At 64.4% G+C, this 55566-nt stretch carries 57 protein-coding genes, 1 tRNA gene and 1 pseudogene (1 of these 59 only partly in view); 33 read left to right on the top strand and 26 right to left on the bottom strand.

What is annotated here, in order from left to right; all coding sequences use genetic code 11:
* Positions 1–264 carry the end of a DUF805 domain-containing protein gene (locus EN869_RS24240; protein ID WP_127229131.1) on the top strand. It extends 414 nt beyond the left edge of the window, so only the last 264 of its 678 coding nucleotides appear in the window; its start codon lies beyond the left edge, outside the window; it ends in the stop codon at positions 262–264.
* Here EN869_RS24240 and EN869_RS24235 read toward each other — a convergent pair.
* From EN869_RS24235 to leuD, 6 genes and pseudogenes are all read right to left on the bottom strand, one after another.
* Positions 254–739 (bottom strand): GNAT family N-acetyltransferase, encoded by a 486-nt coding sequence (locus tag EN869_RS24235; RefSeq protein ID WP_127229132.1) that lies wholly within the window; start codon positions 737–739, stop codon positions 254–256. The two genes, EN869_RS24240 and EN869_RS24235, sit on opposite strands and share 11 nt — an antisense overlap.
* 4 nt (positions 740–743) lie before the next feature.
* Complete coding sequence (gene leuB / locus EN869_RS24230; protein WP_127229133.1) at positions 744–1847, bottom strand: 3-isopropylmalate dehydrogenase; 1104 nt, start codon at positions 1845–1847, stop codon at positions 744–746.
* A 163-nt stretch (positions 1848–2010) separates the two neighbouring features.
* Positions 2011–2362 (bottom strand): annotated as a pseudogene (locus EN869_RS24225) (VOC family protein).
* Positions 2363–2411: 49 nt separating this feature from the next.
* Entirely contained in the window at positions 2412–2795 is a 384-nt protein-coding gene (locus EN869_RS24220; RefSeq protein ID WP_127229134.1) for a RidA family protein, read from the bottom strand.
* A gap of 339 nt (positions 2796–3134) precedes the next feature.
* The gene (locus tag EN869_RS24215; protein ID WP_127229135.1) at positions 3135–4046 is read right to left on the bottom strand and encodes a hypothetical protein; all 912 of its coding nucleotides are present in this window, start codon (positions 4044–4046) and stop codon (positions 3135–3137) included.
* A gap of 215 nt (positions 4047–4261) precedes the next feature.
* On the bottom strand, positions 4262–4867 hold the full coding sequence (leuD, locus tag EN869_RS24210) for a 3-isopropylmalate dehydratase small subunit (RefSeq protein WP_127229136.1): 606 nt from the start codon (positions 4865–4867) through the stop codon (positions 4262–4264).
* Positions 4868–5016: 149 nt separating this feature from the next.
* Between leuD and EN869_RS24205 the strand changes: the two genes are divergently transcribed.
* The 4 genes from EN869_RS24205 to EN869_RS24190 all read left to right on the top strand — a co-directional run bounded on the left by EN869_RS24205 (position 5017) and on the right by EN869_RS24190 (position 6860).
* Entirely contained in the window at positions 5017–5442 is a 426-nt protein-coding gene (locus EN869_RS24205) for a GNAT family N-acetyltransferase (protein WP_127229137.1), read from the top strand.
* A 97-nt stretch (positions 5443–5539) separates the two neighbouring features.
* Positions 5540–5860, top strand: coding sequence for a metalloregulator ArsR/SmtB family transcription factor (locus EN869_RS24200; protein WP_127229138.1), 321 nt, complete (start codon positions 5540–5542; stop codon positions 5858–5860).
* Positions 5857–6306 (top strand): SRPBCC family protein, encoded by a 450-nt coding sequence (locus EN869_RS24195; RefSeq protein ID WP_127229139.1) that lies wholly within the window; start codon positions 5857–5859, stop codon positions 6304–6306. The genes EN869_RS24200 and EN869_RS24195 overlap by 4 nt, the downstream gene beginning before the upstream one ends.
* 71 nt (positions 6307–6377) lie before the next feature.
* A complete protein-coding gene (locus EN869_RS24190; RefSeq protein WP_245489559.1) occupies positions 6378–6860 on the top strand; it encodes an SRPBCC domain-containing protein in 483 nt (160 codons plus the stop codon).
* Between the two features lie 33 nt (positions 6861–6893).
* On the opposite strand, the gene EN869_RS24185 is transcribed toward EN869_RS24190, so the two are convergent.
* The 5 genes from EN869_RS24185 to EN869_RS24165 all read right to left on the bottom strand — a co-directional run bounded on the left by EN869_RS24185 (position 6894) and on the right by EN869_RS24165 (position 12963).
* Positions 6894–7802: a hypothetical protein gene (locus tag EN869_RS24185; protein WP_127229141.1), complete on the bottom strand. Its 909-nt coding sequence runs from the start codon at positions 7800–7802 to the stop codon at positions 6894–6896.
* A gap of 100 nt (positions 7803–7902) precedes the next feature.
* Positions 7903–9069: an FAD-binding oxidoreductase gene (locus EN869_RS24180; protein ID WP_127229142.1), complete on the bottom strand. Its 1167-nt coding sequence runs from the start codon at positions 9067–9069 to the stop codon at positions 7903–7905.
* A gap of 82 nt (positions 9070–9151) precedes the next feature.
* Positions 9152–10723: an ATP-binding protein gene (locus EN869_RS24175; protein ID WP_127229143.1), complete on the bottom strand. Its 1572-nt coding sequence runs from the start codon at positions 10721–10723 to the stop codon at positions 9152–9154.
* The gene (locus EN869_RS24170) at positions 10711–11409 is read right to left on the bottom strand and encodes a response regulator transcription factor (RefSeq protein ID WP_127229144.1); all 699 of its coding nucleotides are present in this window, start codon (positions 11407–11409) and stop codon (positions 10711–10713) included. Before EN869_RS24170 ends, EN869_RS24175 begins: the two co-directional genes overlap by 13 nt.
* A 3-nt stretch (positions 11410–11412) precedes the next feature.
* The gene (locus EN869_RS24165; protein WP_245512365.1) at positions 11413–12963 is read right to left on the bottom strand and encodes a DUF4173 domain-containing protein; all 1551 of its coding nucleotides are present in this window, start codon (positions 12961–12963) and stop codon (positions 11413–11415) included.
* Between the two features lie 367 nt (positions 12964–13330).
* On the opposite strand from EN869_RS24165, the gene EN869_RS24160 reads away from it, so the two are divergent.
* Positions 13331–14209 carry a CoA ester lyase gene (locus tag EN869_RS24160; RefSeq protein WP_127229145.1) on the top strand — a complete coding sequence of 293 codons (879 nt, stop codon included), beginning with the start codon at positions 13331–13333 and terminating at the stop codon, positions 14207–14209.
* A gap of 78 nt (positions 14210–14287) precedes the next feature.
* Positions 14288–14494, top strand: coding sequence for a DUF1737 domain-containing protein (locus tag EN869_RS24155; protein ID WP_042645368.1), 207 nt, complete (start codon positions 14288–14290; stop codon positions 14492–14494).
* Positions 14495–14649: 155 nt separating this feature from the next.
* On the opposite strand, the gene EN869_RS24150 is transcribed toward EN869_RS24155, so the two are convergent.
* A complete protein-coding gene (locus EN869_RS24150; protein WP_127229146.1) occupies positions 14650–15087 on the bottom strand; it encodes a metallopeptidase family protein in 438 nt (145 codons plus the stop codon).
* Between the two features lie 184 nt (positions 15088–15271).
* On the opposite strand from EN869_RS24150, the gene EN869_RS35180 reads away from it, so the two are divergent.
* From EN869_RS35180 to EN869_RS24135, 3 genes are read left to right on the top strand one after another with little or no spacing between them, the layout of a single operon-like run.
* Positions 15272–16264 carry a hypothetical protein gene (locus EN869_RS35180; protein ID WP_127229147.1) on the top strand — a complete coding sequence of 331 codons (993 nt, stop codon included), beginning with the start codon at positions 15272–15274 and terminating at the stop codon, positions 16262–16264.
* Positions 16206–17696: a DUF6504 family protein gene (locus tag EN869_RS24140; protein ID WP_127229148.1), complete on the top strand. Its 1491-nt coding sequence runs from the start codon at positions 16206–16208 to the stop codon at positions 17694–17696. Before EN869_RS35180 ends, EN869_RS24140 begins: the two co-directional genes overlap by 59 nt.
* On the top strand, positions 17693–21025 hold the full coding sequence (locus EN869_RS24135; protein WP_127229149.1) for an error-prone DNA polymerase: 3333 nt from the start codon (positions 17693–17695) through the stop codon (positions 21023–21025). Before EN869_RS24140 ends, EN869_RS24135 begins: the two co-directional genes overlap by 4 nt.
* Before the next feature lie 181 nt (positions 21026–21206).
* Here EN869_RS24135 and EN869_RS24130 read toward each other — a convergent pair whose 3' ends face one another.
* The 4 genes from EN869_RS24130 to EN869_RS24115 form a co-directional block, all read right to left on the bottom strand.
* On the bottom strand, positions 21207–21455 hold the full coding sequence (locus EN869_RS24130) for a Trm112 family protein (RefSeq protein WP_127229150.1): 249 nt from the start codon (positions 21453–21455) through the stop codon (positions 21207–21209).
* 133 nt (positions 21456–21588) lie between these two features.
* Entirely contained in the window at positions 21589–22260 is a 672-nt protein-coding gene (locus tag EN869_RS24125) for an LON peptidase substrate-binding domain-containing protein (RefSeq protein ID WP_127229151.1), read from the bottom strand.
* Positions 22261–22542: 282 nt separating this feature from the next.
* The gene (trxA, locus tag EN869_RS24120; protein WP_127229190.1) at positions 22543–23535 is read right to left on the bottom strand and encodes a thioredoxin; all 993 of its coding nucleotides are present in this window, start codon (positions 23533–23535) and stop codon (positions 22543–22545) included.
* A gap of 103 nt (positions 23536–23638) precedes the next feature.
* The gene (locus tag EN869_RS24115) at positions 23639–24133 is read right to left on the bottom strand and encodes a prolyl-tRNA synthetase associated domain-containing protein (protein ID WP_127229152.1); all 495 of its coding nucleotides are present in this window, start codon (positions 24131–24133) and stop codon (positions 23639–23641) included.
* Positions 24134–24353: 220 nt separating this feature from the next.
* On the opposite strand from EN869_RS24115, the gene EN869_RS24110 reads away from it, so the two are divergent.
* The 3 genes from EN869_RS24110 (at position 24354) to EN869_RS24100 (ending at position 26057) form a co-directional block, all read left to right on the top strand.
* A tRNA-Gly gene (locus EN869_RS24110) sits at positions 24354–24428 on the top strand.
* A 313-nt stretch (positions 24429–24741) separates the two neighbouring features.
* Positions 24742–25215, top strand: coding sequence for a hypothetical protein (locus tag EN869_RS24105; RefSeq protein ID WP_127229153.1), 474 nt, complete (start codon positions 24742–24744; stop codon positions 25213–25215).
* A gap of 452 nt (positions 25216–25667) precedes the next feature.
* Positions 25668–26057: a hypothetical protein gene (locus EN869_RS24100; RefSeq protein WP_127229154.1), complete on the top strand. Its 390-nt coding sequence runs from the start codon at positions 25668–25670 to the stop codon at positions 26055–26057.
* Between the two features lie 170 nt (positions 26058–26227).
* Here the strand turns inward: EN869_RS24100 and EN869_RS24095 are convergent, their stop codons facing one another.
* Together EN869_RS24095 and EN869_RS24090 are read right to left on the bottom strand one after the other, a co-directional pair.
* Positions 26228–26524 carry an adenylate cyclase gene (locus tag EN869_RS24095; RefSeq protein ID WP_127229155.1) on the bottom strand — a complete coding sequence of 99 codons (297 nt, stop codon included), beginning with the start codon at positions 26522–26524 and terminating at the stop codon, positions 26228–26230.
* 167 nt (positions 26525–26691) lie between these two features.
* Positions 26692–27132 carry an Lrp/AsnC family transcriptional regulator gene (locus EN869_RS24090; RefSeq protein ID WP_095769871.1) on the bottom strand — a complete coding sequence of 147 codons (441 nt, stop codon included), beginning with the start codon at positions 27130–27132 and terminating at the stop codon, positions 26692–26694.
* Between the two features lie 131 nt (positions 27133–27263).
* Here EN869_RS24090 and rocF point away from each other — a divergent pair, with 131 nt between their 5' ends.
* A complete protein-coding gene (gene rocF / locus EN869_RS24085; protein ID WP_127229156.1) occupies positions 27264–28196 on the top strand; it encodes an arginase in 933 nt (310 codons plus the stop codon).
* 2 nt (positions 28197–28198) lie between these two features.
* Positions 28199–29257 (top strand): ornithine cyclodeaminase, encoded by a 1059-nt coding sequence (locus EN869_RS24080; protein ID WP_127229157.1) that lies wholly within the window; start codon positions 28199–28201, stop codon positions 29255–29257.
* 156 nt (positions 29258–29413) lie between these two features.
* On the opposite strand, the gene EN869_RS24075 is transcribed toward EN869_RS24080, so the two are convergent.
* The 5 genes from EN869_RS24075 to EN869_RS24055 all read right to left on the bottom strand — a co-directional run bounded on the left by EN869_RS24075 (position 29414) and on the right by EN869_RS24055 (position 35048).
* On the bottom strand, positions 29414–30412 hold the full coding sequence (locus EN869_RS24075) for a substrate-binding domain-containing protein (RefSeq protein WP_127229158.1): 999 nt from the start codon (positions 30410–30412) through the stop codon (positions 29414–29416).
* Positions 30413–30431: 19 nt separating this feature from the next.
* Positions 30432–31448 carry an ABC transporter permease gene (locus EN869_RS24070; RefSeq protein ID WP_127229159.1) on the bottom strand — a complete coding sequence of 339 codons (1017 nt, stop codon included), beginning with the start codon at positions 31446–31448 and terminating at the stop codon, positions 30432–30434.
* Positions 31445–32947 (bottom strand): sugar ABC transporter ATP-binding protein, encoded by a 1503-nt coding sequence (locus EN869_RS24065; protein ID WP_127229160.1) that lies wholly within the window; start codon positions 32945–32947, stop codon positions 31445–31447. The genes EN869_RS24070 and EN869_RS24065 overlap by 4 nt, the downstream gene beginning before the upstream one ends.
* A gap of 135 nt (positions 32948–33082) precedes the next feature.
* Positions 33083–34054, bottom strand: a complete 972-nt coding sequence (locus EN869_RS24060) for a sugar ABC transporter substrate-binding protein (RefSeq protein WP_127229161.1) — start codon at positions 34052–34054, stop codon at positions 33083–33085.
* A gap of 127 nt (positions 34055–34181) precedes the next feature.
* Entirely contained in the window at positions 34182–35048 is an 867-nt protein-coding gene (locus EN869_RS24055) for a LysR family transcriptional regulator (RefSeq protein ID WP_167507070.1), read from the bottom strand.
* A 104-nt stretch (positions 35049–35152) separates the two neighbouring features.
* Between EN869_RS24055 and EN869_RS24050 the strand changes: the two genes are divergently transcribed.
* Together EN869_RS24050 and EN869_RS24045 are read left to right on the top strand one after the other, a co-directional pair.
* Positions 35153–35797, top strand: coding sequence for an NAD(P)H-dependent oxidoreductase (locus EN869_RS24050; RefSeq protein WP_127229163.1), 645 nt, complete (start codon positions 35153–35155; stop codon positions 35795–35797).
* Positions 35794–36120 carry a multidrug efflux SMR transporter gene (locus tag EN869_RS24045; RefSeq protein WP_127229164.1) on the top strand — a complete coding sequence of 109 codons (327 nt, stop codon included), beginning with the start codon at positions 35794–35796 and terminating at the stop codon, positions 36118–36120. The genes EN869_RS24050 and EN869_RS24045 overlap by 4 nt, the downstream gene beginning before the upstream one ends.
* Positions 36121–36154: 34 nt before the next feature.
* Here the strand turns inward: EN869_RS24045 and EN869_RS24040 are convergent, their stop codons facing one another.
* Positions 36155–37174, bottom strand: coding sequence for an LLM class flavin-dependent oxidoreductase (locus tag EN869_RS24040; protein WP_127229165.1), 1020 nt, complete (start codon positions 37172–37174; stop codon positions 36155–36157).
* 253 nt (positions 37175–37427) lie between these two features.
* Between EN869_RS24040 and EN869_RS24035 the strand changes: the two genes are divergently transcribed.
* On the top strand, positions 37428–38168 hold the full coding sequence (locus EN869_RS24035) for a COG4280 domain-containing protein (protein WP_127229166.1): 741 nt from the start codon (positions 37428–37430) through the stop codon (positions 38166–38168).
* A gap of 12 nt (positions 38169–38180) precedes the next feature.
* The gene (locus EN869_RS24030; RefSeq protein WP_127229167.1) at positions 38181–38399 is read left to right on the top strand and encodes a hypothetical protein; all 219 of its coding nucleotides are present in this window, start codon (positions 38181–38183) and stop codon (positions 38397–38399) included.
* On the opposite strand, the gene EN869_RS24025 is transcribed toward EN869_RS24030, so the two are convergent.
* Positions 38386–39018, bottom strand: coding sequence for an isoprenylcysteine carboxylmethyltransferase family protein (locus EN869_RS24025; protein ID WP_127229168.1), 633 nt, complete (start codon positions 39016–39018; stop codon positions 38386–38388). The genes EN869_RS24030 and EN869_RS24025 overlap by 14 nt on opposite strands.
* Positions 39019–39248: 230 nt before the next feature.
* Between EN869_RS24025 and EN869_RS24020 the strand changes: the two genes are divergently transcribed.
* The 9 genes from EN869_RS24020 (at position 39249) to EN869_RS23980 (ending at position 47751) form a co-directional block, all read left to right on the top strand.
* Positions 39249–39506, top strand: coding sequence for a hypothetical protein (locus EN869_RS24020; protein WP_127229169.1), 258 nt, complete (start codon positions 39249–39251; stop codon positions 39504–39506).
* Positions 39507–39531: 25 nt separating this feature from the next.
* A complete protein-coding gene (locus EN869_RS24015; RefSeq protein WP_127229170.1) occupies positions 39532–40320 on the top strand; it encodes a hypothetical protein in 789 nt (262 codons plus the stop codon).
* 190 nt (positions 40321–40510) lie between these two features.
* The gene (locus EN869_RS24010) at positions 40511–41188 is read left to right on the top strand and encodes a winged helix-turn-helix domain-containing protein (protein ID WP_127229171.1); all 678 of its coding nucleotides are present in this window, start codon (positions 40511–40513) and stop codon (positions 41186–41188) included.
* 45 nt (positions 41189–41233) lie between these two features.
* The gene (locus EN869_RS24005; protein WP_127229172.1) at positions 41234–42622 is read left to right on the top strand and encodes a HAMP domain-containing sensor histidine kinase; all 1389 of its coding nucleotides are present in this window, start codon (positions 41234–41236) and stop codon (positions 42620–42622) included.
* Between the two features lie 87 nt (positions 42623–42709).
* Entirely contained in the window at positions 42710–43342 is a 633-nt protein-coding gene (locus EN869_RS24000; protein ID WP_245512364.1) for a hypothetical protein, read from the top strand.
* 1 nt (position 43343) lies between these two features.
* Positions 43344–44006, top strand: a complete 663-nt coding sequence (locus EN869_RS23995; RefSeq protein WP_127229173.1) for an ABC transporter ATP-binding protein — start codon at positions 43344–43346, stop codon at positions 44004–44006.
* Positions 43999–44667 (top strand): ABC transporter ATP-binding protein, encoded by a 669-nt coding sequence (locus EN869_RS23990; protein WP_127229174.1) that lies wholly within the window; start codon positions 43999–44001, stop codon positions 44665–44667. Before EN869_RS23995 ends, EN869_RS23990 begins: the two co-directional genes overlap by 8 nt.
* Positions 44664–47315: an ABC transporter permease gene (locus EN869_RS23985; RefSeq protein ID WP_127229175.1), complete on the top strand. Its 2652-nt coding sequence runs from the start codon at positions 44664–44666 to the stop codon at positions 47313–47315. Before EN869_RS23990 ends, EN869_RS23985 begins: the two co-directional genes overlap by 4 nt.
* A 181-nt stretch (positions 47316–47496) precedes the next feature.
* Positions 47497–47751 carry a DUF1344 domain-containing protein gene (locus EN869_RS23980; RefSeq protein WP_127229176.1) on the top strand — a complete coding sequence of 85 codons (255 nt, stop codon included), beginning with the start codon at positions 47497–47499 and terminating at the stop codon, positions 47749–47751.
* Positions 47752–47888: 137 nt separating this feature from the next.
* Here EN869_RS23980 and EN869_RS23975 read toward each other — a convergent pair whose 3' ends face one another.
* Positions 47889–48755, bottom strand: a complete 867-nt coding sequence (locus tag EN869_RS23975) for a helix-turn-helix domain-containing protein (protein ID WP_127229177.1) — start codon at positions 48753–48755, stop codon at positions 47889–47891.
* A 106-nt stretch (positions 48756–48861) separates the two neighbouring features.
* Between EN869_RS23975 and EN869_RS23970 the strand changes: the two genes are divergently transcribed.
* The 5 genes from EN869_RS23970 (at position 48862) to EN869_RS23950 (ending at position 55182) form a co-directional block, all read left to right on the top strand.
* On the top strand, positions 48862–50130 hold the full coding sequence (locus tag EN869_RS23970; protein WP_127229178.1) for an extracellular solute-binding protein: 1269 nt from the start codon (positions 48862–48864) through the stop codon (positions 50128–50130).
* Between the two features lie 180 nt (positions 50131–50310).
* The gene (locus EN869_RS23965) at positions 50311–51171 is read left to right on the top strand and encodes a sugar ABC transporter permease (protein WP_127229179.1); all 861 of its coding nucleotides are present in this window, start codon (positions 50311–50313) and stop codon (positions 51169–51171) included.
* Positions 51168–52004, top strand: coding sequence for a carbohydrate ABC transporter permease (locus tag EN869_RS23960; RefSeq protein WP_127229180.1), 837 nt, complete (start codon positions 51168–51170; stop codon positions 52002–52004). Before EN869_RS23965 ends, EN869_RS23960 begins: the two co-directional genes overlap by 4 nt.
* An 11-nt stretch (positions 52005–52015) precedes the next feature.
* Positions 52016–53101, top strand: coding sequence for a sn-glycerol-3-phosphate ABC transporter ATP-binding protein UgpC (ugpC, locus tag EN869_RS23955; RefSeq protein ID WP_127229181.1), 1086 nt, complete (start codon positions 52016–52018; stop codon positions 53099–53101).
* A 53-nt stretch (positions 53102–53154) separates the two neighbouring features.
* On the top strand, positions 53155–55182 hold the full coding sequence (locus tag EN869_RS23950; RefSeq protein ID WP_127229182.1) for an aldo/keto reductase: 2028 nt from the start codon (positions 53155–53157) through the stop codon (positions 55180–55182).
* Positions 55183–55566 lie beyond the last annotated feature (384 nt).

Below are 55566 nucleotides of genomic sequence, written 5' to 3'. Positions count from 1 at the left end.
GATCTGTCGACCGACGATTTTGAAGGCGGCAGCGGGCTGCCGATCGTCACGTTGAGCCTTGTCGGGCTCTATGCCGTTCTCACCATCCTGCCATGGATTTCGCTGCTGGTGCGCCGGCTGCACGATGTCGGCCTGACCGGCTGGCTGGCGATCCTGTGCTTCCTGCCCTATGTCGGCCTGCTTGCCATCGTGGTGTTCGGCCTGATCCCGAGCCAGGTCGGCGACAACAAATACGGGCCGGTGCCGGCGGGCGTCAGGTTTTAGTGGCCCCCCTCAGCGCCTCGCCCGACAGCCGGAGAAAGATCTTCTGGCCGTGGCGTTCCGCGCCGAGCCGGTTGTAGAAGCGCAGTGCGCCCTCGTTCCAGTCTTCGGTCGTGAGATCGATGCGGCCGATGCCCTTGTCGCAACAGTAGCCGGCGAGAAAGCCGACCAGCGCGCGGCCGACGCCCTTGTTACGGGCACTGTCCAACACGTACAGATCCTTCAGGAACATCAGCCTTTCCAGATCGATGCCTGGGTGGGCGATTGCCACCGAAGCGAGGCCGGCCGCCTCGCCTTGCACGAAGGCCAAGGCGAAATGCGGATAGGCCGGGCTCTCGTCGCCGAGCCATTGCCGAGCTGTGGCCGCCGCGCGGCTGCGATCGAGCGGCGCCTGCCGGTAGTGCACCGCCATCGCGCAGAACATGGCGGCGAGCGCTTCCGCATCGTCCACCGTCGCCCAGCGGACCTCGAGCGCCAATGGATCAGCCGAGGAATTTCGCGATGATGGCATCGCCCATCTCGACGGTGCCGACTTCCTTCATGCCGTCCGACAAAATGTCCTTGGTGCGCAGGCCGTCGTCGAGCACGGCGGCGATCGCCGCTTCGAGCTTGTCGGCCTCGGCGACCATGCCGAAGGAATAGCGCAGGCACATGGCGAAAGAGGCGGTCATGGCGATCGGGTTGGCGATGCCCTTGCCGGCAATGTCGGGCGCCGAACCGTGCACCGGCTCGTAGAGCGCCTTGCGCTTCTTGGTCTTGGCATCCGGCGCGCCGAGTGAGGCCGAAGGCAGCATGCCGATCGAGCCCGTGAGCATGGCGGCGATGTCGGAGAGCATGTCGCCGAACAGATTGTCGGTGACGATGACATCGAACTGCTTCGGCCAGCGCACCAGCTGCATGCCGCCGGCATCGGCCAGCATGTGGTCGAGCTTGACGTCGGCATACTTCGCCTGGTGCGTCTGGGAGACGACCTCGTTCCACAGCACACCGGACTTCATGACGTTGCGCTTTTCCATCGAGGTCACATGGTTGCGGCGCGTGCGCGCCAGCTCGAAGGCGACACCCGAGATGCGCTCGATCTCGAAAGTGTCATAGACCTGGGTGTCGATGCCGCGCTTCTGGCCGTTGCCGAGGTCGATGATTTGCTTCGGCTCGCCGAAATAGACGCCGCCGGTGAGCTCGCGCACGATCAAGATGTCGAGTCCCTCGACCACCTCCTGCTTGAGCGAGGAGGACGCGGCCAGCGCCGGATAGCAGATCGCCGGACGCAGATTGGCGAACAGCTCCATGTCCTTGCGCAATCGCAAAAGCCCGGCCTCGGGGCGCACCTCGTAAGGCACCTTGTCCCATTTCGGCCCACCGACGGCGCCGAACAAAACGGCATCCGCCGCCATCGCCTTTGCCATGTCGGCGTCGGAGATCGCCGCGCCATGCGCGTCATAGGCGCAGCCGCCGACCAGCCCTTCGTCAGTGGCAAAGCCGCTGCCGAGCTTGTCGTTCATGGCCTTGATCAGCTTCTTCACCTCGGCCATCGCCTCGGGGCCGATGCCGTCGCCGGCGAGCAGGAAGAGATTTTTCGAAGCCATGGAGAACCGTCCCAATAGTATCTGGAGAAACCGCGGCCTTGCTAAACGCCAAGCGGTTGCGGCGCAAGAGGATGAGCGCCGAGATCCTTCACACCCCCCTCTGTCCGGCAGGACAGAGGGGGGTGCTGCCCCGCCGGCCTCTCAAAGAAAGGCGGCAGCACACCTACCGATGCGCCAAAATATTCACCAGCCTGCCGAACGGATCGCGCACATAGAAGCGACGCACGCCCCAGGGCTCGTCGGCGGGGCCGTATTGGATGGCGAAGCCGGCGGCCTTCATGGTGTCGAGCGCCGCGTCGACATCGTCGACCTCGATCGAAAGGTCCGGCACCGGCGTGCCGGAGCCGCCCTGCGCCATGAAGCTGACCTGCACTTGCATGCTTTCATCGGAGCCGTAAGTGGCAATCCAGCCCTGATCCATGAGGATACCGAGGGCCAAGCACCTCCTGGTAGAAGCGCTTTGCGGCAGCGGCGTCCGGCGTTTCGATGTTGGCGACAATGCGCCTGACCTTCACCATGGACCGATCCTTGCTTGCCATGGCCAACCGCTTTCGGCGACAGGCATCAGGCCGTGCGCCTCAGCGCCGTCACCTCGATCTCGATCTTCATCTCCGGCTTGTTGAACTGGCACACGATCATCGTCGCCGCCGGCCGGATGTCGCCGAACGCCTCGCCGAGGATAGGAAAGACCACGTCAACATAGGCCTGGTCGGTGATGTAGTAATGCGCCCGCACCACATCGGCCATGTCGAAGCCGCCATCGGCCAAGGCTTTCGCGATTGTGGCCAGGCAATTGCGCGTCTGCGCCTCGACCGTGTCAGGCATGGTCATGCTGGCATAGTCGTAACCGGTCGTGCCGGAGACGAAGCACCAGTCGCCTTGCACCACCGCGCGCGAATAGCCGGCGGTCTTTTCGAAGGGAGAGCCTGTGGAGATGAGCTTGCGCATGGGAGCCTCGCCGTTGGTTTGCAGGCCTGCGTTTAGCAAAAGAGGCTCGGCTGGTCGTGGGCCAAGCAATGCGGAGCATGGTCACGAGGCGAGCGCCAGCCTCGGAGATTAGCGATAGCCGCCCCTCCCATCGTCATTCCTGGGCGGAGCAAGGAGCGAAGCGACGCGCGCAGACCCTGGAATCCATGCCGCTACGCCGAAGCGCCGCCAACCGTGCAGAATTCTGGACCCTCGCACTCTACGGCAGCGGTCACGGAATGGATCCTCGGGTCTTCGCTCCGCTGCGCGTCGCTCCGCCCGTGGATGACGAAGGGAGAGGGCCGTCACCGTGCCGAATCCCTAGTTCCCCTGCGCGTCGTCATAGGCCTTCTTGATATCCGCCGGCCAGTCCTTCACCGGTGGCCAGGCCTGCGGCTCGCCATTGTCGCCGCGGCGGGCAAAATAGGCCTTGTGCTTGACCGGGTCGACGGCCATGAAGCCGTCATTGCCGCCACAGTCATGCGGCACGCAGCCGGTGGCGTAGAAAGCGCCCGACGCCGTCTTTTCGGTGCCGCCGCCAACCAAAAGGCTGGTCGCCATGTCGGGCATATTGTCGCCCAGCAGCGCCTGGCCGGCCTTGTAGACGGCCGCGTTGTGGAAAGCGTCGATGATGTTGTCGAATTTCGAGGGGTCGACATCCTTCCAGTCGGTACCGGGTTCGGGCGTGTAGGTCAGGTTGCCGGAGGTCGTCAGCCCTTCGGTCGGCGACCATTGCAGTGCGGGCCGCGTCTCGCCCGGCAGCAGATAGGGCACGAAATAGATGGCGCTGTCGGAGACGGCTGCCGGCGGCGCGCCGCATTCGTCCTGTTCGACGGTGGTGGTCTGGATCTGGCCGTCCTTCTTCCAGACGATGACCTTGGCCGGTCCGCACTGGTTGCCGCCGTCGCCGACATCGACCAGCGCCACATTGACGTCGCCGATCTTGACGACCTTGTCTAAGAAGACGTCGTAATTGCTGGCAAGCTGCTTGCCGTCATAGGACAGCACTTTCTCGCCGTCCTGCTCCGGCTGCGTGATGATGAGCTGGCCGCCCTCGAAGGGGATCGGTGCCTGCTTGTCGTCGTCCGACGCCGCCTGGTCGCTGCCTTGATCGGCGGCCGGCTGGTCGGATGCGGCGGGCGCCGGCTGGGTGGCCGGCGCGGTGGTCTGCGCATTGGCGCCGACCGTGGCGAGAAGGATTGCCGCCGAAGCGGCCAGAAACAAGCGCGTCATGACTGTCCCTCCATTCAGCCACTAGCCCAGCCGACAGGGGGCGGGGCTATCGATTTGAAGCCGTGCCGCTCAGAGACTGTTTCGAAATTCGCTCCGGCGAGTCATATGGTGGTGGTTTCGAGAACCGGAGCGCAGCGGACATTTGGGTCCGTGAGCACCGGAAGCGCAGAAACCGCCATCAGATGGCCGCCGGAGTAGAATTTCCAAACAGTCTCTCAGGCCCAGGGGCGCAGCTCGGCGTTCTTCTTCTCGAAGGACGCGATGGCGCCGGCCTTCTCCATGGTGAGCCCGATATCGTCGAGGCCATTCAGCAGGCAGTGGCGCTTGAAGTCGTCGAGGTCGAACTTGACCACGCCGCCATCCGGCCCGCGGATTTCCTTCGCCTCGAGATCGACCGAAATCGTCGCGTTCGAGCCGCGCGAGGCGTCGTCCATCAACTTGTCCAGGTCTTCCGGGCTGACGGTGATCGGCAGGATGCCGTTCTTGAAGCAGTTGTTGTAGAAAATATCGGCGAACGAGGTCGAGATGACGCAGCGGATGCCGAAATCGAGCAGCGCCCACGGCGCGTGCTCGCGGCTCGAGCCGCAGCCGAAATTGTCGCCGGCGACCAGGATCTGCGCCTTGCGATAGGCCGGCTTGTTGAGCACGAAGTCCGGATTCTCCGAACCGTCTTCGTTGTAGCGCATCTCGGCGAACAGGCCGCTGCCAAGCCCGGTGCGCTTGATCGTCTTCAGATAATCCTTCGGGATGATCATGTCGGTGTCGATGTTGACGATCGGCATGGGCGCGGCGACGCCGGTGAGTTTGGTGAATTTGTCCATGGTCTTTGCCTGTCTTGATAGCTGGGGCACGGTTTACACAAAGCGCCAGGCAAATGAAAGGCAGGTGTTGGCAGGAGATTGGGCCATCGAACACAAGTTCGGCACCGAGCCGCTTTCAAAACGCCGCCGACTGGGCCAGTTTGGCCAGCATGACCGTGCCTTCGAAAGTCCTCTACGCCAGCGAGCCGACGCTCGACGTCGCTGAATTCCGCCGCGTGCTGGTGGAATCCGGCCTCGGCAAGGTGCGGCCCGTCGATGATGAGGCCCGGCTGCAAGCCATGCTCGACAACGCCAATCTGGTGCTGACGGCGCGCCTCGACCGGCAGGACCGGCAGTTAGTCGGCGTGGCGCGCGGCATGACCGACTTCTCCTGGGTCTGCTACATTTCGGACCTTGCTGTGTCACAGTCGGCGCAAGGGCTTGGCGTCGGCAAGGGCCTGATGGACGAGGCGCAGCGCCAGCTCGGCCCTTCGGTCGCCCTCAGCCTGATCTCGATGCCGGACGCCGTCGGTTTCTACGAGCGCATCGGCATGACCCGCATGACGGACGCCTTCTGGTTAGGCCGCCAGCGCTGATCCCTCGCTCCCGAAATCCCGGTCGGCTCAAGGCACGTGATCGCTTGATTTTTTGCGCAACGCTTGACATGCAACCAAATGGTTGCATATTAAAGCCATGAGCATGGATACCGTGTTTCGCGCTTTGGCCGACCCGACCCGCCGGCAATTGCTGGACAGTCTCTATGCAAGAAACGGGCAGACGCTGAACGCGCTCTGCGAACACATGGAGATGACGCGGCAGGCGGTGACCAAGCATCTAGGGATCCTCGAAGAGGCGAACCTTGTCACCACCATGCGCCGGGGCCGGGAGAAGGAGCACTATCTCAACCCGGTTCCGATCAACGAGATCGCCGAGCGCTGGATCGGCAAGTTCGAGCGCCATCGGCTCGATGCATTGAGCGACCTGAAGCAACGTCTTGAAAGGAAAGAGCCGTGAGCGAGAACAGCTTCGTCTATGTCACCTATATCCGCACAACGCCCGAAAGGCTTTGGCAGGCGCTGACCGATCCGGAATTCAACCGGCAGTTCTTCCTCTGCTCCCATCAGGAGAGCGACTGGAAGGTCGGCTCCAGCTGGAAGCTGATCTTCCCTGACGGCCGCGTCGCCGACTCCGGCGAGATCCTGGAGATCGATCCGCCCAAACGTCTGGTGATCAAATGGCGCAACGAATGGCTGCCCGAGGTGAAGGAGGACGGCTACACGCGCTGCACCTTCACCATCGAGCCGGACGGCGAACTGATGAAGCTCGCCGTTGTCCACGAGGCCGACGGCCCGCACAGGCTGATCCCGAACGTCGCCAAGGGCTGGCCGCTGGTGCTGGCGAGCCTGAAGAGCCTGCTCGAAACCGGCAAAGGCTTCGAGCGCCCGCCAACGAAGGGGTGAGGGTTCGTTTCGGATACGAGACAATTACCGCAAGGGTAGGTTTGATGCTTCACTTGTCCTTACCGCAAGCCATGGCGAATGCCGACACGGTCATGGCCTCTGCCGAGCTTCCCGCCTCGCCGGACGAGGTCATCGCGGCGCTCGTCACCAAGGACGTCGAGCGCTGGTGGGGATCCGCCGACACCTACCGCATGACCGGCTGGTCCTCCGATCTTCGTGTTGGCGGCCGCTGGACTGTCCTCGTGGAGACCTCCGATGGCCGGCATCTACCCGCCAGTGGGAAATTCCTCGAGGTCGAGACGCCGCGCCGGATCGTGCAGACGAGACGCTACGACTGGGACCACCCGACGCTGGGCCGTCAGGAAACGATCGTGGCTTATTTGCTTGAAACGATCGCCGGCGGCACACGGCTCACCGTCTGCCATGGCGGGTTTGCCGGCTTCCCGGACGCGGCGGCAGAGCATGCCGAGGGCTGGACGCGTGTTCTCGGCTGGCTGCAGCGGTATTTGGAAGCGAATCCAGAAAAAATGCGAAGCGGTGCGGCGCTTCGGTGAAACAAGGAGGCCTGAAGAGGCGCGGCGCTCGATTCAGATGGAAACCAGCCGATCCTGGGTCCCACCGAGATAGGTCTTCCAGATGTGGTCCGACAGCAGGCGTCGATAGTCCCGGCTTTCTACGCCCGAGCGGTAGGACGCGCCGCCGACATGGAAAAGGACCTCGTCATATAACTGGTAGTCGGCGACTGTCCCCCCGACGCTCACCGCGACACGACTTGATTTGGCCATCTCGAATTCCCCGATGGCATGCTTCGAATACAGCACCGGCCAGTTGCCGCCGCCGGTATCCATCCCGATGTCGAGCCGATTTCTGAAATCCAGCTTCGCATGCTCGACAGCGGCGAAATTATAGAAGCAGAGGCCAGCCCAGTAATACCAGCCGGGTTCATCTTCGACTGCCTCGTACAGGTAGCTCGACCTGGCATGCAGCGGCGCCCCGTAGCCGATCTTGCGTCCGACGCGTTTCGCGATATCGATCGGTCCGATCGGGAAGCAATCGTGATCGATGAACCCGAACATGTCAGGCTTGAGGTGCTTGACGATGTTATGGAAGACCCAGGTCTGGGAGATGCCGTGCGATCTGGAGGGATTCGTCTCTAAATTCCTGGGCAGCCGGAAATATGCGACCCCGCGCCGCGCGCAGATTGCCTCGATCGAAGCTCGCGCATCCTGCTTCGGTGAATTGTCGATCACCACAAGCCGGGTCCCGGTTGGGAACATCTGCCAGGCCTTGGTGAGCACGTCGACGATCCAAGGGGTATTGAACGCGATGGTGAAGCAGTAGTTCCGCTCGGGCTTCCCGCTCAGACTCTCGGCGAACGCATGGCCTTTCGACGCGGCGCTTCCCAGAAACTGGCGGTATAGGATCTCGTGGCGGAAGCCCAAGAGAAACTGGACTCCCCTTGTGCGCCGAAAATCTTCGACAGCCTTCTTAAGCAATTGTTTCCCCGAGCTCCGATAAAGCTCCGACTAATATGACACGGCACTCGAGAAGCAACGGCTTTGTCGACCGGACCGGGTTCGCCGACCGGCTTTCCAATCAAATCACGTTCAACTCCCGGAACGCCCGTCCCTCGGCCACCCGCTCATAGCCGAACGCCGTGCAGTCGATGGTCCGATACCCGCCATGCATGACGAGCTCGGCGATCGACTTGCCGACCGCCGGCGCCTGCTGCAGGCCGTGACCGGAAAAGCCGTTGGCGAACACGAAGTTTTCCACCTCCGGATGCGGCCCGATCACCGCGTTCTGGTCGAGCGTGTTGTAGTCGTAATGCCCGACCCAGGCGCGCGTCGGCTTGATCGCCTCGAAGGCGGGGATGCGGGTGGCGAGAATGGGCCAGATCACCTCTTCGAACAGCGGCCAGTTGACATCAAAATCCTTCGGGTCGGGCGCGTGATCGCCTTCCTCCGGCTCGGCGCCGCCGGTGAGATAGACCGAGCCCTCCGGCCGCACATAGATGCCGGAGGGATCGACCAGCAACGGCATGTCGGCATATTTCTCGCGCGCCTCGAAGACGAAGACGTTGCGCTTGCGCGGCTCGACCGGCAGCGCCAGCCCGGCAAAAGCCGCGACCTTGCCGGCATTCGGCCCGGCGGCGTTGACGACGATGCCGGCTTGAAGCGTCTCGCCATTGTCGAGCGAGACGCCGGTGACGCGGTTGCCGTCGCGTAGAATGCCGGTGGCGGAAGCCGTGATGAAATCGATCTTCTTGTCGCGCAGCGCCTTGCGGAACAGCATCAGCATCGCATGCGCGTCGAACCAGCCCTCGCCGCTGCGGCCATAGGCGCCGGCGGCGATCTCTTCGACCGACAGCCACGGGAAGCGGCGCGCCAGCTGCCCGGCGTCCTCCAGCAGGATATCGGCGCCCTCCGCGACCTGCGCAGCGTGATTGGCCTTCAGGATCGGCAGCCCGGCCTCGCCGGCGAGGATCAGATAGCCGCTCTCGCGGAAGCCGATATCGGCGTCGGCGCCGAAAGTCTCCTTCAGCCGCCGGAACAGTTTTAGCGTGAACTGCGACAGCCGGATGTTTTCGGGGATCGAGAATTGCTGGCGGATCGAGGCGCAGGACAGCGTCGTCGCCGCATGCGAGAATTGCGGATCGCGCTCGATCAGCGCGATCGAGCCGGTAAAGCCTTCCTCCCGCAAATAATAAGCAACCGAGGATCCAACGATGGCCCCGCCGATGATGACGATGTCGTAGCGCATTTTTTCTCCGATCCAGAGCAATTCCAGGAAAAGTGGGAACCGGTTTTCCGTCCGGAATTGCGTAGAAAGCCGCCTCCGTTTGTCACGCAGCCGGCAAGTCGATCTCGAAGCGCGTGCCGCGCTCGGAGTCAACCAGCCTGATCGTGCCATCATGCGCTTTCAGGAGGGCCAGCACGATGCCGAGCCCCATGCCGGTGCCGCCGCTCTCGCGTCGCGTGGTGAAAAACGGCTCGAAGATTTTGCCGCGGTTGGCGGCCGAGATGCCGTCGCCATCGTCGTCGACCTGAACCAGCACGCGCTCGCCCGCGGTAGAGGCATGGATCGCCACCTGACGGGCGCCGTGTCTGGCCGAATTGTCGATGAGGTTGGCGAGCACGATCGCCAGGTTCTCGCCCGAAATGCTAAGGCCGAAATCGCCGCCGGATTCGACACGCGTCTCCAGCCTGGTGTCGATCGGCAGCAGCGCTAGTGCGGCGCCGAGTGTGGTGCTTTCGCCGCTCGGCGCCAGGTTTTCGGCGCGCGCCAGATCGAGCAGCCGGCGCACCAAGAGATTGAGCCGCCCGGCATCGGTGACGATGTTGTTGGAGAAGCGCTTGCGCTCGGCCTCGTCCATCGCCCCGCCGGAATCGCGCAGCAGCTCGGCCGCGCCCTGGATTGCCGTCAGCGGCGATTTCAACTCATGCGAGACATGAGTGGCGAAGGTCTGGATAGAGTCGGAGCGCGCCTGCAGCTTGGTCGCCATGTCGAGGAAGGCCGTCGACAGCGCCGCCATCTCGCGCGTGCCGTGATGGTCGAGCGGCCTGATCGCGTCGCGGTCGCCGGCGGCGATGCGCTTGGTCCGCTCGATCAGCGCATAGATCGGTCGGCTGACGGTGCGGATGAACACCAGCGCGATCAGCAGCGTGCCGCCGAGAATGGCGATCGCCGCCAACGTCACCTTGCCGCGCTCGCCATAGAGATGCTTGACGATGTTGTTCGGCGTCCGCGACAGGTAGACGACGCCCGCGACCCGGCCATCGAGCTCGACCGGCATGGCGACGAAGACGCGCACCCTGGTGCCGCGACTGACCGAATAGAGCGGCGGCGCCGGCTGGTCGGGGATCCGCAAGCGCAATTCGCTGGCATAGAGGCCTGAAAGCGCGGTCCGCACCTCCTCGACATCGCCAAGCGACCGGCCGATCTCGTCGCCGCCGGCAATCACCACGCCATGCGGGTCGAGCAGGCGGAAACCGGCAAGCGTCGTTTTCTGCGTTTCGTCGAGAATGCCGTCGAGCCGGGCGCCGATGGCCGCGAAGGCCGGGTCGGGGGTGGCGGGAAGCGCCGCGGGGCGCATCGGCATGACATCGTCGGAGGCAAGGTCGAGTCGCGGCTCGATCGGATCATAGGGATAGTTGTTATCCCGCGCCGGATCGGCCGAGATCGGCGAACCCAGCCTTTCCTGGGAAATGCCGGCCGCGCGCACCTCCTGGGCGTAGAGGGCCGCGACCACCGCGCCCTGCGCGATCAGCTCGCCCTCGGTCTGGCGGATCAGCTGGTTCTCATAGAGCCGGAAAAAGAACAGCCCGACCAGCGGCAGCGCCATGACCACGATCAAAATGGCAATGACGACGGTGGCGAGCCGCGGGCGCCACCTTTCCTTGCTCAACCACCGCATCGGCCGAGCCGGAAGCCGACGCCATGCACCGTCGCGATCGCATCCGCGCAGCCGACTGCCGCCAGCTTGGCGCGCACGTTGCGGATGTGGCTGTCGACCGTGCGTTCCGAGACATGGATGTTGGAGGCGTAGGCATTGGCCATCACCGCGTCGCGACCGAGCACATGAAGCGGGCGGGCAAGAAAGCCTTTGAGGATCGCAAACTCGATCGCCGTCAGGGTAAGCGGCTTGCCGTCGAAACTCGCCGCATGGCTTGCCGGGACGAGCATGAGCTTGCCATGCGCGAACTCCCGGTCGTCCGCCTCTTCCTCGACAATGGCCGGACGTGCGCGCCGCAGGATGACGTTGACGCGGGCGACCAGCTCGCGCGGGCTGAACGGCTTGGTCACATAGTCGTCGCCGCCCATCTCCAGCCCGAGGATGCGATCGATTTCCTCATCGCGCGCGGACAAAAACAGCACCGGCACGTCGGATTTTTGCCTGAGCCGCCGGCAGACCTCCAGCCCGTCCATCTCCGGCATGCCGATGTCGAGCACGATGAGGTCAGGCGCGCGGCGCTCGACCGCCTGAAGCGCGGCTGCGCCGTCGGCCACGGCATTGGTCTTCATGCCGGCCTTTTCCAGCGCGAAGCAGATGATCTCGCGGATATGCGGGTCGTCGTCGGCGACGAGGATATTGTGCGGCATCGATCAGAGGTCCGGCATAGCGGGTTGATATCCTGGAGGAACCACAAGCGGGCCTCTTTTGTCGAGGGTGCGCAAAAGCCGCCAGTCACGAAAGCTCCAGGTGCGCCAGTTTTTCCGCGCGTCGCGATACCGGGTCTCGATGAAAGCGTCGGCCGGGTCGCGTTTGTCGGTGAGAAAGACCTTCTTCTGATGATCGAAAAAGCGGTCGAGAGCCGGCAAGGCGGCAGGGCCGAGCGACCTTGTGTAGTAAATGTCGAGGCCGGTTCCGGGACCGTTCATCTCGTAGGAATGGTCGACATTATAGTTGGCGATCGTTGCTGCGAAGTTGACGAAGCAGCAGGCATAAAGCGTCGCCGAAAGCGTCAGAAGATTGGCGGAGAGCAGCCATTCGCCGGTTTTTTGGAGCGCGATGCGGGCGATGATGAGCGCCAGCCCCGCCGCCACCAGCCCCATCCAGATGAAGGCGGCCACGCGCAGATAGGTCAGCGCATACATCCCCACATAAAGGTCCAGCCGCAATATCGAGGAGATGACCAGCACGATGTTCTGCGCCACCCAGAGATAGACCAGCCGGCGGATCAGCGGATCCCGTGACGTCTCGCTGCCCGAGCGCAGCGCCACCAGCACGAAACCGGCGGCAAGCAGCGCGGTGGCGACCAGCGGATAGGCGCCGCGATGCGCATAAGCCGCATAGGTCAGCCCGTCGGGCAGCGCGACACCGCCCCACAGATAGGTGGCGTCGAGCACGCTCTGCACCGCGAACAGCGCGTTGAAGACGATCAGCGCGCGCAGGATGGCCGCCTTGCCGAAGAGGACGTCCTCGGCGGATGTCCTGGCCGGCCGGGCCACGGGTGCGGCGGGGAGCGCGCGCCTGATGCGGGAGAAGAAGCGCGGCAGGCGCGGCCGCAGGAAGGCCCAGACGGCGGCCAGCATGACCAGCCAGAAGATCAGCCGCACCACCTCGATCTTGTCGAGGAGCGCGTAGAGATCGATCAGCGACAGCCAATGCTCGATGATCGGATTGGCGGCGCCGAACAGGGCGAGAAAGACGCCGCCGAGCGTCAGCGGCATGACCCAGACGGCGATGGCCGCCAGCCGGATGCGCCGCTGCCCGAGCTGGCGCGCCACCTTGCGCCAGCGGAAGAAGTCGCGGGCGAAGCGGAAAGGGGCGGCCAGCAGGAACAGACCGAGCTGGCGCGCGATGCGTGCAGGCCTCGTCCGCAGTCGGCCGGCCAGCGACAGCGCAAAGATCGCAAGTGCTGCAATCGCGACCAGCACCGAAAGCGGGCTGACATTTTCGACAAGCGGCAAAAGTGCCGCAAACAGCGCCGCCGGCTTGAGCCAGACCCTGGCATCATTCAGCGCGGCCGGATGCATGGCGACGACGGCCGCCGCAAGCACGATGGCGAAGATGAAGACGGTGATGCCGACCGGCTGGCCGTAGAAAAGAAAGTCGGCCAGCGCCACCAGCAGCACGGCGGCGCCAACGCGGCGGCAGTAGCTTGGCGTGAACGATGTCCTCGTCGCCGATGCCATCATAGTCGTCGTCGTCATCGCCGCGCCTTCCTGGCCGCTGTTGCGCCGCCACTGCGGGCCGGCCGCAATCTGGAGGTAAGCACCGTCGCCGGGGCGCGCCGTCCTTGCGGCTCGACGAGCCACCAGCCTTCGTTGCGGAGCCGGCGCGGCAGGGACCAGCGAGATGTTTGACGTATTCGCATGGCGCCGGTTTCGCCGGCCCCTGCGGAAAGCGCGCGGCGGAATCCCGGAGCTTTTCAGCAAGGATTTGCAGATTTGGTGCAGGCCAGGCCCCTTCTCCCAGTTTACGGGGAGAAGGTCCCGTCAGGGGGATGAGGGGCGGCGCCAACCTCTACGACTGACGACCTGCCTTGCCTCCCTCGCCATCACCCGGCATAGATCGGCCATGGCCCAAGAACCCTACCGCCCGCGCCGCTCGGTGCTCTACATCCCCGCCTCGAACGACAAGGCGCTTGCCAAGATCGCCTCGCTCGCCTGCGATGCCGTCATTATCGACCTCGAGGACGGCGTCCTGCCGGCCGACAAGGCAGCGGCGCGAGACAAAATTGCCGGCATCCTCGCCGGCCGCGAAAAGCGCCGCGAGATGGTGGTGCGCATCAACCCGCTCGCCAGCGAATGGGGCGCCGATGACCTTCTGGCCGTGGCCAAGGCCGAGCCCGACGGCATTCTTCTGCCCAAGATCGGCACGCCGCGCGACATCCTGGAGGCCGGCGACCTGCTCGACGACAATTTCGCGCCCGACAGCGTGAAACTATGGGCGATGGTCGAGACGCCCAAGGCGCTGCTCAACATCGGCGCCATCGCCGAGCTCGGCCGTGACCCGGCCTCGCGACTCGCTTGTTTCGTTGTCGGAACGAATGATCTGGTGAAGAGCACCGGCGTTCTGGCGACGCCCGACCGGCGCTACCTGATGCCCTGGCTGATGCAGCTGGTGCTTGCGGCGCGGGCCGGCGGCCTCGACGTCATCGACGGCGTCGCCAATGATTTCCGCGACCTCGATGCGTTTGCCGGCGAATGCGCCGAAGGGGCGGCCATGGGCTTTGACGGCAAATCGCTGATCCATCCCGCCCAGATCGAGGCGGCGAACCGCGCCTTTTCGCCGTCGCCCGAGGCGTTGGCTCAGGCACGCGCGATCCGAGATGCGTTCGCCCGGCCCGAAAATGCCGGCAAGGGCATCATTGCGCTGGACGGCCGCATGGTTGAGCGCCTGCATCTTGCGGAGGCGGAGAAACTTCTGGCGAAGGCCGCGATCATCGGCGCATGATGCTGATGCATGTTGCCCAAAAGTGCGCAGCGGTTTTGGGAAAGCATAGGCTGAGACAATCACGATCAGAGACGAAAAATGAAACTCTACCGCTTTCTGTCCGGTCCGGACGACGCAACCTTCTGCCACAAGGTCACCGCTGCGTTGAACAAAGGGTGGCACCTGTTCGGCTCGCCGACCTACGCCTATGACAAGAAGACCAAGTCGATGCGCTGCGGCCAGGCCGTGGTGAAGGATGTCGAAGGCCAGGAATACACGGCCGACACCAAGCTCAGCGACTGGTAGGTAAGGCGCTTAGAGACTGTTTCGAAATTCGCTCTGGCGAGTCATATGGTGGTGATTTCGAGAACCGGAGCGGAGCGGACATTTGGGTCCGTGAGCACCGGAAGCGCAGAAAGCGCCGCCAGATGGCCGCCGGAGTAGAATTTCCAAACAGTCTCTCAGCCCGCCGCCGCCTGCTCGGCGGCCTCCTCGATCCGCTCCATGTCATCGTCCGACAGGCCGAAATGGTGGCCGATCTCGTGGATCAGCACATGGGTGACGATGTCGCCCAATGTCTCCTCGTTCTCGGCCCAATAGTCGAGGATGGCGCGGCGGTAGAGTGTGACGCGGTTCGGGCCCTCGCCGGTCTGTGGGTTCCAGCGCTCGGCGATGCCGCGCCCCTCGAACAGGCCGAGCAGGTCGAACGGCGTCTCCAGCGACAGGTCGTCCATGATCTCGTCGGTCGGAAAATCGGCAATCTGGATGATGATCTCGCCAGTGAGCTTGCGGAACTCTTCCGGCAGATGGGCATAGGTCTCCAGCGCCAGAAGCTCCATCTCGTCCATCGACGGCGAGAGCTGGTCGTGCCAGGTGCGTGTCTTGTAGATGCGGGCCATGAAATGTCCTTTGATCCCGGCATATAGGCTTTCGCGCGGATTGAGGCAAATGAGCCGGCTGGCCGCCCGCTTTCAGGGTAAAAGCTGAAGGAATAAATTCCTTGTGACTCTGCCTTGACTCTTCCGGGCGCCTCTGGAATCTATAAGAACATAACAGGAACAATTGCTGCCGGAAGTGAACGTCATGGCGATGAGCGCCGTGGCGCGGGACACTGTTTTTGCCCTGCGCCGCCAGATCGCGAAGATCGAGGGAACGCTGCCCGAGCGCCTCCAGGCGCCGGCGCCTGGCGTACCTGCCGATGCCGGTAAGTCAGACATGACACTTGTCCGGCGTGGCCTTGCCGTGGCCGCGGCGGACGCCTTCCTGCGCACCGGCATCGAGCGGCTCGACACCGCTCTCGGCGGCGGCCTGCCTAAGGCGGCGCTCAGCGAAATCCATGGCCTGGAGACTCGCGACGCCGGCGCCGTTGCCGGCTTTGCGCTGTCGCTCGTAAGCCTGATCCTCAAGGAGAGGCAGGGCCTGCCGATCCTGTGGGTCGGCACAGCGGAAATTTTCCACGAGGCCGGGCTTCCCTATGCCAAAGGCCTTCACGCCCTGTTCGGCATCGAGCCCGAGCAATTGCTGTTTTCCGAGGCGCCGAAACTGCTCGACGCGCTGTGGATCGCCGAGGAGGCCGCCCGCATGACGGCCTTCGCCGCCGTTATCCTCGAGATCCGCGGCAGCCCGCAACGGCTCGACCTCACCGCCACACGCCGGCTGCACGCGCGGGCTCAAAGCGCCAACCGTTCGGTGCTGTTGCTGCGCCAGGCCGGCGAGGCCGACCCCACCGCGGCACCCGTGCGCCTCATCGTCTCGGCAGCAGCGGCGGCTAACCGCGAAACGGTCGCCGGGCCGCTCGCCGGCTCGATCGGCCGTCCCGCCTTCAAAGTCGATATCGGCAAGAGCCGCACGGCCCTGCCCGGACAATTCACACTGGAGTGGAACCCAAATGAGCACGCTTTTGCAGAAAGAACAGAGAATTCTGTCGCTGTGGTTCCCGCATCTCAGCGCGGAGCGGATCCTGCGCCAGCGTCTGGGGCGGTCCTGGCGTTCCCGCCCCTCGCAGCACCTGCCCCTGGTGATCAGCCATCGCGACAACAACACCCAGCGCATTGCAGCCCTCGACGAGCGGGCTGAGGCGCTCAAATTGAAGCGCGGCATGGGCATTGCCGATGCCCGCGCCATGCACCCCTCGATCGATGTGGTCGAGGCCGACGCGGAAGCAGACCGCCGTCTGCTCGAAGGCCTTGCCGACTGGTGCGACCGTTACACGCCGCTGGTGGCGATCGACGCCGAGGACGTGCTGTTCCTCGACGTCACCGGCTGCACGCATCTGTTCGGCGGCGAGCGCGCCATGCAAGACGAGATCCTCACCCGCTTCTTCCAGCAGGGTTTCGATGTCCGCGCCGGCCTCGCCTCCACGCCGGGCGCCGCCTGGGCGGCGGCGCGCTTCCATGGCAACCGCATCATTGCCAGCGGCGAGGAAGAGGCGCTTCTGGCGCCACTGCCCTTGTCGGCGCTGCGCATCGCGCCGGAGACCCGCGCCCTCCTGGAGAGCGTGGGCCTGCGCACCGCCGGCGCGGTGATGGCGGCACCGCGCGCGCCGCTCGCCCGCCGCTTCGGCGCCACCTTGCTTTTGCGCCTCGACCAGGCGCTCGGCCGCCTCGACGAGGCCGTGTCGCCACGCCTTCCCGTCGCGCCGCTCTCGGTCGAGCGTCACCTTGCCGAGCCGGTCATGCTCACCGACGACATCGAGCGGCTCATAAGCCGGCTTGCCGTCGCCTTGAAGACCGACCTAGAACGCCGCGGCGAAGGCGCAAGGACGCTGGCGCTGCTTCTCTTCCGCGTCGATGGCGCCGTCAGCCGCATCGCCGTCGGCACCTCGCGCCCGATGCGCGAGCCGCGGCTGATCCAAAAACTGTTCCATGAGCGGCTCACCGCGCTGGAACAGAACATCGATGCCGGCTTCGGCTTCGATCTGGTGCGGCTGTCCGTGCTGTCGGTCGCCGCCTTCGACTTGACTCAGGGCGACCTGACCGGCGAGGCGGACGATGATGACGCCGACATCGCGCTGTTCGCCGACCGCGTCCGAGCCCGCCTCGGCGAGGCCGCCGTGCTGAAGCCGGTCGTCGTCGAAAGCCATCTGCCGGAACGCGCCGTCGCGATCGTGCCTTTCGCCGAAGCGCCGCAAAGACGCGCCCCGGCGGCCGGCCGGACAACGCCGCCCCGAACAGCGCCGCCGATGACCATCTACCCACCGGAGCGGCCGGTGCGCATGTTCCGCTCGCCCGAGCCGATCGAAGTGCCGGCGACCGAGATCCCCGAAGGTCCGCCGATGAATTTCCGCTGGCGGCGCGCACTTTACCGCGTCGCCCGCGCCGAGGGGCCGGAGCGCATCGCCGCCGAATGGTGGCGCCAGCTGCCCGGCGAGGAAGAGGCGCCGACCCGCGACTATTACCGCATCGAGGACAGCGAGGGGCGCCGCTACTGGCTCTACCGCCAGGGCCTCTACGGCAGCGCCGCGCAGGCCGCGCCGCCACGCTGGTACATGCATGGGGTGTTCGCATGAACGCGCTGACCGCCATCCCCTATGCCGAGTTCGGCATCCGGTCGAACTTTTCCTTCCTGCGCGGCGCCTCGAAACCCGAGGAGCTGGTGGTCACGGCGAAATTCTACGGCTTTGCGTCGATCGGACTGGCCGACCGCAACACGGTCGCCGGCGTCGTGCGCGCCTGGCAGCAGGCCAAGGTGGAAAAGCTCGCCTACCACCCCGGCTGCCGCCTGGTGTTCGGCGATGGCACGCCGGACATCCTCGCCTACCCGCGCGACCGCCAGGGTTGGGGACATCTCTGCCGCATGCTGACCCAGGCCAATCTGCGCGACGAGAACGAGAAAGGCGCGACGCTGCTCGAGCTTAGCGACCTGCTCGAATGGGGCGATCGAATGTCGCTGGCGATCCTGCCCGATCTGTCCGGCGGCGCCGAAGAGCGCCTGTCGCTTGTTAGCCGGCTTAAAGATCGCTTCGGCTCAGCGCTCCGGCTGGCCGTGGCACCGGACTATGGCGGCAACGACCGCTTCCGCATCGAGCAAGCGGCGGCGATGGCCGAGCATATCAGCGTTCCGCTGATGGCGACCAATGACGTGCTCTACCACGCCGCCGAGCGCCGGCCGCTGCAGGATGTGCTTACCGCGATCCGCCTCAACACGCCGGTTTCCGAGGTCGGGCTCGAGCTGGCGGCCAATGCCGAGCGCCATCTGAAGCCGCCGCTGGAGATGGCGCGACTGTTCCGCCGCCACCCGCAAGCGCTGGCCGAGACGCTGCGCTTCGCCGACGAGCTCACCTTTTCGCTCAGCGACCTCGAATATAACTATCCGGACGAGCCGACCGAATCCGGCCTCGGACCGCAGGCCGAGCTCGAGCGTCTGGCGCGGGAAGGAGCCGTGAGACGCTATCCGGCCGGCGTTCCCGAGAACGTGTTGAAACGCATCGACAGCGAACTCGCTCTGATCGAGCGGCTGAACTACGCGCGCTATTTCCTGACTGTCTACGATATCGTCAAATATGCCCGCAGCCAGAACATCCTCTGCCAAGGCCGCGGCTCGGCCGCCAATTCAATCATCTGCTTCTGCATCGGCATTACCGAAGTCGGTCCTGACCGCATCGACACGCTCTTTGAACGTTTCATCTCCGAGAAGCGAAACGAGCCGCCCGATATCGACGTCGACTTCGAGCATGAGAAACGCGATATCGTCATCGCCTACATCTATGAGAAATACAGCGCCAAGCGCACCGCTTTGGCCGCCGCCGTGATCAGCTATCGCGGGCGCTCGGCGCTGCGCGAGGTGGCGAAGGCCATGGGCCTGTCGGAGGACGTCCGCAGCGCGCTCTCCAGCACCATCTGGGGCTGGTCGACCTCTGAGCTCGGCGAAAGGGAAGCCAATGCCGGCGGCCTCGACCGCACCGATCCGCTGTCGCGGCAGGTTCTGGAGCGCGCCAATGAGATCATGGGCTTCCCCCGCCATCTCTCCCAGCATGTCGGCGGCTTCGTCATCACCCGCGACCGGCTCGACGAGGTGGTGCCTATCGTCAAGACGGCGATGGACGAGCGCAAGATGGTCGAGTGGGACAAGGACGACCTCGACGCGGTGAAAATCCTGAAAGTGGACGTGCTGGCGCTCGGCATGTTGACCTGCCTGAAGCGCGCCTTCACCTTGCTCACCGATCACTATCCACGGGCGCGGGATACGTTTGGACGGCCTTATGTGCTCGCCACCCTTCCCGAAGAGCACGATGACGTTTACGCCATGATCCAAAGAGCCGACACGCTCGGCGTCTTCCAGATCGAGTCGCGCGCGCAGATGTCGATGCTGCCTCGTCTCAAGCCTGAGAATTTCTACGACCTCGTCATCGAGGTTGCTATCGTGCGGCCCGGTCCGATCCAGGGCGACATGGTTCATCCCTACCTGCGTCGCCGGCAGGGCAAGGAGAAGCCCGAATATCCGAAGCCGGAGCTGAAGGAGATTCTCGGCAAGACGCTAGGCGTGCCGCTGTTCCAGGAACAAGCGATGAAGATCGCCATTGTCGCCGGAGGCTTCCAGCCGGGCGAGGCCGACGAGTTGCGCCGCGCCATGGCCACGTTCAAGCGAACCGGCATGATCGGCAACTACCGCCAGCGGATGATCGACGGCATGGTCGCCAAGGGTTACGAGAAGGACTTCGCCGAGCGCTGCTTCAAGCAGATCGAGGGTTTCGGCGAATACGGCTTTCCCGAAAGCCACGCCGCCTCCTTCGCGCTGCTGGTCTACGCCTCCTGCTGGTTCAAGACCTTTTATCCAGATGTCTTCTGCGCCGCGATCCTGAATGCGCAGCCGATGGGTTTCTACCAGCCGGCCCAGCTCGTGCGCGACGCCCGCGACCATGGCGTCGAGGTGCGCGAGGTCGACATCAATCATTCCGTCTGGGACTGCACGCTGGAGAACGCTGTCTTCGATCCATCCCGCATCCTTGAGCGTCATGCCTCGATGCGCGGCGTCATCGAGACGGCGCATGCCGTGCGGCTCGGCTTCCGCCAGATCAAGGGTCTCTCCGAGGAACGCATGGACGCCGTCGTCGCCCGGCGCGGCGAGGGCTATCGATCGGTCAGGGATGTCTGGCTGCGTTCGGGCCTCGATGTCGGCGAGATCGAGAAGCTGGCGCAGGCTGATGCCTTCCGCTCGATCGGCCTCGACCGCCGTGCCGCGCTCTGGGAAGTCCGGGCGCTGGACGGCAAGAGCGCCGCCGAAAAACTGCCGCTGTTCGACCAGCCGACGCTTCGCCTGCGCGAGCTGGAGCCCGAGACGAAACTGCCGAAAATGCCGCTCGGCGAGCATGTCGTCCACGACTACCGTTCGCTCGGCCTGTCGCTGAAGGAGCATCCCGTCGCCTTCCTGCGCGAGCGGCTCACCCGCGCCGGTGTCACCCCCAATGCCCGCCTGCCGTCGGTGCGCGACGGCCGCCGCGTCTCCGTCGCCGGTCTGGTGCTGGTGCGCCAGCGTCCGGGCAAGGGCAATGCGATCTTCCTCACGCTCGAGGACGAAGAGTCGATCGCCAACATCATTTGTTGGGAAAGAACCTTCGACCGTTTCCGGCCGATTGTCATGGGCGCGCGCTTCGTTCGCGTCACTGGCAAATTGCAGCATGAATCAAACGTCATCCACATCGTCGCCGATAGGATCGAGGATTTGACCTCTTGGCTGAGCGTGCTGCTGGAATCCGCCAATCGCCCGGTCATCGAGCATAATCCCGCCGAGCGGTCGATTGGATCAAAGCCTGCTGCAAACCATGGCCTGCCGGTCCTTCAGGACGTCGAGGCCCTTGCCGCACAACAGGTCATGCCCAAGGGACGGAATTTTCAATAGGCACAGATTGAGGGCGTCGAAAGAAGGGCTCGGCGCCCAAGCTGCCAATCTCCCCTTGCGGGGGAGTATGCCCGGCAGGCAGAGGGGGTGCTGTCCCGCCAGCGTCTCGGATCGCTGCGCTGCAGCGGCGTTATGTAGTCGCCGACGCCTCCGCCAATCTCGAAAGCTTGCAGAGTCCGGCTCACGACGGCCCGCTGAGCCGCGGCGTTGGCGGCGTGAGCATGTCCTCGGCCGAGATCGTGCGCGCCTCCGACGGCAGCATGATGGGGATGCCGTCGCGCACCGGATAGGCGAGCTTCGCCACGCGCGAGACCAGCTCGCTGCGCTCCGGATCCCAGGTCAGCGGCCCCTTGGTCAGCGGGCAGGCCAACAACTCCAGCAATTTGGGGTCGACCTCGGCCTTCCGCCCGTCACGTCCGTCGGCTGGCATCGCAATTTTCCATTGTCCATTCCCTCGGCCCTAAGTGGGTTGAGATTCAGGTCAGGCCGAGTTGAAGTACGTGAGCACCGGAAGCGCAGGAAGCCGCCATTTGCAGGCCGGCCTCACCTGAATATCAGCACACTTACTGCAGACTTGACCCAAATTCGTCATCCTCGCGCGCCAGCGTCATTTCGGTGATGGCGATCAGCGTCTCGGCGCGCGTCTTCAGGTCCGGCGCTTCCAGCAGCGCCTGCTTCTCGGCCGGCCCGTAGGGCGCCATCATCGACAGCGCATTGACCAGCATGCCGTTTTCCGCGCGGCTGACGCTTTCCCAGTCCGCCTCGAGGTCGTTGGCCTGCAGATAGGCGCGAAACGCCTTGAGCAGCGCCGGCCGGTCGACTTCGGTGGCGGCCGGATCTTCCTCGAGGTCGGCCAGAAACGGCGCGATCTTGCACTGCCGGAAAGGCGTCTTTGCCGTCAGTTCCTGCCCGATGCGGAACCGGCAGACCCCCTGCAGCGAGATCAGGTAGCGTCCGTCGCCCGTCTCGGCGAGCGAGATGATGCGGCCGGCGCAGCCGACATTGCACAGTTCCGGCTCGCCATCGTCGCGCAACGCGCCGTCGAGGCTGGGCTGGATCATCCCGATCAGCCGCGAGCCGGCCATCGCTTGGTCGATCATCTGCAGGTAGCGCGGCTCGAAGATGTTGAGCGGCATCCGGCCGCCAGGCAAAAGCAACGCGCCGGCGAGCGGGAACACCGGGATCGCCGGCGGCAGATCCTTGGCACGCCGGTAGAGTGCGTTACCGACGCGCACCGCATCCCTCCCAAAGCAACGCCGGCAAGCCCATCGATCCGCAATCTCCTCTCAGCCCGGCAAACTCGTCTCGAATGACAGCGACCCGTCAGACTGCCTTTATCTGGCGCTGATGCCTCGCGGCTCAAGCCTGCCGGCCACGATAGCCGGCAAAAACTTCAGAGCAATTCCAGGAAAGTGCTTAGCGGTCAGGTTCGGCGACTTCGCCGTGGCCTTCCGTCCGGAATTGCGCAAAACAAAACTTAGAGCGGTCCGGCGCTTCTGTGAAACACCGAAACGGCTCTACGAGAACAGCAGCGACGACAGCTTGCGCCGCGCCGCGAGCGTCGCCTCGTCGGTCATGCCCCAGGCCTCGAACAGCTTCAACAGCTGTGCCCTGGCGCCATCGTCGTTCCAGGTCCGGTCGGCCTTGACGATCGCCAGCAGATTGTCGGCCGCGGCATTGCGCTCGCCGTGCGCGTTCTGGATCATCGCCAGGTCGAAGCGCGCTTGATGGTCGGCGGGATTGGCCGCAAGCCGGCGCTCCAATTCGGCCGGATTGCCAAGCGCCGCCGCCTCCGCCGCAAGCGCCATCTTGGCGCGCAGCGCGGCCAGCGCCGGCGCGTCCTTCTTGTTCTCGGGCGCACGGGCAAGCACCGCTTCAGCGCCTTCCGCGTCCCCGGCATCGAACAGGATCTCGCCGAGGCCCGCGACAGCCTCGATCGTTTCCGGCGCCTGCTCGAGGATCGCGTCATAGATATCGGCCGCGGTCTGGACGTCGCCGGCCGTGCGCGCCTCGGCCGCCGCGGCAAGCGCATCGGCGATCTGCGGCGCGCCGCCGCCCTTGCCGCCGACCTTCTGGATGAACTGCGTGATCTGGCTTTCGGGGATAGCGCCCATGAAGCCGTCGACCGGCTGGCCGTCCTTGAAGGCGATGACCGCGGGTATGGACTGGATGCCGAGCTGGCCGGCGATCGAGGGGTGATCGTCGATGTTCATCTTGACCAGCTTGACCTTGCCGCCTGCCGCCCGCACCGCCTTTTCGAGCTGCGGTGTCAGCTGCTTGCACGGCCCGCACCACGGCGCCCAGAAGTCGACCAGCACCGGCTGATGGCGCGATTCCTGGATGACGTCGGCGGCGAAGGTGGCTGTCGTGGTGTCCTTGATCAGGTCGGCAGCCGCCGGCGCCTCACCCGGCGAAAGCTTGGCACGGTCGCCGCCGCCATATTGCACCGTCTGGGCGTATTGGCCGCCATTGCCGCCGAACGCGCCGCTATACGGATTGTTGTCACTCATCGTGTCGCCCTTTCGGTCGCGCTCCAAGGCGTCGGCGCCCGGCGCGTCATTGTCGGATTTCGGAACCGCCTTCCATGTGGCGATCAAGCCCTGACTTTCAAGATTATGAGACCTTCAAGATAACAGGATCGTGGCCGGTTGCCTCGACGAATCTGATCAGATCGGCGGCGGCGATCGAGGTCGTCGCCTCGTTGGTCAGCGGATGGCCGTTGATGACGTCGTGGCTCATCAACTCCTGGTCGAGCACCGCCTTGACCTTGCCTTGCGTGTCGTTGATCAGGCCGAAGACGGTGACCGCGCCTGGGATGACGCCGAGCAGCTCCATCAGCATCTCCGGCTTGCCGAACGACACCCGGCCGGCGGCACCGATCAAGTGGTGGATCTGCTTCAGGTCGACCACGGCCTCCTCGCCGACGGTGACCAGGAAATAATTGTCCTTCTTGTCCTTGAGGAACAGGTTCTTGGTGTGGCCGCCATGGATCTCGCCGCGCAGCGCCTGCGAATCGGCGACCGTGAACAGCGGTGGGTGCCTGACCGTCGAGACGGAAATGTCCAGATCGGCAAGAAAGGCGTTGAGCTCGGCTTCGGTCTTCGGCATTCGGTCCTCGCATCGTCGGGAAGCGTCATGCCGTTTACGGCGAACAGTGCTGTTCCGGCAAGGCCATGCCGGCTCGGGCAGCCCGGCGGTTGACCGAATCGCTGAATTGCGGCCCTGCCTTGAGGGGCTTGCAGGCCGTGGAAAAAAGACCGTCATTTCCCTGTTGCAATCGCCGCGCTCTTCGGCCATATAGGCCCGGCTTGCGGCCAAGGCCGCTCGAGCGGGTGTAGCTCAGGGGTAGAGCACAACCTTGCCAAGGTTGGGGTCGGGCGTTCGAATCGCCTCACCCGCTCCAGTTTCCCTCCGGGGATCAAGCAAACGAAAAGCCGCGGTTCGCCGCGGCTTTTTCGCGTTCGGGCCTTGCGCTGGGCTATGCGTGAACGCCCCGGAGTGGCCTCAATCCGCGTTCCGGCATTTATGTCCCGCCACCGTCAAGCACACGGCTGGCCGATGACTTTCACGTAGCGTTCGCCTGCGACGGAGTGTCAGCGCCTCCTCGGACTTGAGTCGTATCGCCAACGGACTGCAGAGCCTCTTTTGCCGGGCGGCCCACAACTATATGTTTTGACGAAAGTGCTGGAGACAATTCAGCCGGGCAGTCTCGCGAGATGATTCTCGTGAAATCGGTACGTTGGGGCATAGCCAGAACAAAGACGGCCATGAGGTTTACCGCCTTACAGGATCCGTGCGGCCAATGGATGGTGTATGATCTGCTGTCGGACTACCCGGCGCGGATACCGGATATTTTGCTGCTTGGGTTGACGCGCGAGGAGGCCGAGCGGCTTGCCAGCCGGGCAAATGAATTTCTCTCGGAGCTGCAGCCGGCGGTCCCTGGACGATCAGCCCTCATCGGAGATTTCGGTGTGCTGACCGAGGGCGCGCCACCGAGATTCGCGGCGATGCAGGATCCGTGTGACGACTGGCTTGTCTGCGACTTGGTTTTTGACCTCCCGGCGGAGCTGGAAGACCGGCTGCTGATCGGGCTGGCGCGAAGCGAGGCCGAGCAGCTTGCCGGCCTGGCCAATGCTGGAATCATCAGGCGCGCCGGCCATTCGTCGGTCCCATTCGCCAGCGTCGCCTGAAAGCCGGCCCGGCGAGCCGGATCGCCGCGCCCGCTGCAGCGAGCGTCATGAAAAGGGCCGGATCGATCCGGCCCTTTTTGTATCCAGGAATGCAGCCTGCGGGCTTTCCTGGCTCTCCTCACGCGAGGCGATCGGCCTTATCAAGGCCGCACAGGAGGGGTCTCGGCTTCACGCTCCCGAAAGCGGGAACCCATTTTCAGGGCAAAGACACACGTAAAATCAAAAGGTTAAAGCGTACGGCCTCAGGTCGACGCGCAGCCACGGTTCAGCGCTCGATCACATCGGATAACGTTTGCGTTCCACCTCCATTTCAACGCCGGGGTGGCCGCTATATCCCATGCCGGGCCGAGAACCGCCGGCGATGAGTGACTGACATCACGACACGACGCGACCAGACGGCCCGTCTCGGGGAAGCGGTTTCTACCGCATCCCCCATCATAGGGAATGTCATCATGCGCTCTTTCATACCAAAGATCATCGCGGCCACATCGATCCTCGCGGCTATGCCGCTTTCGAGCGCCTATGCGGTGCACCGTCACCACAGGGCACAGGTCGACACCATGACCACGGCCTCGGTGCCAGCGGATCCGGACGCGAGGGCGGCCATGGATCAGTTACTGGGCGTAAAGCAGGGCATCCGTGAGGCCCGGGAGACCGGCAAGATCTCCCAGGACCAGGCCAGCGCCCTGATGCGGCAAGCGGACAGCATCCAGCGCATCGGGTCTTCCGGCCGGTCCATGATGAGACAGATCAATGAGCTGGACCAGCGGCTTCAGGATGCCACCGGCCAGGGAACCTATGTGGGCGACGGCGCCGACGGCGGCTACTATCCGAACGGCTGACGACCCAAGTGCTCTCGCAAAGCGGCTGCCGGTGTGATCCAGCCTCCCGGGCTTCACACACCGGCGCTGTCGCGTTCTCGCAATGCCAAGATGGAGACAGCGCCGGCATCGTCATACAGGGCTGCGTTCCTTGCGGAGCCTTCACTTTCCGCTATGCGCGATCCGGTCGCTTAGTGATTGTGGAACTGCTGGAACCCAGCCACGTCATACTGTGACACGCTCTTCGGATTCTTCGAATTCTGCGGCTGGGTGCCGGCGTAGTGTGTTCCGGCGTTGCCATCCGGGTTGAAGGCGGAACCTGGCGCGGAGGCGGCATGGCCCGGCGTGACATCCCCTGTCTCGGGGCTCCCGATGGTCTGGCTCGGCTGACCTTTGCTGTTGGTTACCGTGTGGACGTTGGTGGCTAAGGCCGTGCCGGTCGAGACTATGAACAGGCCGGCGATCAGTGGCGTGAGGAGATGTTTCATCGTGTTCTCCTAAAACACTGCTTTTTCAGGAGGGTGCTCGGGTCTTTGGAGCACCCGGCGCGTTGGACATCCATGTCACTAACGCTTTTCCGCACCACCGATCGTCCCGGCTGTCACGAAGCTGTGATAACGCGCAGTTGCCGGCCGAACCCTGGCTGATGGGCACGCTACGCCAAACGCGCCCTGGTTGTCCGCGGCGTCGCCAGCAGCAGGCTGGTCTCGCTGCCCGTTATGCCCGGAATCAGCCTTATCCGGCGCAGCACCGCGTCGAAATCGGTGAGCGTGGCGGTGCCGAGCTCGACCACCAGATCCCAGCGGCCGTTGGTGGTGTGGATGGTCGAGACCTCAGCCAGGCCGCCAAGCGCCTTGACAACGCGGTCGGCGGCATGGCCCTCGATCTCGATCGTCATCACGCCGCGTATCTTCTGGTCGACCGCGTCGGCGCGCAGCACCACGGTATAGCCGATGATCTCGCCGGACTTTTCCAGCCGCTCCATGCGCGACCGGACCGTGGCGCGCGACACGCCGAGATCGATGGCGAGGTCGGAGACGCTGCGCCGCGCATCATGCCTCAGCAGCGTCACCAGCTTCTCGTCGAGAGCGTCCATCTCTTTCCATTCCGGTCAAATCACCTGCCCAATATGATAGATCGATCTTCTCGAAATGCCAATTTTGCCTGTTCAAACCGCCAGCCGCCGATGATCCAATCCCGCCATCAATCACGAGGGCTGAAAGAATCATGCGCTGCAGGATCGTCGGCGCGCCGGTGCAGGACGGCGCGGGCAGGATGGGATGCGAGATGGGGCCGAGCGCGCTGCGCACGGCAGGGCTGGTCTCGGTGCTTTCAGAGCTCGGCCATGAGGTCGAGGACTGGGGCGCGGTCGAGAAGGCCGCGGCGCGCCCGGTGGTCCACGGCAACCTCGCGCTGAAGGCGCTGCCCGAGATCTCGGCCTGGACGGCGGCGATCGCCGAAACCGCCTACGCCGCTTCCAGGGACGCCATGCCGATCTTCCTTGGCGGCGACCATTCGATCTCCGCCGGCACGGTGTCCGGCGTGGCGCGCCGCGCCGCCAAACGCGGCCGGCCGCTCTTCGTGCTGTGGCTCGACGCGCACCCCGATTTCCACACGCTCGACACCACCACCAGCGGCAATCTGCACGGCGTGCCGCTCGCCTATGCCAGCGGCCAGGCCGGCTTCAAGGGCTATTTCCCCGACCTGCCGCAGGCGGTCGACCCGGCCCATATCTGCGCCATCGGCCTGCGCAGTGTCGACCCGGCCGAGCGCCGCGCGCTCGCTGAAGCCGGCGTCACCGTGCATGACATGCGCGCCATCGACGAGCACGGCATCGCGCCGCTGCTGCGCGCTTTCCTGGCCCGCGTCGAGAAGGAGGACGGGCTCTTGCATGTCAGTCTCGACGTCGACTTCCTCGACCCGTCGATCGCGCCGGCCGTCGGCACCACCGTTCCCGGCGGCGCCACGTTCCGCGAGGCGCATCTGGTGATGGAGATGCTGTCCGACAGCTGCCTGGTTTCCAGCCTGGACCTGGTCGAGCTCAACCCGTTCCTCGACGAGCGCGGCCGCACCGCGACCCTGATGGTCGACCTCACCGCCAGCCTGATGGGCCGCCGCATCATGGACCGCCCGACCCGCAGCCATTCCGGAAGCCTCTGAGCATGACCCAGCCTTCGCGCCTCGCCATCGTTCCCTTCGTCAGCGTCGACCGCATGATGAAGCTGGTGCTCGCCATCGGCGTCGAGCGCTTCCTCACCGAGCTCGCCGCCTATATCGAGGAGGATTTCCGCCGTTGGGAATTGTTCGACAAGACGCCGCGCATCGCCTCGCACAGCCATGACGGCGTCATCGAGCTGATGCCGACCAGCGACGGCAAGATGTACGGCTTCAAATATGTCAACGGCCATCCGAAGAACATGCGCGAGGGCCGCCAGACCGTCACCGCTTTCGGCGTGCTGGCCGATGTCGGCTCCGGCTATCCGATGTTGCTGACCGAAATGACCATCCTGACAGCGCTGCGCACCGCCGCCACGTCCGCCGTGGCGGCAAAATATCTGGCGCCGAAGGGTTCGCGCGCCATGGCCATCATCGGCAATGGCGCCCAGTCCGAATTCCAGGCCATCGCCTTCAAGGCGCTGCTTGGCATCGACCGGCTGCGGCTCTACGACATCGACCGTTCGGCCTCGGAGAAATGCGCCCGCAACCTGGCGGCCAAGGGTTTTGACATCACCATCTGCTCGACCGGCCAGGATGCCGTCGAAGGCGTCGACATCATCACCACGGTGACCGCTGACAAGCAGTACGCCACCATCCTCACCGACAACATGGTCGGTTCGGGCGTCCATATCAACGCGGTGGGCGGCGACTGCCCCGGCAAGACCGAGCTGCACCGCGACATCCTGCTGCGCTCCGACATTTTCGTCGAGTTCCCGCCGCAGACGCGCATCGAAGGCGAGATCCAGCAGCTCGACGCCGACCATCCGGTGACCGAGCTGTGGCAGGTGATGACCGGCCAGGCCGAGGGTCGCAAGGCGCCGGAGCAGATCACGCTGTTCGATTCCGTCGGTTTCGCCACGGAAGATTTCTCCGCGCTGCGCTATGTCCGCGACCAGCTCCAGGCCACCGGTCTCTATGAGGAGCTCGACCTGCTCGCCGATCCGGACGAGCCGCGCGACCTATTCGGCATGCTGCTGCGGGCCGCCATGCAGCCGGCGGCATAAGCGTAATCTCCCCCCTCGAGGGGGAGATGGCCGGCAGGCCAGAGGGGGGCCGACTGGGCTCGGCTTGCTTCTACAGATGGAGGTTGGCGCTTCACGCGCAGCGACCCCCTCTGTCGCCTTCGGCGACATCTCCCCCTCAAGGGGGGAGATTACGCACTACCCCCGCGCCGCGCAGCTTTCCCTTTCGACCAGCACCGGCGCCAGCACCTCGCGGCGCGAAGGCGCTTCCGGTTCGCCCAGGCGCTCGAGCAGCAGGCTCACGGCGGTGGTGCCGATCTTCTCCACCGGCTGCGCGATCGTCGTCAGCGGCGGCCAGGTGGTGACGGCATAAGGAATGTCGTCGAAGCCGACCATCGACATGTCGTCGGGCACCCGCAAGCCGCGCGAGCGCAGCGCGGTAATCGCGCCCATAGCCATCAGGTCGTTGCAGGCGAACACGGCAGTGATGTCCGGCGCCTGCGCCCTCAATTGTTCCATCGCCAGCCGGCCGCCTGCGAAATGATAGTCGGAATCGACGATCGCGGACGGCGGCAGATCGAGGCCTGCCTCGCCAAGCGCACGCACGAAGCCACGCAGGCGGGCCGGGCTGGAGCTGGAATCGCGCGGGCCGCCGATGACGCCGATCCTCCGATGCCTGAGCCCGACCAGATATTTGCCGGCGAGATAGCCGCCATGATCATGGTCGACCAGCACCGAATCGACATTGACCGACTGGATCTCGCGATCGAGCAGCACCGCCGGCACGCTGGGCAGGAGGCGGGCAAAGACCCGCGCATGGTCGGACGAGCCGGCGAAGATCAACCCGTCGATCTGCTTGGCCATCAGCACCGAGAGATAGCGCTCCTCCTTCTCGGCATTGCCGTCGGAGTTGCACAGGATCACCGTGTAGCCGGAAACGAAGCCGGCATCCTCGATCTGCCGCGCGACGCTGGCGAAGAACGGGTTGGAGTTGTCGGGGAGCAAAAGGCCGATGGTCTTGGTCTCGCCGCGCCGCAGACTCCGCGCCACAGAGTTCGGGCTGTAGCGCAGCGCGGCGATCGCGGCGCGCACACGCTCGGCCGTTTCCGGTTCGACATGGCGCGTGTGGTTCATCACATGCGAGACCGTTGCGACGGACACCCCCGCATAGCGCGCGACATCGGCAATCGTCGTCATGGCCCTGGTTCCCCGACCCCTAGCGGATCTTCCGCAACAGCCTCTCCCGATACGCGTCTAGGATGACCGCGAGCACGATGACAAGGCCGATTACGATGGGTTTGAAATTGTCGCCGACGCCGAGCAGCTGCAATCCGGTGCTGAGCACCTGCAGGATGCAGGCGCCGACCAGCGTGCCGATGATCGAGCCCTTGCCGCCGCTCAGGCTGGTGCCGCCGATAATGACGGCGGCAATGGCGTTGAGCTCGTAGCCGACGCCGGCGATCGGGCTGCCGATGTTGAGGCGCAAGAGATAGACCATGGCCGCGATGCCGGCGGTGAGCCCGCTGATGGTGAAGGCCGCGACCTTGTAGAAATCCGGATTGTGACCCGACAGCCGCACCGCCTCGTCATTGGTGCCGACGGCGAAGATCATGCGGCCGAAGACGGTGAAGCGCAGCACGAACCAGCCGGCCGCGATCACCAGCACCGCGACCAGGAAGATCGACGGCAGGAAGCCGCCGATGATCAGATTGCCGAAATCGACGAAACTCTGCGGCAGGCCGGTGATGGTCGAATTGTCGCTGACGACGCGGGCAGCACCCGCCGCCATGTTGAGCATGCCGAGCGTGACGATGAAGGAGGGGATCTTCCAGCGCGTCGAGATCCAGCCGTTGAGGAAGCCGCACACCGCGCCCGTCGCCATGCAGGCGAGCAGCGCCAGCGTGATTGCCGAGGCCGGCGACAGGTCCTCGTTGATCATCACGGTGGCGCCGACGACGGTGCAGAGCGCCAGCACCGAGCCGACCGAAAGATCGATGCCGCCGGTCAGGATGACGAAGGTCATGCCGGCCGCCAGCACCGTGTTGATGGCGATCTGCACGAAGATCTTCAACGCATTGTCGGGAGTGGCGAAGTAGGGCGCCGTGGCCGAGAAGAACAAAGTGATCAGCACCAGCGCCAGGAGCACGCCGGCGTCGCGGATCAGGAAGCGCAGGAATTTCGCCCGGCCGGGGGAAACGGGCGCCGACACCAGCGGTTCGGACGTCTCGGTCATGGTCGCACATACTCCTGATAGGCGAGCGACAGGATGCGCTCCTGATCGAATTCGGCGCGCGGCACCTCGCCGACGATCCTGTTCTTGGAAAAGACGATGATGCGGTGGCACATGCCCATCAGCTCGGGCAGGTCGGACGACACCATGATGATACCCTTCTGCTGCGCCGCCAGCATCCACAGCAGCTGGTAGATCTCGCGCCGCGCGCCGATGTCGACGCCGCGCGTCGGCTCGTCGAGGATCAGCGTCGAGGTGCCGCGGAACAGCCACTTGGCCAGCACCACCTTCTGCTGGTTGCCGCCGGAAAGGTTGCGCACCGCCTGCTCGATCGAGCTTGCCTTGACGCGCAGCTGGCCGACGAGGTCGTTCGCTGCCGCGGCCTCCGCCCGGCGGTTGAGCAGCCCGTTGCGCGAGACTTTGCTGAGATCGGTTATGGTGATGTTCTTGTCGACGGCAAGGTCGAGCAGCAGGCCCTGGCCCTTGCGGTCCTCGGTGAGCAGGCTCAAGCCGTGCCGCACCGCGTCCTTGGGGGCAGTGATCGCCACCGGCTTGCCGTCGATCTCGATCACGCCGTCGAGTTTTGCGTCGGCGCCGAACAGCGCCCGCATAGCCTCCGTTCGGCCGCTGCCGACCAGGCCGGCGACGCCAAGGATCTCGCCATGACGGACGTCGAAGGAAATGGCGGGCGTCGCGGCATTGCGCTTCAGATTGGCGACGCTGAGCGCGACCTTGCCCGGCACGATCGTGTCGTCGAAGCTGTACTCGTCGGCGATGTCGCGGCCGATCATCATGCGCACCAGGTCAGGCACGGCTAGGCCCTTGAGATCGCGGGTCGCGACCAGCCTGCCGTTGCGCAGCACGGTCACGCGCTCGCCGATCTCGAACACCTCGTGCAGCCGGTGTGAGATGTAGATGATGGTGACGCCCCGGGCCTTGAGCCGCTTGATGATGGAAAACAGCCGCTCGATCTCCGGCGGCGTCAGCGTCGCCGTCGGCTCGTCGAGCACGAGAAGCTTCGAGTCGTAGCTCAGCGCCTTGGCGATCTCGACCAGCTGCATCTGCGCAACGCCGAGCGCCTCGACCCGCGTCCTCGGGTCGACATCGAGGCCGACTTCCTTCAGCAACGCCACGGCGCGGCTGTTCAGCGCCTTGCGGTCGACGATACCGAAGGCGCGTCGCGGCAGGTTTTCCAGCATCAGGTTTTCGGCGATGCTGAGATAGGGCAGAAGGTTGAGTTCCTGGTGTACGATGCGGATGCCGCTCTGATGCGCATCATGCGGCGTCTTCGGCTGATAGGGCTGACCGTTGAAGGCGATCGTGCCTGAGTCCGGCTGGTAGATGCCGGCGAGCAGCTTGATCAGCGTCGACTTGCCGGCGCCGTTCTCGCCGAGCACGATATGGGTTTCGCCGCGCGCGATCGACAGCGAGACGTCGCTCAACGCGACGACGCCGGGAAAGGTCTTTCCGACCCCTTCAAGGGAAAGAATCACATCATCCATGCAGCAACCTTGAATGGCGCTCTTCCGCCGCGAACGAACATGAGCGCGCCGCCGTCGCCGCCGGCAGTTTACCGGCGACGACGGTGAGGCAAGCGAATGGATGGCGCCGGAGGGAGTGCCGGACCCTTGCTCGCCTCAAGCGGTGATCAGCTTGACGTCGGTCTTGACCCAGCCTGAGAACTTCTCTCCGGCGAGTTCGCGCAGGCCGTAGTCGATGCCCATGGCCGCCATCTGCGCCCCATACTGCTCGACGGTGGCGAGCATCTTGCCCTCCTTCATCAGCGGGCCGACGGCCGGGATGTTGTCGAAGCCGACCACCTTGATCTTGCCCGACTTGCCGGCCGCGTCGATCGCCTTGACGACGCCGAGCGCCATCGAATCATTGGCCGCCATCACGCCCTGGATATCCGGGTGCTGGGTCAGGAAGTTGGTCATCAGCGTGTTGGCTTCCTCGGTCTCCCAATGCGCCGTCTTGGAGTCGAGCAGCTTCAGCTTGTACTCCTTCACAGAATCGTCAAAGCCGAGCTTGCGCTGCTTGGCGTTGTCGGCCTCCGGATTGCCCTCGAGGATGACCACCTTGCCGCCCTTGCCCAGCGCCTTGCCGAGCGCGTCGCCGGCGAGCTTGGCGCCGGCGCGGTTGTCCGGGCCGAAGAAGGCGAGATCGACACCGGCCTTCTTCTTGGCTTTCTCGTCCAGCGCGACGTCGATGTTGATGACCTTGATGCCGGCCTTCAGCGCCTTGGCGATCGGCGTCACCATGGCCTTCGAGTCGGCCGGCGCCACGACGATGATGTTGTATTTCTGGGTGATGAAGTTCTCGATGGCGTCCACCTGGGCGGCGAAATCGCGCTCGTCCTTCATGCCGACGGCGGCGAAATCGAACTTGTCCTTGTTCTTGGCCGCATAGGCCTCCGCGCCGGCCTGCATCTGCTTGAAGAACTCGTTGGCGAGCGACTTCATCACCAGGCCGACCTTCGGCTTGTCGGCGGCCAGAACCGGGCCGAGCGGCAAAGCAAGCGCGCCGGCGGCCAGCGCGCTGGTCTTGAGGAACTGACGACGCGAGAACGAGCCCAGATCGAGCCCGAGGGTAGTTGAAACCTTGCTCATGCTTTCCTCCACTTTTAATGAGCCGTAATCGGTTACGTAACCGATTACGCGGCACACTAGATTGTCATTTTACCAGATGTCAATATCGACGGTAAGGCCGCCGGAGCGCGGCGCCGGCCGGAATGTTTCAGCTGCCCGGCTGCCCCGCAGGCTGGCCGTTGGGGCTGAGCCGCGCCCGCAACCACTTCGCCGAAAAGTCGCTGAACGCCCGCACGCGCGGATTGCCCTTCAGGTCCGGATGGGAAAGCACCCATAGTTCCGAACCGAGTTCCTCGATGGTTTCGCCCATGCGAAACAGCCGTCGAGCCGCGCCGATATAGTCTGGCAGCAGCGCCTTGCCCCAGCCGGACTCGGCGGCCGCGGCCGCCGCTGTGAGGCTGTTGACCCTCAGTTTGATCAGGCCCTCCGCGACATTCCCCTTCAGCCACTGCGCCGCGGGCAAGGCGGCCAAGGCCGCGTCCAAGCCGATCCAACCCTCCGCGGGCGACGGATCGCTGGTAAAGACGGCGTAGGAGAAACGCGCCACGCGCCTGCCGACAAGCGTTTCGGGCGGCGTCCGCGTCGGGCGGATGGCGACATCGGCCTCGCGCCGGCCGAGATCGGCAAAACTGTTGTTCACCTCCAGCGACAGCGCGATGCCTGGATGCGCGTCGCCGAAAGCTTTCAGGCAGGCGCAGGCGATATCGAGCAGCGTGTCGGCGGTCGTCACATTGAGCGGCCCGACCAGGCGATCGTCCTGCGCCGCCACGCGCCGCTCCACTTCGGCGAGGCGGTCGCGCAATTCCTCCGCCGCGTCCAGGAACGGCTCGGCCCTGCCGGTAGGCACGAGATTGTCGCCGAGGCGCTCGAACAGCGCGCCGCCGGTGCGCCTTTCCAGCTCGCGGAGCTGCCGGTAGATCGTCGCGATGTGGGTGCCCAGCCTTGCCTGCGCACCGCGCACCCCGCCCGCCGCCGCAATCGCCGCCACCAGCCGCACATCGTCATAGTCGATCATCTTCGCATCCATGCGAATGAGGATAGCAGAATTGCTCAATGCGCTCGCATCACCGCGAACATATATCGCGCATGACAGGCAGACCAGCCTGACCGGAGACAGACATGAGCCGCATCCTGCACATCGAAGCCTCGCCCCGCGCCGACCGCTCCTGGTCGAGCAAGGCCGCCAACAATTTCCTCGCGCAGCTGAAAGCACAGCGACCAAAGATCGACGTCGACCACTTCAACATTTGGACCGCGATCCTGCCGACCTTCGATGGCGCGGCGATCGATGCCAAATACGCCAAGCTCTCCGGCACGCCGCTGACCGACGCGCAGAGCCGCGCCTGGAAGTTGATCAGCCATTATGTGGCGCGGCTGGACGCCGCCGACGCGATCCTGATCTCGACGCCGATGTGGAATCTCGGCGTCCCTTACCGGCTGAAACACTTGTTCGACCTGGTGACGCAGCCCGGCCTGAGCTTTTCCTTCAACCCGGCGACCGGCTATTCGCCGCTGCTGCGCGCGCGGCCGACCGCCGTGCTGATGGCGACCTCCGGCGACTTCACCGAGGGCCCGAGCTACGGACGGCCGGATCTGGCGACGCCTTATCTCAGCACCGCGCTTGCCTTCATCGGCCTGAAGAACGTCGATATCGTCCACGTCTCGCCGACCATCGGCCAGCCGGAAGCCATGGAAGCCGGGGTCAGGCGAACCGAAGCCGAGCTGCAGCGCCTTGCCGCAAGCTTCGCGGAGCGCTTGTCATGAGCCAGTTCGTTGCATGGCTGCTGCTCGTCATCTCCGGCATCACCGACGTCGCCTGGGCGCTGGCCACCAAGAAATCGGCCGGGTTCACCGAGCCGCTCTGGGCCGCCGTCTCGCTGGTGCTTCTGGTCGTCTTCATCGCGCTTTTGACGAAGGCCCTGACCGTGCTGCCGCTCGGCACCGCCTATGCGGTTTGGACCGGCATCGGCGCCGTCGGCTCCCTGGCCGCCGGCATTGTGCTCTTCGGCGAAAGCACCGATGCCGTGCGGCTCACCTTCGCCGCGGTGACGATTCTCGGGGTGGTCGGGTTGAAGGTGAGTTCTTAGGGAAGGCGCGCGGCGCCTTCCCTGATGCGCACCCTCACCGCCAGCCCAGCGCCGGCGCGACATGCTTCAGGATCGACTGGATGACATGGGCGTTGTAGTCGACACCCAACTGATTGGGCACGGTGAGCAGCAGCGTGTCGGCCTCGGCGATCGCCTCATCCTCCTTGAGCTGCTCCACCAGCTTGTCCGGCTCGGCGGCATAGGTGCGGCCGAACACGGCGCGCTTCTCCGGCTCGATATAGCCGAAATGGTCCTCGCCCTCGCCGCCGCCGAAATAGGCGCGGTCCATGTCGTTGACCAGCGCAAAGATGCTGCGGCTGACCGAGACGCGCGGCTCCCTCGCATGGCCGGCTTCCTTCCAGGCGGCGCGATAGGCCTTGATCTGCTTGGCCTGTTGAACATGCAGCGGCTCGCCGCTCTCGTCGAATTTCAGCGTCGAGCTCTGCAGGTTCATACCGAGCTTGGCTGCCCAAACGGCGGTGGCGTCGGTGGCCGCGCCCCACCAAATGCGCTCGCGCAGGCCAGCCGAGAAGGGTTCAAGCCGCAGCAGGCCTGGCGGGTTGGGGAACATCGGCCGGGGATTGGGCTGGGCAAAGCCTTCGCCGCGTAGCAGGTCGAGAAAAATCTCCGAGTGCCGGCGCGCCATGTCGGCGTCGGTCTTGCCCTCTTCCGGCACATAGCCGAAATAGCGCCAGCCATCGATCACCTGCTCGGGCGAGCCGCGGCTGATTCCCAACTGCAAACGTCCGCCGGCAATCAGGTCCGCGGCGCCCGCATCCTCGGCCATATAGAGCGGGTTCTCGTAGCGCATGTCGATGACGGCGGTGCCAAGTTCGATACGCTTCGTCTTCGCGCCCGCGGCGGCCAGCAGCGGAAACGGCGAGGCGAGCTGCCGGGCGAAATGGTGGACGCGGAAATAGGCGCCGTCGGCGCCGAGCTCCTCGGCCGCGACCGCAAGGTCGATCGACTGCAGGAGCGCATCGGCGCCCGAGCGCGTGCCCGATTGCGGCGAGGGCGACCAATGCCCGAACGACAGAAAACCGATCTTCTTCATGTGCTCCGATCCAGCTTGTAGCGGTTCGCTGAACCGCGCAAATTCTTGTGTTGCTGCAGCAAATAGCCAGAGAGGTGCCGCGATACAACGGCCACCGAATGGATACAGACCGTCAATGAGTTCTTCGAAATGCTTGGTCCTGCCGTCGCCGTATGCGGAAGCCAGATAGGCTCATCTCCGGCATTCTCGCCGCCGCCGGAGCGCTGTATTGTTCCCGCCAGCCGATGATTCCCGAGCATTGGATGATGCCTGCATGCATGGCCTGACACCCATATTTTCCACCGTGACGGCCTCTTTCCTGGCGTCCTTCGTCGAGGTTGTCGAAGCCTTCACCATCGTGCTTGCCGTCGGCGTGACCCGCGGTTGGCGCCCGGCGTTGAGCGGCGCCGCCCTGGCGCTCGCGCTGCTGGCGGCGCTGGTGTTCGTTTTCGGACCGCTGCTGACGCTCGTTCCCATCACCGTCCTGCAATTCTTGGTCGGCGTGCTGCTGATTCTGTTCGGCATGCGCTGGCTGAGGAAAGCGATCCTGCGCAGCGCCGGCATCATTGCCTTGCGTGACGAGGAAAAGGCCTTCGCCAAGGAGACCGCCACCTTGCAGCGCCAGGCCGACGACCGCCGCGCCGACTATCTGGCGGCCGTCGCGTCGTTCAAGGCCGTGCTGCTCGAGGGCGTCGAAGTGGTGTTCATCGTCATTGCCGTCGGCGCCGCGCATGGGCAGACGCTCTATGCCAGCCTCGGCGCGCTTGCGGCTTTCATTCTGGTGGCGCTGATCGGCCTCGCCGTGCATCGTCCCTTGGCGCGCGTGCCGGAGAATGCACTGAAATTCATCGTCGGGCTGATGCTGACCAGCTTCGGCGTGTTCTGGACCGGCGAGGGCCTCGGGGCCGAATGGCCGGGCGAGGACCTCGCCCTGCTCGCCATCTTCGCCATCTTCGCCGCCGCGTCCTTCGCCATCGTGCGCTGGCTGCGCGGCGCCTACCCGGCACCCGCCTGAAGGAGTCGCTCGATGAATATGATCCGCGTCGTCCTCAAGGAACTCGTCGGCATGTTCGTCGACGACGGCAATCTGGCGCTGCTGGCGCTGGTCCTGATTGCGCTGGTCACGGCGGCAGTGAAGCTGATTGCGCTGCCGCCGCTGCTTGGCGGCTTCCTGCTTCTCGTCGGCTGCCTGGCGATTCTTCTGGACAGCGCGCGCCGCGCCGCGCGCGGCTCTAATAAACGGTGAAAAGCGTCGGCAGGTGGCCGCCGAGGCGGAAATATTCGACCGCCTCGATCACCGGAAACAGCGCCAGGAAATAGAGCCCGTCGCGGAACGTTCTGCGCAGCGCGCCCGTCGAAAACATCCACTGGTCCTCGTCGCGGTAAAGCAGCGGGTTCGGCCAGAAGCGCGGCGTGCGGTCGGCATAGGCTGCATAGACGGCGCCGAACTTGCCGGCAAGAAACTCCGCCTCCTTGCGCGCCGTGAAGCGGAAGACGAGGAAGCTTGCCGCGCCGAGTAAGGCCGCCGCCAGTACCGAGCCGAACATCAGCCCGATGCCGGCCGCGCCGACGGTCGAGAAGAAGTAAAGCGGGTTCTGGGTCATCGAGAAGGGGCCGGAAACGACCAGCTGGTCATTCTTCCTGCCGCCGACGAAGAGGATGCTCCACAGCCGGCCGAGGAAGCAGGTCAACACCATCACGAATCCGATCGTCTCCAAGGCTTCGTGCCCGTTCGATCCTTCGGCCAGCGCCGGCTTGCTGAACAGAAGCAGGATGACGGCAAGCACTGCAGCCACCTGCACGACGATCAGGCGCTTGTGCTGGTCGAACGCTTTCGGCGCCGCCTTGAGGGATGTGAAAGCCATTCTTTGTTACCGCTCCGGCGCCCGACAAGGACGCCAGGCTTCTCTAGCCCTTCCAAGGCGCGATGACGAGACCCGGCGGATTTTTTCGACCGACCTTACGAATTTGTAAGCATGCGGACAGGCTGCGGTGAGTTCGCCCGCCTAGCTTCACGATCGCCTCGCGGAATTTTGAGGCAACTCGAACAGGCGCCGAATTCCGGCCCCAACTTCAGGATCATCAGGATAAAGTCATGAACAAATTTGCCCTTGCTTGCGCCTTTGCCGCTACCGCGATCGCCGCTCCGTTGGCTTCAGCCGTTGCCGCCCCGACCCCTTGCGAGACCGTGTTGAAGGACCTGCGCGCCGCTGAAGCCACGGCGAAGCCCAGCGACGCCGACAAGAACAAGGTTTCCGAACTGGAGACGAAGGGCATCGAGCGCTGCAACGCCGACGACGACAAGCGCGCCGATGATTTCTTTGCCCAGGCCATGAAGGTTCTCGGCAAGTAATCCCCACCAACGACAGGATATCGCCATGACCTCGTCCGTCATCAAACGAGCCGTGCCCGCAATCAACCGGGTTCCGGAAGTCACACTCGATTTCTGGCTGATCAAGATCATGGCGGTGACCATGGGCGAAACGGCGGCCGACTATCTCGCCGTCAATCTCGGCCTCGGCCTCACCGTCACATCCTTGATCATGAGCGGCATCCTCATTGTCGCGCTTGTCCTGCAATTCGCGCAGAAGCGCTACGTGCCCTGGGCCTACTGGCTGGCCGTCGTGCTGATCAGCATCGTCGGCACCCTGGTCACCGACAACCTCGTCGACAATTTCGGCGTGCGGCTGGAGACGACGACGATCGTCTTCTCGGCCGTGCTGGCGGTGACCTTCGTGGCTTGGTACGCCAGCGAAAGGACCCTGTCGATCCACACCATCTTCACCACCAGGCGCGAGATCTTCTACTGGCTGGCGATCCTCTTCACCTTCTCGCTTGGCACCGCCGCCGGCGACCTGGTCGCCGAGCGCTTCGACATGGGTTATCTCACCACCGGCCTCATCTTTGGCGGCATCATCGCGGCGATAACGCTTGCCTGGTTCTTCCTCGGCCTGAACGGCATCCTCGCCTTCTGGCTCGCCTATATCCTGACCCGGCCGTTCGGCGCCTCCTTCGGCGACCTGCTTTCGCAGCCGGTCGAATATGGCGGCATGGGCTTCGGCACCACCGTCACCAGCCTGACCTTCCTCGGCTCCATCCTGGTCATCGTTCTCTATATGACGCTGAGGAACATGATCGAGGAAGACGAACAGGCCCTCCTCGACTAGGATATGATGGCAAAAAGTGTGAGGCAGTTTCGGCTTCGTGCCTTATCTCTTGATTTAGAGCGCCTCTCGCAAAAATGTGTAGCGGTTTTCCGTCCGGAAATTCGTAAAAACAAAGAGATAGGCAACCAGCCAAGAAGAAGCCGCAGCCGGCGCTACCATGCGGCTGCGGCGGCAAGGACGGCACGGGGCAATGCGACTTCTGCTTGTTGAAGATGATCCAAGGACCGCCGACTATATCGTGCGCGGGCTGACCGAGGCCGGCCATGTCTGCGATCTCTTGCGCGACGGTCACGACGGCCTCTTCGCCGCGACCCGCGACGCCTATGACGTGATCGTCGCCGACCGCATGGTTCCCGGCCTTGACGGCCTGTCGATGATCAAGGCGGTGCGCGCCGCGGGCATCCACACGCCTGCCATCTTCCTGACCTCGATCGGCGGCGTCGACGACCGCGTCGAGGGCCTTGAGGCTGGCGGCGACGACTATCTGGTCAAGCCCTTCGCCTTTTCCGAGTTGCTTGCCCGCATCCATGCGCTCGGCCGCCGGCCGGCGGCGCAGGAGCAGAAGACGGCTTTGCGCGTCGCCGACCTCGAAATGGACCTGATCCAGCGCCGCGTGACCAGGCAGGGCCAGCTGATTGACCTGCAACCGCGTGAGTTCAGCCTGCTGGAAGTGCTGATGCGCGGCGAAGGCCGCGTCATCACCCGCACCATGCTGCTGGAGCGCGTCTGGGATTTTCATTTCGACCCCAAGACCAGCGTCGTCGAGACGCATATCAGCCGGCTAAGGGCCAAGGTCGACAGGCCCTTCGACGTTCCGCTGATTCACACCGTGCGCAACACCGGCTACAGCCTGCATGTTCCGGCCTGAGCCCGCATCCGCAATTGCCGGGCGATCGACCGCCTTCGCGATCGCATGAGCGAGACGCGCCCCAGCCTGCTGCGCAGCACGCCGTTCCGGCTGGCGCTGACCTTCGCCTTCCTGTTTCTGCTGGCTTTCATCCTGTCGGGCGCGATCGTCTATCAATTGATGAGCGCCTCGCTCGCCAGGCAGCTCGATCAGTCGATCAAGGAGACCTATTCGCTCATCGCCGCGACCTATGCCGAGAGCGACGAGGAGGATCTCATTACCACCGTCAGGGACCATGCCCAGTTCAGCCAGGACAAGGACCAGATCTTCTCCCTCACCGATCGGAACGGCAACCGCCTCGCCGGGGATTTCACTGCGTCCAGCCTTCCGGACGGCTTTTCCATGTTCGCCGCCAACCTACCGGGCGTGCCGCCCGACACCGAGTATCGCGCTTATTCGGGCGCGGTCGGCGGCAACCACCTGACGGTCGCCTTCTCGCTCTCGGAAACCGAGGAGCTCGAAACCATCGTATTGATGAGCTTCGGCTGGGCCACGCTCTTCATCACCGGCCTTGCCGTCGCCGGCGGCGCCGTGCTTGCCTCGCGCGTGCAGCGCCGCCTCGACGGTATCGCCAGCACCATGGTCGACGTCTCGCATGGGCGGCTCGACGCCCGCATCCCGCTGACCGGCAATGGCGACGACATCGATGCCGTGTCCGCCCAGGTCAATGCCGCGCTGGAGCGCCTGTCGGCCTTGGTCGACGGGATGCGCGAAGTGAGCGCCAACATCGCTCATGACCTCAAGACGCCACTCAACCGGCTGCAGATGATCCTGGAGCAGGCCGCCGACAAGACGGCGTCCGGCGAGGATGTCCTCACCGAACTGACCGACGCCCGCGCCGAAAGCCAGCAGATCAACAGCACCTTCGATGCGTTGCTGCGCATTGCCCAGATCGAGGCCGGCGCCCGCAAGGCGCGCTTCGTCGACCTCGATGTCGGCCCCGTGGTGGAAACCATCGGCGAGGTCTATGCCGACGTTGCCGAAGACGATGGAAAGGCGCTGTCCACCAAGATCGTTCCGGATACGAAATGCTATATTCACGGCGACCGGGACCTGCTGATGCAGATGCTGGCCAATCTGGTCGAGAACGCGCTCCGGCATTGCCCGCCGGGCACGGCAATCGAGCTTTCGGTGACCCGGGAAGGCAGCCACGTGCTCATCCATGTCCGCGACAATGGTCCAGGCGTTCCGGCCGAGGAACGCGAAAAAGTGTTCCGGCGGCTCTACCGGCTGGATGCGAGTCGAACGACCCCGGGCAGCGGCCTGGGCCTGAGCCTCGTCAAGGCGGTGGCCGACTTACATGGCGCGGCCATCGCGCTTGAAGACCGCAACCCCGGTCTGGGCGTGACCGTGAGCTTTCCAACGGCGAAGTCACCGGGCGGCCAAGCGATATAACTTTTTCGCGTCGATGCTATTGAACCTTACCGATCCGTATGGATGGGGCGACCTTCCCGTAAACTTGACACTTTATGATGCCATCATATGCCGCTCTATCGGAGGTCGCGTGTCATGATCTCTCGCCATTGGAAGGTCGGCTGGCTAGCATCGAGCCTTGCGCTGGGCGCATGCCTTTTTGCAACGGGCTTGCAAATTCCCCAGTCTGGCATCGGTCCGGCTTTCGCCGCCGAGAAAGCTGTCCCTGCGGAAAAGAATCCGCCGGGTGACATTCCCGATAGCCAGGTCTTTATCGACTACGTCTCACCGCAAGGCTTCACGCTGAAGGTACCGGAGGGTTGGGCGAGGTCTGATCGCCCCGACGGAGCCACCTTCGTCGACAAGCTTGATGGCGTCTCCGTCACGGTATCGAAGGCCGACGCCGCGCCCACCGCGGAGAGCGCCAAGACGGACTATGTGCCGAAGCTCGAGGCGGCCGGCAGGGCCGTCAAGGTGACCGCGATCAAGCAGGTCAAGCTGCCCGCCGGCCCTGCGATCCGTATCGTCTACACGTCCAACTCCGAGCCGAACGCCGTCACCAGCAAGCAAGTGCGTCTTGAAAACGAACGCTATCTCTATTTCAGGGCCGGTAAGTTGGTCACGCTCGATCTCTACGCGCCCAAGGGCGCCGACAACGTCGACCAGTGGCAACTGATGTCCAATTCATTCCGATGGAAGTAAAATGCACGCGCTGGAAGCGCATGAGCTCTACCGGTTCTTCCACATAGGCGACGACGAGACCGCCGCGCTGCGTGGCATCAGCTTTCATCTGTCGGCCGGCGAGATCGTTGCCCTGGTTGGACCGTCCGGCAGCGGCAAGTCCACGCTGTTGTCCTGCGTCACCGGGTTGGATGAACCCGACGGCGGCCATGTCGAGGTGGCCGGCATGCGCTTGACCCGTCGGTCGGAAACCGAGCGAACCCGCATCCGCGCCGCCAATTTCGGCATCCTTCCGCAGTCCGGGAACCTGTTTGGCCATCTCAATGTGGAACAGAACCTGCGCCTGCAGATGCAGCTGGCGGGGAAGTCGAACGAGATCCGGATTGGCGCCCTTCTGGAAAGCGTTGATCTTCGGCATCGTGCCCGGGCCTTTCCCACGGAACTCTCCGGCGGCGAGACGGCACGGGCCGGCCTTGCCGTGGCGCTCGCCGCGGATCCGCCGATCCTGGTTGCCGACGAGCCGACCGCCGAAGTCGACCGCGACACCGAACTGCGTTTGATCGCGCATTTCGAGGCGCGGCGCCGGGCCGGCCTGGCGACGTTGCTCGCCACCCACAGCCAGGCGCTTGCCCGCAAGGCGGACCGCATCATCGGCCTGAAGGACGGGAGGATCGACGATGAGTGACACGCTTGTCGTCGGCAAGCATCTCGGCCGCGACTTCCAGCGCGGCGTTGTCGCGCTTCGCGATGTCAATTGCAGAATCGCTTCCGACGCGCGGATCGCTGTGGTCGGGCCGTCCGGCAGCGGCAAGACGACCTTGCTGCATATACTTGGCGGGCTGGACAAGCCGACGTCCGGCACCGTCGAATGGCCCGGGCTCGGGCCATTCGAGGAGTTGAGGCCGCGCCATATCGGCCTGGTGTTCCAGACGCCCAGCCTGTTTCCGGCGCTTACCGTCGCTCAGAATGTCGGCCTGCCGCTGGTATTGGCCGGCGACCCCGGCTCCCCCGCGGCGGCCGCCGCGGTCTTGCTGGATTTGTTTGACCTCGGCGAGCTTCGCGACAAGCTGCCGGAGGAATTGTCCGGCGGACAATCGCAACGGATTGCGATGGCCCGAGCCCTCGTCATGAGGCCGAAGCTGATCCTGGCCGACGAGCCGACCGGACAGCTGGACAGCATCACGGCGCAGTTCTTCTTCGACATCATCATGGAACAGTTGGAGGGCACCGGCATCGCTCTGGTCGTGGCGACGCATGACGAGGCGGTGGCCGCCCGGATGGCGACCCGATGGACGATGGATAACGGCCGGCTGGTCTCCGAATGGCCAAGGCAGGACGCGGCATGATGCTTCTTCTGTGGATGCGCGGCATCCTCGCCCGCCGCTTCCCGCGTGTCGCCGGCGCCGCGGCTGGCGTCGCGGTGACGGTCGCGCTCCTGGCCGCCATGGTCCTTTTCCTCGCTAATGCCAGCGCCTCGATGACGGCCCGCGCGATCAGCGCAGTCCCGGTCGACTGGCAGGTTCAGGTGATTTCCGGCGCCGATCCGGAAGCGATCGGCAAGGCGATCGCCGAGGCAGCATCCGTCAAGGCCGCTCACCGCGTTCGCTATGCTGACGCGGCGGGTTTCGAAGCCTTGGCGGGCGGCACGACGCAGACCACCGGGCCGGGGCAGGTCATCGCCTTGGACGAAGGCTATTCCAAGGATTTTCCGGCGGAAATCCGCCTGCTTTCCGGCAGCGCAGACGGCGTTCTGGTGGCCCAGCAAACGGCGGCCAACCTTCATGTCCGCCCTGGCGACGCGGTGTCGATCAAGCGTATCGGCCTGCCGGCCGTGGAGGTCAAAATCGCCGGGGTCGTCGATCTGCCCGATGCTGATTCGTTGTTTCAGGCAGTAGGCTTGCCTGCCCAGGCCGCGCCGCAAGCGCCTCCGGACAACGTGCTCGTGCTTCCCTGGCCGGATTGGCAGCAGTTCTTCTCCCAGCAGGCGGAGCAGCGCCCGGACACGGTCCGGCTGCAATGGCACACGCGGCTGGACCATGCAGCCCTGCCATCCGATCCCGTCCAGGCCCATATCTTCGTCACCGGAGCGGCGCGCAATTTGGAGGCGAGGACCGTCGGCCAGGCCTTGGTTGCCGACAATCTCGGCTCCCGCCTCGCAGCCGTTCGCGAGGATGCGCTTTATGCTTCCGTGCTGTTCCTGTTCCTCGGGCTGCCAGGCGCGGCGCTGGCTATCGCGCTTACCTATGCCGTGACCTCGTCCGGCGAGCAGCGCCGGCGGATGGAGCAGGCGCTGCTTCGCGTTCGCGGCGCCACAACCCGCACGATCCTGTCGCTTTCAGCCGCCGAGGCGGCGGTCTCCGGCGTCGCCGGAGTTGCGCTCGGCATGGGCGGAGCCTTGCTTTTCAGTCCTGTTTCCACACTTGGCCGGTACGCAGCCCTTCGTGATCCATCCCTCCTTCTCGTCGCGCTGCTCGGCCTGCTGCTCGGGTTCGCCGCTCTCCTGCTGCCGGCCTGGCGCGATGCGCGCTGGACCACCGTCGACGCGGCGCGGCACGCCGTCACGCGGGCAAAGACGCCGCTCTGGCAACGCTTGCGGCTGGATTTGCTGCTGCTTGCCGGAGCCGGCCTTTCCTTCTGGTTATCGGCCAGCACTGGATACGAGATCGTCCTGGCGCCGGAAGGCGTGGCGGCGACCTCGGTCGACTACAAGGCTTTCATCGCCCCCGCGTTGCTCTGGATGGGCATGACGCTGCTGGTCATGCGGCTGTCGGGCATGATCATCGCGCACAACAGCGGACTGTTACGGGTGATCCTCACCCCGGTAGCGGGTCGTCTGACGCCGATCGTGTCGGCGGCACTATCGCGGCAGTCAGAGCGCCTGACGATCGGCATCGCTATGACCGCGCTGGCCGTCTCCTTCGCTGCTTCGACCGCTATTTTCAACACCACTTACAACGCCCAGGCGCGCGTCGACGCCGAGCTGACGAACGGATCCGACGTTACCATCTTCGGAAAGTCGGACAAACCGGCCGGCGCGCATCTGACGACCTTGACCGCGCTGACGGATGCGCTCGCCGTCGAGCCGATGCAGCATCGTTTTGCCTATGTGGGCGCGGATCTACAGGACCTCTACGGGATCGACCCCAAACGCATCGGGCGCGCCACAACCCTTTCCGACGCTTATTTCAGCGGCACCAGCGCCGAGGGCATGCTCGGCCAACTGGCCACCACGCCCGACGGCGTCCTGGTGTCGGAGGAGACCGTGCAGGATTTCCAGCTTCAGCAGGGCGATACGATCAATCTGCGGCTCCTCGATGCAAGAGACCATCAGTACCATCCGGTAGCCTTCAGATTTATCGGCGTCGTGCGCGAATTTCCGACGGCGCCGAAGGATTCCTTCCTTGTCGCCAACGCCGCCTACGTGGCCCGCATGACAGGGTCGGACGCTTCGGAATATGTGCTGATGCGAGCGAAAGGCAATCCTGCCGAATTGGCACGCCAGGTCGCTTCCGTGCTTGCTCCCTACCCCGCGTTGAAAGTCTCCGATATCGGTCAGGCCGCACATCTCATCGGATCGAGCCTTACCGCGGTTGACCTTCGCGGGTTGACGCGGATCGAGCTTGGATTTTCCGTGCTGATGGCCGCCGCTGCCGCCGGGCTGATGCTGGCTCTGGGATTCGCCGAGCGGCGCCGGGCCTTCGCAATCCTCGACGCCATAGGCGCCAGACCGCCGCAACTGGATGCCTTCCTATGGAGCGAGGGTCTCGTCATCATTATTGGTGGCGTGGTCTTCGGATTGTTCTCGGGAACACTGACCGCCTGGATGCTGGTGAAGCTGCTGACCGGCGTCTTCGATCCTCCGCCGCAGGCGCTGTCGGTGCCATGGCTCTATCTGGCGATCATGCTTGGCCTCCTCGTCGCATCCGTTGCCGCCGCCGTTCGGACCGCCAGGCCGTCCCCGGCGCTGACCGCCGAGCAATTGCGGGATCTGTGACAGCTCACACGGCGCTTACGCATTTGTAAGGCTACGGCCAACCTCTCGAAAACTTCCGGCCCTAAGCTTCGCTTCGCTTCATCCTGGCTCCGGGATTCGTGATCCGGCGGGGCTGGAGCGTTCCGGATTGAAGCCGCCCCCGGGCAACCGTCCTCGGCAGACGAGAGAAAGGAACCGAACGATGAAAAAATCCGTCATCACAGCAGCAATGATAATGGCGATCGCATCCGCCAACGTCGCCTACGCGAAGGCGACGACCGGCACGATCGCCAGCATCGACAAGAAAGGCGATTCGATCACGCTCTCCGACGGCAAGACGTTCTCCCTGCCGGAAGGCATTGAAGCCGAAACGTTGAAAGTCGGCGAGAAGGTCACGATCACCTACTCGACGAAGGCCGGCAAACTGGCGGCCTCGCGCATCCAGCCGGCCAAATAGGCGCGTTGCGGCCGGGAATCTGCGGCGGGGCCGGTCAATCACCGGGCCCGCCGACGAACCGCACCGCGGAACCAAAGCTTGGGCGGGGCCGCGTCGGAGGCGACGCAATACCGGCCTTTGCCTAAGCGAGACTCTGCCTATCTGACACCCGCCCGGCGGAAATCGGAGGGCGACATGCCGGCGAGCTTGCGGAACGATTTGTTGAAGGCGCTGAGCGAGCCGAAGCCCGATTCCATCGCGACCCTCAGCACATTGGCGTCCTCATGCATCAGAAGCGCCTGCGCATAGCTCAGGCGCAGAAGGTTGAGATACTCGTTGAGCGTCATCCCGGTCGATTTCTTGAACAGGCTCATCGCATATTTGGGATGGATGTCGGCGGCGCAGGCGATGGTCACGCAATCGATGTCGTAGAGGAAATTCTCGGCGATATAGTCGCACATGCGCCCGACATTGCGCGAGGATTGCTGGTCGAAGGCGCTGCCGGCGCCTTGCCCGGCCGCGGTTCCCGGCACCAGCCGGTAAGGCTCGAAGCGCACCCGCTCGAGCCGGAGCAGCAGCTCGCTGACGGCATGCTCGGTCCTGGCCGGATCGCCTGAGCGGGCATACTCGTTCCAGCGCTTGAAATTGTCGTTGTCCGATTGGTCGGTCGCGTTGGTCACCAGCGTCGCGCCGGTCATCAGCCGGTGGCGTATGTCGGCCGGCAGATGCAGGCGGAAAAAATGCACCAGCGGCAGATGCGCGCCGGCATAGATGGCGTCGTCGGAGAGGTCGTCCATCTGGTGCGGCAGGCCGCCCCAGAACAGGCACATCTCGCCGGCCGACAGCGAAATCTCGTGCTCGGCCATGCGGTAATGCACGCCGCCCTGCACGATGAAGTTCACCTCGACCTGGGCGTGCCAGTGCGGCTTCAGCATCACCAACGGGTGGTTGTGGAACATCTGCAGCATGAGCGGCAGTCCTTCGACGCTGCTCGCTCCGGGCTGGTAGAACGGACGCTCGGACATCTTACTTTCCGCCAACTTCTTATTCCCTCTGTCGGGGACAAGCCTTCCGCGCCGCATAGTCTAGCCACGCTCACAGCGAGAGAGCAAACGAATTGGGAGGATTTCAATGCGCACTACACTGACCTGCGCCGCGCTTTTGCTTGCCCTGGGTTCAGGCCCGGCGCTGGCGCAGTCCGGCGAGATCACCATCTGGAGCTGGAACATCGCCGCTTCGTCGCTGAAGTCGACGGTCGAGGGTTTCAACAAGAAATATCCCGACATCAAGGTCACCGTTCAGGACCTCGGTAACCAGCCGACCTATGACAAGTCGATCGCCGGCTGCGCCGCCGGCGGCGTCGGCCTGCCCGACATCGTCACGATCGAGAATGGCGAGGCCGAGAACTACTGGAGCCAGTTCCCGGACTGCTTCGTCGACCTGCACACGCTGGGCTACAGCGCCGAGGACCAGAAGAAATTCCCCGATTTCAAGCGCACCGAGCTCGAGGTCGGCGACAAGGCCTATGCCATGCCTTGGGATTCCGGCCCGGTTGCCGTCTTCTATCGCCGCGACTTCTACGAGAAGGCCGGCGTCGACCCCGCGACGATCAAGACCTGGGACGATTTCATCGCCGCCGGCAAGAAGATCCAGGCCGCCAATCCCGGCGTGTCGATGACCAATGCCGATTTCAACGGCGACACCGAATTCTTCCGCATGATCTCCAACGAGCAGGGCTGCGCCTATTTCGCCGAGGACGGCCAGTCGATCACCGTGGCGGAGCCGAAATGCGTCGACGCCATGACCAAGGTCAAGGAGATGAAGGACGCCGGTATCGTGTCGTCGGCAGACTGGTCGACCAAGATCACCAACAACACCGCCGGCACCGTCGCCACCCAGGTCTATGGCGGCTGGTACGAAGGCACGATCCGCACCGAATCGTCGAAGGAAAGCGGCAAATGGGGCGTCTATCTGATGCCGAGCCTGACCGCCGACGGCCCGCGCGCCGCCAATCTCGGCGGCTCGTCGCTGGCCATCACCTCGGCCTCGAAGAACAAGGAAGCGGCCTACGCCTATTTGAAATACACGCTGGAGACCAATGAGGGCCAGATCACCATGCTGAAGGATTTCGGCCTGGTGCCCTCGCTGGTCTCGGCGCTCGACGATCCTTACGTCGCGCAAGGTCAGGAATATTGGGGCGGCCAGCCGGTGTGGAAGGACATCCTCTCCACGCTGCCCAAGGTGGTACCGAGCCGCGGCACCCAGTTCCAGAGCGACGCCGAGATCATCGTCCGCGCGGTGCAGACCAAATATCTGGCCAATGGCTATCCCGACGCCAAGGCCGCGCTGGACGACGCCGCCAAGCAGATCGCCGCCGCCACCGGCCTGCCGGTGAAGTAGAGCGGCCTCCCCTTCTCCCCTTGTGGGAGAAGGTGGATTGGCGCGATAGCGCCAAGACGGATGAGGGGTGTTCCAGGGAATGCCAACGTCTCACTCCGCTGGAACACCCCTCATCCGGCCGCTTCGCGGCCACCCTCTCCCACAAGGGGAGAAGGGAAAGACAAAGAAAGGAGGAATTCGATGCGCACCCAGAACGCCACCGCGTACCGCTTCCTCACGCCTTACCTCTTGATCTTCGCCGTCTTCTGGATCTGGCCGATCATTTCCTCGTTCCTGATCTCCTTCCAGGCGACGCGCACCGTGCCGTGGCGCTTCGCGCCGGCCTTCAACTGGGGCCGCCTGATCGGCGACCCCGCCTTCTACAATGCGCTGAAGAACACGCTTCTGATCCTGGTCATCCAGGTGCCGGTGATGATTGCGCTGGCGATCGTCATGGCAGTGCTTCTGAACTCGCCGCTCTTGAAGGCGCGCGGCCTCTACCGCTTTGCCTTCTTCGCCCCGGTCGTGGTCGGCGAGGTCGCCTATTCGGCTGTCTTTCGCCTGATGTTCAGTCTCGATTTCGGTATCATCAACAAGCTGCTCAACAGCGTCGGCATCCCCAAGATCGACTGGTTCTCCAACGTCACGCCTGCCATGGCGCTGATCATGATCGCGGTGACCTGGCGCTGGGCCGGCTACAACGCCATCATCATCCTGGCCGGCCTGCAGTCTATCCCGGAGGATGTCTATGAAGCAGCGACGCTCGACCGCGTCAGCAAGGTGAAGCAGTTCTTCCACATCACACTGCCGCTCTTGAAGCCAGTCATCGTCTTTTGCGCCGTGCTGTCGATCATCGGCACCATGCAGCTCTTCACCGAGCCGTTCCTGATCACCGAGCGCGGCGGCCCCGGCGGCGGCACCGAGACGCTCGGGCTGCTGCTCTACCGTCAGGGTTTTCGGTCGCTCAATTTCGGCTACGCCTCGGCCGTCGCCTACACCATGGCGGGCCTCGCCATCGCCATCACCTTGGTGCAGCTCTGGCTGATGAGGGAGCCGAAATGACCTCGCGCTCGCAGGCAAGGCTCGGCCGCAGCATCCTGCTGCATCTTGTTCTGACGCCGCTGGCGCTGGTCTGGCTGTTTCCGCTGTGGATGATGGTGGTGTTCTCCACCATGCCCGACAACGGCATCTTCAGCCCCGGCATCGAGCTTCTGCCGCATGGCGGCTTCATCGACAATTTCAACAATCTGCAGCGCGACACCAATTTCGTCGGCGCCATCGGCATCTCGGTCTCGGTTGCCGTGACCTATACGATCCTTTCGGTGCTGCTCACCTCGATGGCCGGCTGGGCGCTGGCGCGTTACGAGTTCCACGGCAAGGGCGCGGTCGTCGCCATCATCTTCGGCACCATCACGCTTCCCTACGCGGTGGTGCTGATCCCGCAATTCATCATGGTGGCGCGCGACTTCGCTCTAGCCAACACCTGGATCGCGCTGATCGTGCCGCCGCTGTTCAATTCGCTCGGCGTGCTGTTCATGCGCCAGGCCTTCTCGATGATGCCGGCCGAGCTGTTCGACGCCGCACGCGTCGAAGGCGTCAAGGAATGGCGCATCTTCCTGTTCGTGGCGCTGCCGCTGGCGCGCCCGATGCTGGCGGCGCTGGCGATCATTCTCTTCCTCGCCTCGTGGAACAATTATCTCTGGCCGCTGCTGATCAACAGCCAGCCCGGCGCCATGACGGCACCGGTGGCGCTCGGCACCTTGATCGGCCTGACCAAGGTCTCCTGGGGCGGCATCATGGCCGGCGCGGTGATGCTGACAGTGCCGATGCTCATCGTCTTCGTGCTGTTGCAGCGTCATTTCATCGCCGGCATCGCCGCCGGCGCGGTCAAGTAGGAAGGAGCACAATGGCAGCCGTCACCCTCACCAATGTCGTCAAACGCTTCGGCGTCTTCGAAGTTGTCCATGGCGCCAACATCGACATCGCCGATGGCGAGTTTGTCGTCTTCGTCGGGCCGTCCGGCTGCGGCAAGTCCACGCTGCTCCGGATGATCGCCGGGTTGGAGGACATCAGCGGCGGCGACATCGCCATCGGCGGCAAGGTGATGAACGATGTCGAGGCGGCCGATCGCGGCATCGCCATGGTCTTCCAGTCCTACGCGCTCTACCCGCATATGACAGTGGAGCAGAACCTGTCCTTCGGGCTCCGCATGAACGGCAACCCGAAGGCCGACACCGAACGCCGGGTGAAACGCGCCGCCGAGATCCTGCGCATCGACGAATTGATGCAGCGCCGGCCGAAGCAATTGTCCGGCGGCCAGCGCCAGCGCGTCGCCATCGGCCGCGCCATCGTGCGCGAGCCGCAGGTTTTTCTCTTCGACGAGCCGCTGTCCAACCTCGACGCCGAGCTCAGGGTGCAGATGCGGGTCGAGATCTCGCGCCTGCACAAGGAGCTCGGCGTGACCATGATCTATGTGACGCATGACCAGACCGAGGCGATGACCCTGGCCGACCGCATCGTTGTGCTGAAGGCCGGTAATGTCGAGCAGATCGGCGCGCCGCTCGACCTCTATGACGACCCGGCCAACCGTTTCGTAGCCGGCTTCATCGGCTCGCCGAAGATGAATTTCCTCGGCGCCAAAGTCGTCGATACGTCAAACAGTGCCGCGATCATCGAGCTCGTCAACCATGGCGGCGCCAGGCTGCACAAGCCGCTCCGCGAAGCTTTTCCCGCCATCGGCGCCGAGGTCGTGCTCGGCGTCAGGCCGGAGCATTTCTTCGTAGCCGGCCAAGGCGATTGCGACATTCCGGTCAAGGCCGACGTCGCCGAGCATCTGGGTTCCGTGAGCTATGTCTACGCCAATGCCGGACCCGAGGAGCTGATCCTCGAGCGCGAAGCCTCGCGCCAGCGCGCCAGCGGCGATCATTTCACCGTTTCGATCAAGGCGGAACGCTCGCTGCTTTTCGACAAGGCGGGCGCACGGATCCGCTGACTTTCATTTCCGCCCGATCCCCAAGCGTGGCGGCGACCCATGGAGAATTCGACATGACATCTGGAAAAATCCGCTGGGGCATTCTCGGGCCCGGCAGCATCGCGAAATCCTTTGCCGGCGGCGTGGCGCAGTCGCGCACCGGCACGCTTGAGGCGCTCGGCGCCCGCAATCCCGCCAAGCCGGGGCTAGCCGGCACTTTCCCGGGCGCGCGCATCCTCGACGGCTACGAGGCGCTGCTGGCCGACGGCCAGGTCGACGCGGTCTATATTTCGATACCGCATCCCGGCCACGTCGAATGGGCGATCAAGGCCGCCGAGGCCGGCAAGCACGTCCTGTGCGAAAAGCCGCTGGCGCTCACCGCCTTCGAAGCCGACGCCGTGATGCACGCCGCGCGCAAGGCCGGCACCTTCCTCGGCGAAGCCTTCATGTATCGGCTGCATCCGCAGACACTGCAGCTGGTCGAGCTGATCAAATCCGGCGCCATCGGCGAAGTGCGCATGATCAAGTCGAGCTTCGGCTTTGCCATGCCGGACTTCATGCCCGAGCACCGGCTCTATGCCAACGATCTCGCCGGTGGCGGCATCCTCGATGTCGGCGGCTATCCGGCATCGATGGCGCGGCTGATCGCAGGCGCCGCGACCGGCCAGCCTTTTGCCGAGCCCGACAAGGTGTCGGGCGCCGCGCATCTCGGCCAGTCCGGCGTCGATGAATGGGCCTCGGCCTTGCTGCATTTCCCCAGCGGCATCGTCGCCGAAATCTCCTGCAGCATCTCGCTCGACCAGGACAATGTACTGCGCATTTTCGGCACCAAGGGCCGGATCGAGGTGCCCGATTTCTGGTTTGCCGGTGGCAACCGCGATGTCGGACCGGGCCGGATCGAATTGATCCGGTCCGGCGGCGCACGCGAGACGATCAGCCTTAACGAGACGCGTCACCTCTATTCTTTCGAGGTCGATGCCGCGGGCGAGGCGATCCTGGCCGGACGGCAGGAATTCGCCTGGCCGGGCATGTCGTGGGCCGACAGCCTCGGCACGCTGCGCGTCCTCGACAAGTGGCGCGCGGCGGTCGGGCTGGAATATGAGATCGAAAAGCCGGCTAAGCGGGTGAACACGCTCTCCGGGCGGCCGCTGCGCACCGATGGCGATACCGTCGGCAAGCGCGCCATTCCGGGCCTGCCGAAACCCGTTTCGCTTCTGGCGCTCGGCTTCGAGGATTTCCGCAGCTTCTCGTCCGGCTCGATCCTGCTCGATGCCTATTTCGAGGCCGGCGGCAATCTGTTCGACACCGGCTATGTCTATGGCGGCGGCTACACGGAGACGCTGCTCGGCCAATGGCTGAAGAATCGCGGAGTGCGCGAGCAGTCGGTCATCATCGCCAAGGGTGCGCATTCGCCGCTCTGTTACCCTGATGTGATCGGCAAGCAGCTGGCCCAGTCGCTCGACCGCCTGCAGACCGACCATGTCGACATCTATTTCATGCATCGCGACAATCCGGACGTGCCGGTCGGCGAATTCGTCGACGCGATGGACGCAGAGGCCAAGGCCGGCCGCATCCGCGGCCTGTTCGGCGGTTCCAACTGGACGATGGAGCGCATGGACGCGGCCGTTGCCTATGCCGAGAAGAACGGCAAGCAGAAGCCCGGCGCGCTCTCCAACAATTTCTCGCTGGCCGAGATGCTGGAACCGATCTGGGCCGGCTGCATCACCTCCTCTACCGACGCCTGGAAAGCCTGGCTGACAAAGCGCCAAATGCCGAACTTTGCCTGGTCGAGCCAGGGCCGCGGCTTCTTCACCGACCGCGCCGGCCGCGACAAGCAGGACAATGAGGAGCTGGTGCGGGTCTGGTATTCGGAAAAGAATTTTGGCCGCCGCGACCGCGCAATCGAATTGGCGCGCAAACTCGGCAAGAGCCCGATCCATGTCGCGCTGGCTTACGTTTTGGCGCAGCCCTTCCCCTCGGTGCCGCTGATCGGCCCGCGCACGCTGGACGAGCTGGAGGACAGCCTGAAGGCGCTTGATATCAAGCTGACGCCGGAGGATGTGGCGTGGCTGGATGAGGGGCCGGAGAGGAGGAGGGCGTAGGGGGTTAATTTGGGGTGCGAAAAACAGCCGCCTCATTCCTTCGCGCCCCCCTCTGGCCTGCCGGCCATCTCCCCCACTTGGGGGGAGATTAGCAGCTTCGGCGCCCCGCATATCTTGCCACGCCGGAGATTAGCGAAAGTCCGCGTGACATCTGATCTCCCCCCAAGTGGGCCTGTTGCACAGTCATCGCGACCTAGCGCGCGGAGCGGTTTGGCCGTGAGGTCTCGCTCTGTTTTGGCTCTTGGGGTGGAGTTTGGGGGTGGCGATGCGGCCTTAGGCCGGATGCTGGACGCACCTATGGCGTGATGGCGGCCCATCGGCGCATGTTGAAGGCGATCGCTGCCATCGTCACTTGGGCTGCGGCCTTGGCCAGTCCGACATAGC

It is taken from the genome of Mesorhizobium sp. M2D.F.Ca.ET.226.01.1.1 (assembly GCF_004022705.2).
Lineage (GTDB): Bacteria > Pseudomonadota > Alphaproteobacteria > Rhizobiales > Rhizobiaceae > Mesorhizobium.
Note: the sequence above shows the minus strand (reverse complement) of the source record. Positions and strands in the feature narration are given on the sequence as shown.

Coding starts and splice junctions, on each gene's coding strand:
- leuB (WP_127229133.1), bottom strand. CDS start 1,847: ATGGCTTCGAAAAATCTCTTCCTGCTCGCCGGCGACGGCATCGGCCCC.
- EN869_RS24220 (WP_127229134.1), bottom strand. CDS start 2,795: ATGCGCAAGCTCATCTCCACAGGCTCTCCCTTCGAAAAGACCGCCGGC.
- EN869_RS24215 (WP_127229135.1), bottom strand. CDS start 4,046: ATGACGCGCTTGTTTCTGGCCGCTTCGGCGGCAATCCTTCTCGCCACG.
- leuD (WP_127229136.1), bottom strand. CDS start 4,867: ATGGACAAATTCACCAAACTCACCGGCGTCGCCGCGCCCATGCCGATC.
- EN869_RS24205 (WP_127229137.1), top strand. CDS start 5,017: ATGACCGTGCCTTCGAAAGTCCTCTACGCCAGCGAGCCGACGCTCGAC.
- EN869_RS24200 (WP_127229138.1), top strand. CDS start 5,540: ATGAGCATGGATACCGTGTTTCGCGCTTTGGCCGACCCGACCCGCCGG.
- EN869_RS24190 (WP_245489559.1), top strand. CDS start 6,378: ATGGCGAATGCCGACACGGTCATGGCCTCTGCCGAGCTTCCCGCCTCG.
- EN869_RS24180 (WP_127229142.1), bottom strand. CDS start 9,069: ATGCGCTACGACATCGTCATCATCGGCGGGGCCATCGTTGGATCCTCG.
- EN869_RS24175 (WP_127229143.1), bottom strand. CDS start 10,723: ATGCGGTGGTTGAGCAAGGAAAGGTGGCGCCCGCGGCTCGCCACCGTC.
- EN869_RS24170 (WP_127229144.1), bottom strand. CDS start 11,409: ATGCCGCACAATATCCTCGTCGCCGACGACGACCCGCATATCCGCGAG.
- EN869_RS24165 (WP_245512365.1), bottom strand. CDS start 12,963: ATGACGACGACGACTATGATGGCATCGGCGACGAGGACATCGTTCACG.
- EN869_RS24160 (WP_127229145.1), top strand. CDS start 13,331: ATGGCCCAAGAACCCTACCGCCCGCGCCGCTCGGTGCTCTACATCCCC.
- EN869_RS24155 (WP_042645368.1), top strand. CDS start 14,288: ATGAAACTCTACCGCTTTCTGTCCGGTCCGGACGACGCAACCTTCTGC.
- EN869_RS24150 (WP_127229146.1), bottom strand. CDS start 15,087: ATGGCCCGCATCTACAAGACACGCACCTGGCACGACCAGCTCTCGCCG.
- EN869_RS35180 (WP_127229147.1), top strand. CDS start 15,272: ATGGCGATGAGCGCCGTGGCGCGGGACACTGTTTTTGCCCTGCGCCGC.
- EN869_RS24135 (WP_127229149.1), top strand. CDS start 17,693: ATGAACGCGCTGACCGCCATCCCCTATGCCGAGTTCGGCATCCGGTCG.
- EN869_RS24130 (WP_127229150.1), bottom strand. CDS start 21,455: ATGCCAGCCGACGGACGTGACGGGCGGAAGGCCGAGGTCGACCCCAAA.
- trxA (WP_127229190.1), bottom strand. CDS start 23,535: ATGAGTGACAACAATCCGTATAGCGGCGCGTTCGGCGGCAATGGCGGC.
- EN869_RS24115 (WP_127229152.1), bottom strand. CDS start 24,133: ATGCCGAAGACCGAAGCCGAGCTCAACGCCTTTCTTGCCGATCTGGAC.
- EN869_RS24105 (WP_127229153.1), top strand. CDS start 24,742: ATGATTCTCGTGAAATCGGTACGTTGGGGCATAGCCAGAACAAAGACG.
- EN869_RS24100 (WP_127229154.1), top strand. CDS start 25,668: ATGCGCTCTTTCATACCAAAGATCATCGCGGCCACATCGATCCTCGCG.
- EN869_RS24095 (WP_127229155.1), bottom strand. CDS start 26,524: ATGAAACATCTCCTCACGCCACTGATCGCCGGCCTGTTCATAGTCTCG.
- EN869_RS24090 (WP_095769871.1), bottom strand. CDS start 27,132: ATGGACGCTCTCGACGAGAAGCTGGTGACGCTGCTGAGGCATGATGCG.
- rocF (WP_127229156.1), top strand. CDS start 27,264: ATGCGCTGCAGGATCGTCGGCGCGCCGGTGCAGGACGGCGCGGGCAGG.
- EN869_RS24080 (WP_127229157.1), top strand. CDS start 28,199: ATGACCCAGCCTTCGCGCCTCGCCATCGTTCCCTTCGTCAGCGTCGAC.
- EN869_RS24075 (WP_127229158.1), bottom strand. CDS start 30,412: ATGACGACGATTGCCGATGTCGCGCGCTATGCGGGGGTGTCCGTCGCA.
- EN869_RS24070 (WP_127229159.1), bottom strand. CDS start 31,448: ATGACCGAGACGTCCGAACCGCTGGTGTCGGCGCCCGTTTCCCCCGGC.
- EN869_RS24065 (WP_127229160.1), bottom strand. CDS start 32,947: ATGGATGATGTGATTCTTTCCCTTGAAGGGGTCGGAAAGACCTTTCCC.
- EN869_RS24060 (WP_127229161.1), bottom strand. CDS start 34,054: ATGAGCAAGGTTTCAACTACCCTCGGGCTCGATCTGGGCTCGTTCTCG.
- EN869_RS24055 (WP_167507070.1), bottom strand. CDS start 35,048: ATGATCGACTATGACGATGTGCGGCTGGTGGCGGCGATTGCGGCGGCG.
- EN869_RS24050 (WP_127229163.1), top strand. CDS start 35,153: ATGAGCCGCATCCTGCACATCGAAGCCTCGCCCCGCGCCGACCGCTCC.
- EN869_RS24045 (WP_127229164.1), top strand. CDS start 35,794: ATGAGCCAGTTCGTTGCATGGCTGCTGCTCGTCATCTCCGGCATCACC.
- EN869_RS24040 (WP_127229165.1), bottom strand. CDS start 37,174: ATGAAGAAGATCGGTTTTCTGTCGTTCGGGCATTGGTCGCCCTCGCCG.
- EN869_RS24035 (WP_127229166.1), top strand. CDS start 37,428: ATGCATGGCCTGACACCCATATTTTCCACCGTGACGGCCTCTTTCCTG.
- EN869_RS24030 (WP_127229167.1), top strand. CDS start 38,181: ATGAATATGATCCGCGTCGTCCTCAAGGAACTCGTCGGCATGTTCGTC.
- EN869_RS24025 (WP_127229168.1), bottom strand. CDS start 39,018: ATGGCTTTCACATCCCTCAAGGCGGCGCCGAAAGCGTTCGACCAGCAC.
- EN869_RS24020 (WP_127229169.1), top strand. CDS start 39,249: ATGAACAAATTTGCCCTTGCTTGCGCCTTTGCCGCTACCGCGATCGCC.
- EN869_RS24015 (WP_127229170.1), top strand. CDS start 39,532: ATGACCTCGTCCGTCATCAAACGAGCCGTGCCCGCAATCAACCGGGTT.
- EN869_RS24010 (WP_127229171.1), top strand. CDS start 40,511: ATGCGACTTCTGCTTGTTGAAGATGATCCAAGGACCGCCGACTATATC.
- EN869_RS24005 (WP_127229172.1), top strand. CDS start 41,234: ATGAGCGAGACGCGCCCCAGCCTGCTGCGCAGCACGCCGTTCCGGCTG.
- EN869_RS24000 (WP_245512364.1), top strand. CDS start 42,710: ATGCCGCTCTATCGGAGGTCGCGTGTCATGATCTCTCGCCATTGGAAG.
- EN869_RS23995 (WP_127229173.1), top strand. CDS start 43,344: ATGCACGCGCTGGAAGCGCATGAGCTCTACCGGTTCTTCCACATAGGC.
- EN869_RS23990 (WP_127229174.1), top strand. CDS start 43,999: ATGAGTGACACGCTTGTCGTCGGCAAGCATCTCGGCCGCGACTTCCAG.
- EN869_RS23985 (WP_127229175.1), top strand. CDS start 44,664: ATGATGCTTCTTCTGTGGATGCGCGGCATCCTCGCCCGCCGCTTCCCG.
- EN869_RS23980 (WP_127229176.1), top strand. CDS start 47,497: ATGAAAAAATCCGTCATCACAGCAGCAATGATAATGGCGATCGCATCC.
- EN869_RS23975 (WP_127229177.1), bottom strand. CDS start 48,755: ATGTCCGAGCGTCCGTTCTACCAGCCCGGAGCGAGCAGCGTCGAAGGA.
- EN869_RS23970 (WP_127229178.1), top strand. CDS start 48,862: ATGCGCACTACACTGACCTGCGCCGCGCTTTTGCTTGCCCTGGGTTCA.
- EN869_RS23965 (WP_127229179.1), top strand. CDS start 50,311: ATGCGCACCCAGAACGCCACCGCGTACCGCTTCCTCACGCCTTACCTC.
- EN869_RS23960 (WP_127229180.1), top strand. CDS start 51,168: ATGACCTCGCGCTCGCAGGCAAGGCTCGGCCGCAGCATCCTGCTGCAT.
- ugpC (WP_127229181.1), top strand. CDS start 52,016: ATGGCAGCCGTCACCCTCACCAATGTCGTCAAACGCTTCGGCGTCTTC.
- EN869_RS23950 (WP_127229182.1), top strand. CDS start 53,155: ATGACATCTGGAAAAATCCGCTGGGGCATTCTCGGGCCCGGCAGCATC.